General features: G+C 39.6%; 46 protein-coding genes (1 of these 46 running past the window's edge). 34 read left to right on the top strand and 12 right to left on the bottom strand.

Features of this window, described 5'->3' with window-relative positions; all coding sequences use genetic code 11:
* The 4 genes from LN995_RS13060 to LN995_RS13045 form a co-directional block, all read left to right on the top strand.
* On the top strand, positions 1-655 hold the 3' portion of the coding sequence (locus tag LN995_RS13060; protein ID WP_262910482.1) for a sulfite exporter TauE/SafE family protein. The gene continues 62 nt to the left of window position 1, outside the view; the window shows 655 of its 717 coding nt (coding positions 63-717); its start codon lies beyond the left edge, outside the window; it ends in the stop codon at positions 653-655.
* Positions 656-823: 168 nt separating this feature from the next.
* The gene (locus tag LN995_RS13055) at positions 824-1696 is read left to right on the top strand and encodes a universal stress protein (RefSeq protein WP_229961526.1); all 873 of its coding nucleotides are present in this window, start codon (positions 824-826) and stop codon (positions 1694-1696) included.
* Positions 1697-2384: 688 nt separating this feature from the next.
* Positions 2385-3779, top strand: coding sequence for a TIGR00341 family protein (locus LN995_RS13050; RefSeq protein ID WP_229961525.1), 1395 nt, complete (start codon positions 2385-2387; stop codon positions 3777-3779).
* Between the two features lie 144 nt (positions 3780-3923).
* A complete protein-coding gene (locus LN995_RS13045; protein WP_229961524.1) occupies positions 3924-4760 on the top strand; it encodes an ion transporter in 837 nt (278 codons plus the stop codon).
* A gap of 84 nt (positions 4761-4844) precedes the next feature.
* Here the strand turns inward: LN995_RS13045 and alr are convergent, their stop codons facing one another.
* The 6 genes from alr to LN995_RS13015 form a co-directional block, all read right to left on the bottom strand.
* Complete coding sequence (gene alr / locus LN995_RS13040; RefSeq protein WP_229961523.1) at positions 4845-5996, bottom strand: alanine racemase; 1152 nt, start codon at positions 5994-5996, stop codon at positions 4845-4847.
* 141 nt (positions 5997-6137) lie between these two features.
* On the bottom strand, positions 6138-7298 hold the full coding sequence (locus LN995_RS13035; RefSeq protein WP_229961522.1) for an amidohydrolase: 1161 nt from the start codon (positions 7296-7298) through the stop codon (positions 6138-6140).
* Between the two features lie 253 nt (positions 7299-7551).
* Entirely contained in the window at positions 7552-12222 is a 4671-nt protein-coding gene (locus LN995_RS13030) for a PAS domain S-box protein (protein ID WP_229961521.1), read from the bottom strand.
* Positions 12223-12388: 166 nt separating this feature from the next.
* Complete coding sequence (locus tag LN995_RS13025) at positions 12389-13747, bottom strand: sigma-54-dependent transcriptional regulator (RefSeq protein WP_229961520.1); 1359 nt, start codon at positions 13745-13747, stop codon at positions 12389-12391.
* A gap of 441 nt (positions 13748-14188) precedes the next feature.
* Positions 14189-15022, bottom strand: coding sequence for a DUF1206 domain-containing protein (locus tag LN995_RS13020; protein ID WP_229961519.1), 834 nt, complete (start codon positions 15020-15022; stop codon positions 14189-14191).
* A 71-nt stretch (positions 15023-15093) separates the two neighbouring features.
* The gene (locus LN995_RS13015) at positions 15094-16383 is read right to left on the bottom strand and encodes an acetyl-CoA hydrolase/transferase family protein (protein ID WP_229961518.1); all 1290 of its coding nucleotides are present in this window, start codon (positions 16381-16383) and stop codon (positions 15094-15096) included.
* A 195-nt stretch (positions 16384-16578) separates the two neighbouring features.
* Between LN995_RS13015 and LN995_RS13010 the strand changes: the two genes are divergently transcribed.
* Entirely contained in the window at positions 16579-17157 is a 579-nt protein-coding gene (locus LN995_RS13010; protein WP_229961517.1) for a DUF4136 domain-containing protein, read from the top strand.
* 30 nt (positions 17158-17187) lie between these two features.
* Here LN995_RS13010 and LN995_RS13005 read toward each other — a convergent pair whose 3' ends face one another.
* The 3 genes from LN995_RS13005 to LN995_RS12995 form a co-directional block, all read right to left on the bottom strand.
* A complete protein-coding gene (locus tag LN995_RS13005) occupies positions 17188-19191 on the bottom strand; it encodes a cation:proton antiporter domain-containing protein (protein WP_229961516.1) in 2004 nt (667 codons plus the stop codon).
* A 306-nt stretch (positions 19192-19497) separates the two neighbouring features.
* Positions 19498-20154, bottom strand: a complete 657-nt coding sequence (locus LN995_RS13000; RefSeq protein ID WP_229961515.1) for an HD domain-containing protein — start codon at positions 20152-20154, stop codon at positions 19498-19500.
* A gap of 300 nt (positions 20155-20454) precedes the next feature.
* Positions 20455-20931 (bottom strand): hypothetical protein, encoded by a 477-nt coding sequence (locus LN995_RS12995; protein WP_229961514.1) that lies wholly within the window; start codon positions 20929-20931, stop codon positions 20455-20457.
* A gap of 450 nt (positions 20932-21381) precedes the next feature.
* Here LN995_RS12995 and LN995_RS12990 point away from each other — a divergent pair, with 450 nt between their 5' ends.
* The 19 genes from LN995_RS12990 (at position 21382) to LN995_RS12900 (ending at position 43230) form a co-directional block, all read left to right on the top strand.
* Positions 21382-22221, top strand: coding sequence for a hypothetical protein (locus LN995_RS12990; protein WP_229961513.1), 840 nt, complete (start codon positions 21382-21384; stop codon positions 22219-22221).
* Between the two features lie 75 nt (positions 22222-22296).
* A complete protein-coding gene (locus LN995_RS12985; protein WP_229961512.1) occupies positions 22297-23133 on the top strand; it encodes a polysaccharide biosynthesis/export family protein in 837 nt (278 codons plus the stop codon).
* A 17-nt stretch (positions 23134-23150) separates the two neighbouring features.
* A complete protein-coding gene (locus tag LN995_RS12980) occupies positions 23151-25523 on the top strand; it encodes a GumC family protein (RefSeq protein ID WP_229961511.1) in 2373 nt (790 codons plus the stop codon).
* 292 nt (positions 25524-25815) lie between these two features.
* Positions 25816-26751: a GDP-L-fucose synthase gene (gene fcl / locus LN995_RS12975; RefSeq protein ID WP_229961510.1), complete on the top strand. Its 936-nt coding sequence runs from the start codon at positions 25816-25818 to the stop codon at positions 26749-26751.
* A gap of 227 nt (positions 26752-26978) precedes the next feature.
* Positions 26979-28091: a GDP-mannose 4,6-dehydratase gene (gmd, locus tag LN995_RS12970; protein WP_229961509.1), complete on the top strand. Its 1113-nt coding sequence runs from the start codon at positions 26979-26981 to the stop codon at positions 28089-28091.
* A 132-nt stretch (positions 28092-28223) separates the two neighbouring features.
* Positions 28224-29075 carry an ABC transporter permease gene (locus LN995_RS12965; RefSeq protein ID WP_229961508.1) on the top strand — a complete coding sequence of 284 codons (852 nt, stop codon included), beginning with the start codon at positions 28224-28226 and terminating at the stop codon, positions 29073-29075.
* 30 nt (positions 29076-29105) lie between these two features.
* Entirely contained in the window at positions 29106-30395 is a 1290-nt protein-coding gene (locus LN995_RS12960; protein WP_229961507.1) for an ABC transporter ATP-binding protein, read from the top strand.
* Between the two features lie 9 nt (positions 30396-30404).
* Positions 30405-31139, top strand: coding sequence for an O-methyltransferase (locus LN995_RS12955; protein WP_229961506.1), 735 nt, complete (start codon positions 30405-30407; stop codon positions 31137-31139).
* Between the two features lie 18 nt (positions 31140-31157).
* The gene (locus LN995_RS12950; RefSeq protein WP_229961505.1) at positions 31158-32303 is read left to right on the top strand and encodes a glycosyltransferase family 4 protein; all 1146 of its coding nucleotides are present in this window, start codon (positions 31158-31160) and stop codon (positions 32301-32303) included.
* Between the two features lie 38 nt (positions 32304-32341).
* Complete coding sequence (locus LN995_RS12945) at positions 32342-33157, top strand: glycosyltransferase family 2 protein (protein ID WP_229961504.1); 816 nt, start codon at positions 32342-32344, stop codon at positions 33155-33157.
* Positions 33158-33168: 11 nt separating this feature from the next.
* A complete protein-coding gene (locus LN995_RS12940) occupies positions 33169-34191 on the top strand; it encodes a glycosyltransferase (RefSeq protein ID WP_229961503.1) in 1023 nt (340 codons plus the stop codon).
* The gene (locus tag LN995_RS12935) at positions 34188-35144 is read left to right on the top strand and encodes a glycosyltransferase family 2 protein (protein ID WP_229961502.1); all 957 of its coding nucleotides are present in this window, start codon (positions 34188-34190) and stop codon (positions 35142-35144) included. The genes LN995_RS12940 and LN995_RS12935 overlap by 4 nt, the downstream gene beginning before the upstream one ends.
* Positions 35145-35180: 36 nt before the next feature.
* On the top strand, positions 35181-36125 hold the full coding sequence (locus LN995_RS12930; protein ID WP_229961501.1) for a glycosyltransferase: 945 nt from the start codon (positions 35181-35183) through the stop codon (positions 36123-36125).
* 106 nt (positions 36126-36231) lie between these two features.
* The gene (locus LN995_RS12925) at positions 36232-37473 is read left to right on the top strand and encodes a glycosyltransferase (protein ID WP_229961500.1); all 1242 of its coding nucleotides are present in this window, start codon (positions 36232-36234) and stop codon (positions 37471-37473) included.
* A gap of 36 nt (positions 37474-37509) precedes the next feature.
* Positions 37510-38451 (top strand): glycosyltransferase family 2 protein, encoded by a 942-nt coding sequence (locus LN995_RS12920; RefSeq protein ID WP_229961499.1) that lies wholly within the window; start codon positions 37510-37512, stop codon positions 38449-38451.
* A 269-nt stretch (positions 38452-38720) separates the two neighbouring features.
* Positions 38721-39650 (top strand): glycosyltransferase family protein, encoded by a 930-nt coding sequence (locus LN995_RS12915; protein ID WP_229961498.1) that lies wholly within the window; start codon positions 38721-38723, stop codon positions 39648-39650.
* Between the two features lie 92 nt (positions 39651-39742).
* The gene (locus LN995_RS12910; protein ID WP_229961497.1) at positions 39743-40927 is read left to right on the top strand and encodes a glycosyltransferase family 4 protein; all 1185 of its coding nucleotides are present in this window, start codon (positions 39743-39745) and stop codon (positions 40925-40927) included.
* Positions 40924-42072 carry a glycosyltransferase family 4 protein gene (locus LN995_RS12905; RefSeq protein ID WP_229961496.1) on the top strand — a complete coding sequence of 383 codons (1149 nt, stop codon included), beginning with the start codon at positions 40924-40926 and terminating at the stop codon, positions 42070-42072. The genes LN995_RS12910 and LN995_RS12905 overlap by 4 nt, the downstream gene beginning before the upstream one ends.
* A gap of 42 nt (positions 42073-42114) precedes the next feature.
* Complete coding sequence (locus LN995_RS12900; RefSeq protein WP_229961495.1) at positions 42115-43230, top strand: glycosyltransferase family 4 protein; 1116 nt, start codon at positions 42115-42117, stop codon at positions 43228-43230.
* A gap of 55 nt (positions 43231-43285) precedes the next feature.
* On the opposite strand, the gene LN995_RS12895 is transcribed toward LN995_RS12900, so the two are convergent.
* Positions 43286-44173 carry a glycosyltransferase gene (locus tag LN995_RS12895; protein ID WP_229961494.1) on the bottom strand — a complete coding sequence of 296 codons (888 nt, stop codon included), beginning with the start codon at positions 44171-44173 and terminating at the stop codon, positions 43286-43288.
* A gap of 90 nt (positions 44174-44263) precedes the next feature.
* A complete protein-coding gene (locus LN995_RS12890) occupies positions 44264-45133 on the bottom strand; it encodes a beta-1,6-N-acetylglucosaminyltransferase (RefSeq protein WP_229961493.1) in 870 nt (289 codons plus the stop codon).
* A gap of 816 nt (positions 45134-45949) precedes the next feature.
* Here LN995_RS12890 and LN995_RS12885 point away from each other — a divergent pair.
* From LN995_RS12885 to LN995_RS12840, 10 genes are all read left to right on the top strand, one after another.
* Positions 45950-46903 (top strand): O-antigen ligase family protein, encoded by a 954-nt coding sequence (locus LN995_RS12885; RefSeq protein WP_229961492.1) that lies wholly within the window; start codon positions 45950-45952, stop codon positions 46901-46903.
* Positions 46904-46921: 18 nt separating this feature from the next.
* The gene (locus tag LN995_RS12880; protein ID WP_229961491.1) at positions 46922-48010 is read left to right on the top strand and encodes a glycosyltransferase family 4 protein; all 1089 of its coding nucleotides are present in this window, start codon (positions 46922-46924) and stop codon (positions 48008-48010) included.
* A gap of 50 nt (positions 48011-48060) precedes the next feature.
* Positions 48061-49941: an asparagine synthase (glutamine-hydrolyzing) gene (gene asnB / locus LN995_RS12875; RefSeq protein WP_229961490.1), complete on the top strand. Its 1881-nt coding sequence runs from the start codon at positions 48061-48063 to the stop codon at positions 49939-49941.
* Positions 49925-51082, top strand: a complete 1158-nt coding sequence (locus LN995_RS12870; protein WP_229961489.1) for a glycosyltransferase — start codon at positions 49925-49927, stop codon at positions 51080-51082. Before asnB ends, LN995_RS12870 begins: the two co-directional genes overlap by 17 nt.
* Positions 51079-51651: a WcaF family extracellular polysaccharide biosynthesis acetyltransferase gene (locus LN995_RS12865; RefSeq protein ID WP_229961488.1), complete on the top strand. Its 573-nt coding sequence runs from the start codon at positions 51079-51081 to the stop codon at positions 51649-51651. The genes LN995_RS12870 and LN995_RS12865 overlap by 4 nt, the downstream gene beginning before the upstream one ends.
* 87 nt (positions 51652-51738) lie before the next feature.
* Entirely contained in the window at positions 51739-52533 is a 795-nt protein-coding gene (gene cysQ, locus LN995_RS12860) for a 3'(2'),5'-bisphosphate nucleotidase CysQ (protein ID WP_229961487.1), read from the top strand.
* A 298-nt stretch (positions 52534-52831) separates the two neighbouring features.
* Complete coding sequence (gene cysC, locus LN995_RS12855; protein WP_229961486.1) at positions 52832-53431, top strand: adenylyl-sulfate kinase; 600 nt, start codon at positions 52832-52834, stop codon at positions 53429-53431.
* Between the two features lie 307 nt (positions 53432-53738).
* Positions 53739-54506, top strand: a complete 768-nt coding sequence (locus tag LN995_RS12850) for a hypothetical protein (protein WP_229961485.1) — start codon at positions 53739-53741, stop codon at positions 54504-54506.
* A 152-nt stretch (positions 54507-54658) separates the two neighbouring features.
* Positions 54659-55402, top strand: coding sequence for a glycosyltransferase family 2 protein (locus tag LN995_RS12845; RefSeq protein ID WP_229961484.1), 744 nt, complete (start codon positions 54659-54661; stop codon positions 55400-55402).
* A gap of 188 nt (positions 55403-55590) precedes the next feature.
* Complete coding sequence (locus tag LN995_RS12840; protein ID WP_229961483.1) at positions 55591-56487, top strand: sulfotransferase domain-containing protein; 897 nt, start codon at positions 55591-55593, stop codon at positions 56485-56487.
* Between the two features lie 6 nt (positions 56488-56493).
* On the opposite strand, the gene LN995_RS12835 is transcribed toward LN995_RS12840, so the two are convergent.
* Positions 56494-56994: a hypothetical protein gene (locus LN995_RS12835; protein WP_229961482.1), complete on the bottom strand. Its 501-nt coding sequence runs from the start codon at positions 56992-56994 to the stop codon at positions 56494-56496.
* Positions 56995-57671 lie beyond the last annotated feature (677 nt).

Raw genomic sequence — 57671 nt, 5'->3', positions numbered from 1 at the left:
CCCTGTAGCAATGGCCTTACCATTTGGCGGGAGTAGCGGCTGGCGTTATTACACCGGGCGCCTCCTGTACAATGGGGGGAGGCTAACAACTTATATGCTATTGGGAGCTTTGGCAGGAGCTTTTGGGCAGTCGCTTCAAATGGCAGGGCTGCAACAGGTGGTGTCCATAATATCAGGTGTGCTTATTTTACTTCTTCTGGTTCTGCCTGCCGCTACAAAAGGCAAAGCCTCCAGGATAATGGGCACTGATATACTTATGATGTGGGTGCGTCGCAAGCTAGGGTACTTTTTTAAGCAAAACTCTTTAGGAGCCCTTTTTATGGTGGGTATTCTAAATGGCTTGCTGCCATGTGGCTTCGTGTACATTGCCTTAGCCGGAGCTATCAGTGTTCCGGGTATGGGAGGAGCTATGCTTTATATGCTGCTTTTTGGTTTAGGTACATTTCCGCTTATGTTCCTGGTGTCTCTCTCCGGCAAGTTTATCAGCCTGAAATTACGCAGTTCTTTTAATCGCCTGGTGCCTTATATAGGAATGACTCTTGCCGTGTTGTTTATTATGCGGGGCCTTGGTTTAGGTATTCCGTACCTAAGTCCGAAAATAGTACAGACAGCACACCATAAAACTGAAATTACTTGTTGCTCAAAACCTAAATAGTATTTATCAATGGTATTATAACTTCCCGGCATTATTAAAGCACGATAGCTACCTATAAAATAAATCTTCTAAAGCCTTAAAAACTGATAAATGTCATTTTTTGAGCTGATTTTGCTCACTGCATAACGTTAAAGCTGATTATAACTTTGTTAAACTAATCGGAAGACTATGAACAAGGCGAGCACAATCAATAAAATTTTAATACCAGTAGATATCGATAAGGCTGCAGAGGCTTTGCTGTTACTTAGTTATGCGGGGCAGTTTGCAGCAGCACTGAATTCAGAACTTTTATTGCTGAACACTTCAGGAACATTAGGCCTGACCTATACTGAGCAAACAAACAAGATACATGCGCTTAGAGCAATTGGAGACAGAGTTTTAAGCTGTAACTCAAAAAAAGAGCATGTGCCATTCGAATGTGTGGTCAGGCCTGGGAGCCTTAAAGATATAATCAAGGCTGTTGTTCTCGATTATAAGGTTGACCTGGTATTGATGGAGGCTGATGTCTTGCCTGAGGTTAGCGCTGCTTCTGATAAGGACCATGCAGCTGTTATTATGGAGTTAGTTTCCTGTCCGGTAATGGTGGTGCCTACTATGGTACCGTATAAAAAGCTTAGTCGCCTGGTGTTTGCAACCGACTTTACGGATAAGGATAATAAGGTACTGCAACAAATAGCAAATTTTACAAGGCAGGCAGATGCGAGGCTAACCCTAGTGCAGGTTATCAGCAAAAATGACCGCAAGCAGTTAAGCAGTATCAAAGCAGCTATGCAGGACGTTCAAAAGCAATTGGATAGTAAAGTTATTGAGCTTAAGCTGTTGGAAGAAGACGATTTGCTGGAGGGCATCAGCGATTTTGCAGAACTTAACGAGGCTGATATGCTGATTCTGGCTACACAAGACAACCACCTGATGAAGCGCCTCTTTAGAAACAATTACACGAAAACACTGGCCTACCATACACGCATTCCGCTACTGACGTTTAAGCAAGTAAAGAAAAAACCTTGTTCCGGGTGTTGTGCCAATTGTATCAGCAAATAAAAAGAATTGCAGGCAAAGAAAATACTAGAGGCAACCGGAATACAAAATTCTTAATCTGCTTCATCAGCAATAGGCTGTAATTATGTTAATAACAAAGCTGTAAGAAGTGGGAGTACTGCGAGGTTAGGAGGTGCAAGTACAATCTTCTGCTTACTTATTTAAAGCTGGAGGTACAGTGGGTTTTCTCTTTTATGTGCTAAAGATAAATTTTGTACTGATTCATTATGTGCTCCTGTACAGGGGCTAGCCAAGCAGAATGGCTTATTAGGTTTATCAGACAGTTTAAAGAGAAGTATAGCCAACGAGTTATGGCCCTGCAGGCTATGGAAGAATTTACCATATGTAAACCTTATTTTTAAGATCTTTGGAAGAACATACTATACCTGTATCAGCAAATGAGTAAAGAACTACCTTTGGAGCATACTCTTCATGAATAGGAAGGCACCTTTAATATAATTTTTGGAAATGTGAGCATAAACCACACTTATTTTAGGTGTGATTTTCTTTTTTAGCCACAGATATTTATATAAGCTGATCAAACGCGTAAACTATAACAAGAGGAATATTGATAGTACTGAAAATGGTTAATTATAATTTTAGTTAAATTATCTCTGATATAACTCAAATATAATGCCCGCTGGCATATTAAATATTCGCTTATTTTTGCAGCTGAATATTTATCCTTTATATGATTTTTGATGCCTTCAAAAGAACGCTGGATCATGTTTTTAATATCCTGCATGAGACGGATGAGCCGGGAACAATCCGGGAGATAAATGAAAAAATCCCAATCAGGGGTAATAATACCTGGATGCTGATGTGTTCTGCCATGCTGGCTTCTATCGGCCTTGATACAGGTTCTGGTGCAGTTATTATTGGGGCTATGTTAGTTTCTCCGCTTATGTCTCCTATTCTGGGAGTAGGTCTTTCTGTAGGCATTAACGACCGGGAAATGCTGATCGCATCTCTCAAAAACTTAGGAGTAGCTGCCCTTGCCGGTTTAATAGTAAGCACCTTATACTTTAAGGTAACACCTCTTGGGGAGCCAACCAATGAGTTGCTTGCCCGCACACAGCCTACGTTGTTAGATGTCATGGTGGCTTTTTTTGGCGGGCTGGCAGGTATTGTTTCTATCTCTAGGTCCGATAAATCTAATGCTATACCAGGGGTGGCTATTGCAACTGCCCTCATGCCGCCACTTTGTACAGCGGGTTATGGTTTGGCTTTAGGACGACTGGATTTCTTTTTCGGTGGCTTTTACCTTTTCTTTATCAACGCTGTTTTCATCAGCCTTGCCACTTTCCTGATTGTAAAGTACCTGAAGTTTCACACAAAGGACTATATTAATAAGGATAAGGAGAAAAAAGTAGCACGGATAATGGCAGTAATGCTGGTGATAGTGGTACTGCCAAGCGTTTATTTTCTTTACAATATTTACCAGGGGGTGCAGACGCGTAAGAAAATTGAAAGCCTGATCATCAGTGACTTTGCTTCCCGGAATAACGAGATTATTAAATGGGAAATACAGGAGGAGGATACCCTGAATTACATTAAAATATATAGTGTAGGCAACACTGTAGAAGATAACCTGGTAGGGCAGTATAACGAGGTACTGCAGAAAAATTCATTAGAGAACTACAAAGTAAGGCTTGTACAGCTGGATGTTTCGGCAGAAGATGTGCAGCGGATGGCTACAGACCTGACAAACAACCTTACCCGTGACTTTTTAAAAACATTAGAAATTCAAAAACTGCAGGCACAAAGAGCTGATAGTGTTCGGGCCGCACAAAGTGTGCTGACCCGCTCCGGATCTGCTACAGAAGATTTAAAACTGCTTTTCCCGGAAATACAGAAAGTGCAGATAGGAGATATGGTCAGCACAACCAGCCAGGCAAAAGCAGATACTATAACACTGGTGATGATTGACTGGAAACTACCTGCGCAAGCCCAAGCCAGGAACAGAAGACAGGTATCAGCAACAGCATCTGCTAAAATAGAGGAGTTCGAAACTCGTATAAGTACTTATTTGTCATCAAAACTAAAAAGCGATTCGTTGCAGATAATGTCCACCATCAATAATTAGATAATATTTTAAGATGGCAGCAAGGGCTGTTCAGTATCTGACAGTAAAGAGTTTAGATAAGGGAGTGAATGGTAAGTTCGGCTTTTGAAGAAGCCGATGAGGCACATTTATTTCTTATAGAAGCTTTTTCGTAAGCTCTAGTTTATGTATAAGCAAAAGTATATGGCCAGTAAAACAGTAACTAATCTAAAAAAGAAACTCTATGCAATAATTTTTGAGGCTGATACTGCCGGCGGTAAAGCTTTTGATGTTGTATTGCTTGTATTAATTTTAGCTAGTGTCCTGACGGTATGTCTCGAAAGCATTTCCAGATACCGGATTCTGTACCTGGATTGGTTTAACATTGCTGAGTGGTCTTTTACCATTATTTTTACACTGGAGTACCTGTTGCGGATTTATAGCACACCTAAACCACTTAAATATATTTTTTCTTTTTTCGGGGTAGTTGATTTTTTAGCCATTGTTCCAACCTATCTGAGCCTTATAGTAGTTGGTTCTCAGTATCTGCTGGTGATACGGTCGTTGCGCCTGTTGCGTGCTGCCCGCATTTTTAAGCTTACACGTTTTATTAATGAGGGGCAGGTTTTATCGAAGGCACTGCGGGCAAGCTTAGCTAAAATTACGGTCTTCCTGGGTGCTGTTTTAACCGTTGTGGTTATTATTGGCTCCCTGATGTACATTATAGAAGGCGCTGCGAGTGGTTTTACCAGTATACCTACTAGTATTTACTGGACAATTGTTACGCTTACAACCGTGGGCTATGGTGATATTGCACCGGCCACCCCTTTAGGGCAGATTTTGGCCAGCTTAGTCATGGTTATGGGCTATGGTGTCATAGCAGTGCCAACTGGTATTGTATCTGTAGAATTGGCCAGATCAGAGAAAGAGACTGTTACACGTGTGTGTCCCAATTGCCACAAAGAAGGCCATGCCATGGACGCCAACTACTGCTATAACTGTGGCTACAGCTTAAATGACTGATTTGTGACTGAAAACATAGCTCAGAAAAGTTGATGCTTTGTCTGTTGCAGGTAACGATGAAGTGCAATAGTGGCTGCTTTAGAATTAGTCAACTATGTTTCGCGGTATGTTTACAGGTAAACGGGTAAGGAGTTCGTAATTTAACTGCGTACTACGTTCACCAAAAGAAGCCACAGTTATACTTTTATCACCCTGCGTTCCAAGCAATACTACTTCATCATCTTTTCTTACTCCCGCAATGTTTGTCACATCTACCATCATAACGTTCATATTTACAATGCCTACCACACCTGCATAATGCCCCCGTATGAGCACTTGCCCCTGATTGCTTAGTGAACGGCTGTAGCCCCAGGCATAACCAACCGGTATGACTGCCATTATCATGTCTTGCGAAGCCTGGTAAGATGTTCCATAACCAACATAAGCGCCTTCGGGTACATGCTTTAAGCTCATAATGTGGCTTTTCCAGGTTATCAGGCGATGAAGAGGGTCCTGCATATTTTCATTTTGAGCAATATATTGTCCATAAGTTTCAGGGCTGGGCCAGAAACCATATTGCATAATACCAATGCGCACCATGTCCATCTGAGTTTTAGGATAAGCCATTGTTGCAGCAGAACAAGCTGTGTGCTTCAGCTTAGGTTTTAGATGTTTATTTTCCAGCTCTTTTACCTGCTGATTAAAGCTTGTATACTGAGCCATAACTCTTTCGTGGTTATGCAAATTTTCTGCACCTGCATAGTGCGTGCAAACACCCTGTAGCTGTACATTTTCCTGTTGTGCCTGAAGCATTGAAACAGCCTGAGATAATGTAGCACCATCGAAGCCAGATCGGTACATACCCGTTTCGAGTTCGAGGTGTATTTTTGCTGGCTTCTTTATCCTTTTTGCAATACTTATAGCTGACTCCAGCCTATCCAATTCGAAAACAAAAAATTCTATCTCATTCTTTATTACCCACTCCAGTTCAGAATTATCGATATAACCCATCACCATAATTGTAGCAGGAGCGGGGAGGGCTTCAAATAACCTAAAGGCTTCGTCCGCACTGAACACAGAGAAATGGTTCACACCGCTCCCCTGGGCTATAGGGCCAAATTCCTCAATACCATGCCCATAAGCATTACCTTTGATAACGGAAGAGAACTGGACATCTGGGCCAATTCTTTTTTTTATAAAATCTATGTTGTTCTTAAGTGCTGACCTGTTTATTTCAATGTAGGAACTAGGGTGCATTAGTTGTCGTTTTGGGATGGTTTATAAAAAAACTCTAAGAGCACAGGTATCTACTGTTTCTAAGATTATTGGAGAATTATAAATACTAAAGGAAACATAAGGTTTTTTAGTAACTTTCTGCAGCAGTAAATAAATTAGCTATCAAGATTCAAATTGCCATATCTCCTGAGCAACAGCAAGAAACATTTTAGCCCCGGTTTCAATGAGCTCGTCAGGAAAGTCATAATCAGAGTGGTGAAGCTGGGGTTGGTCAATGCCTGAACCAATACCAAATAAAGCACCTTTATACTTACTGGTGAAATGCCCGAAGTCTTCAGACCATCTGAAAGGAGTAGCAGCATGTTCTACCTGCAGGTGCAGTTTCTCCGCAGCTTTCTTTACCAACTGCACGCATTCCTGATTGTTTACCGTGGCCGGAAATTCCTCTACATAAGTAACACTATTCTTCAGCTTATACTTATCAGCTACTGACTTAGCCGCACTTTCTGCCTGTAGCTTCAGCTTTTCAAAGTCTTCTGGCTGATATGCTCTTAATGTAGCCATAACGGTGGCAAAGCCGGGGTTTGTTCCAAAAGCGATCTCTCCTAACCGAGCATGAATAACAGTCAGGAGAGCAAGATTCTGGAACTGGTTTTCATGCTGCACTAATTTATTAAGCTTCTGCACTAACTCTGCCATAGCTAAACCTGGATTGATGCCATTTTCCGGTTCTGCTGCATGAGAGGGTTTACCAAGGAACTCTGTAATAATACCTGTCGAAGCTGCTGCAAAAACACCTGTTCGGATAATTATCTGATGCAGAGGTACACCTGGTAGATTATGCAAGGCAAAAACATAGTCTGGCTTCAGTTCCTGAAATTGCTTGTCTTGTACGACAGACCAGGCTCCGGCACCTGTTTCTTCTGCAGGTTGAAAGAGAAGAATCACTTTCCCTTTGTTAGGCCTTTGTTGTGTCAGCAGGCTTCCCACACCAGCTAGTATAGCCATATGTCCGTCATGCCCGCACAAGTGCGCAACATTTTCTGTCTGAGATTTATAAAGAGCAACGCCTGTCTCTAGTATGGGCAACGCATCTAGTTCTGCTCGGAACAAAATGGTAGGGCCCTTCGGGTCTTTACCTTCAAATACAGCAGCCACGCCTGTACCGCCAATATTTGAAATAATGTTATCGGGATGATACTGGTGCAAGTGTTCTACTACCCGCTTTGCCGTAGTATACTCTTGTGATGATAATTCCGGGTACTGGTGGAGTTGCTGGCGTAATTTAATAATATCTTGAAGATGAGGGATATTTTCCGGCATGTAAAAATGATTACATTATACGTTGCGTAGAATTTTACATACGAATCTTAAGGCCTAGTGTTAAATAACAGAATCCTTTTTCAAAAAGCATCATTAGCCAGCTTTCGCTCTTACGCTTACAGAAGAGCGAACCTTCCTTTAGGTTCTTGCTTTCCAGCTTCAAACCTTACTGCCGTTAAAAGCCTTTTTTATGGTATAGCAATAACGCAAGGCTTTTCCATAGCCCCACAGCCAAAACACTGGTAGGTAAATTCTAGGCGAATTCTTTGATAAGCTGCTGTACCACCTGGCGAATTACATGATCTACAAGTTGAATATTCTCTTTTATAACAGGAAAGTTTACCTGGGCTTTCGAATCTTTTTCTATCTCCCGAATAACGTCGCGCAACTTTTCAATACGCATGGTATCAATCGTAGATTTCAGTTTATGAGCGGCGGCGGCTACACCAGCCCAATCAGCCAGGTTATATTTATCCTGTAAGTCAGTAACAGTTTCAGGAACAGTATTTATAAAAAGCTGCTTTGTTTTGTTAATAAAAACTTCGTTACCCCTTGAAAGTTTAATTATAGTAGCTAAATCGAATAAAGGGGGCTCAGGTACTTCTGAAGTTACGGCCATACTGTCTTCTTCTGTTTCCGTTATGTTGTTTTTCTTCTGTCTTACATTTTTAGAAATCTTTAAGAAAAGTGCCTCTTCCTCGAAAGGTTTGGAAATATAATCATCCATACCAGCTTTCATATACTTTTCCGCGTCGCCTTTTATGGCATTTGCTGTAAGTGCAATAATTGGAGTAGCCGCTATATTTCCATCCGAGCTGTTCCTGATATAATTAGTTGCATCAAGGCCACTCATTTCAGGCATCTGAATATCCATCAGAATGATGTCATACCTGTTTTTGTCAGCCAATTGTGTCGCTTCCAAACCGTTTCGGGCAATATCAACATCAAATCCCCACCCCTCTAAGATGGACTGCGCCAGGAATATATTAACCTCATTATCTTCAGCTAAAAGCACATGTAGCTTACCCAGGCTGCTATAATCAACCTCATTATGAGATTCAGCAGCATTTACTGTATCCTTTGACTTAGGATAAGAAAGTGTAAACTTAAAGGTGCTGCCTTTTGTGCTGCTATTGTTATCCACCCAAATGCGCCCCCCCTGAAGCTCAACAAGCGTTTTACAGATACTCAAACCTAAGCCACTGCCCCCGTACTTGCGCGTTGTGCTGGAGTATGCTTGTGTAAATCCTTCAAAAATATATTCTTTTTTATCTTCTGGTACTCCGATACCTGTATCCTTCACAGAGAATTCGATTTTAACATTATCCTCTGTTTCTTCCAGTACATTGGTTTTGAGTTCGATGCTTCCTTCTTCTGTAAACTTTATGGCATTGTTTAACAGATTAAGAAGTACCTGGTTTAACCTGTAAGGGTCACCGACCAGGTTAAGCTCTGCTAACTGTGAGGTCTCTACTAAATAAGCTAACTCTTTTTCTTCTGCTCTGTACTTTAATGTCTGGTAAGCACCTGTTATAGTTTCATTTAAGTTGAATGGAATTTCCTCCAGCTCAATTTTACCTGCTTCTATTTTCGCAATGTCCAGTACATCATTAATTATAACCAGTAGGTTATCTGCAGACTGGCGGATAATCTTTAAATAGTTTTGCTGTACCTCATTTAACGTGGTTTTGTCCATCAGGCCTGTCATACCCAGAATACCATTCATCGGTGTTCGGATCTCATGGCTCATGTTTGCCAGGAAGTTTTCTTTTACACGTGCCGACTCTTCTGCTGCCTCTTTGGCTTTTTTCATTTCCTGTTCTGCCAGCATTCGTTCAGTTATATCCTGTGCAATGGCAATAATATAAGGGGCAGCGTCAGACTCATCTACTTTATAGTTCTGGTAGTAAACATAAATTTTTTCATTTTTCGTATTGTACATACTCAAAATGCCTTCCTGAACAGTTTTGCTGTTGTATCTCTCCAGGTACTCCTTAAATTTGTTTTCCTCAACTTTCGGGAAAAATTCTTTTATCTGCTTACCAACAACTTCATCTTCCAGGTACCCTAAGCTGTTAAGCAGGTAAGGGTTTACAGATAATATATGTCCCTGTAAATCATGGCTTAATATATAAGCCTGACTATACTTTACGAGGTCTTTGTACTTCTTCTCACTGTCCCGGAGAGATTCGTTAGCACTGCGCTGCTCTGTAATGTCCCTGGAAGAAGATTGCAGCTTAATTACATTGCCACCAGCATCATAAATAGGTTTGATAATGGTTTCAAACCAAATGTATTCCCCCTGCTTGTTTCTTTTACGGTGCTGTATAACAGTGTTAGGTTTTCCTAGAATTGCCTGGTCTATTCCATGGTTCAGGGTTATATGTATGTCATCAGGGTGTGAATAATCCAGCGGAGAAGTGCCAATAAGCTCTTCCGGATTATATCCAATAAGCTCATGTACCGCTTTGGATACATAGATATAGGTTCCATCTAAATCATGCAGGCAAATAAGGTCTTTTGAATTTTCTGATAAAAGGCGGTGGAGCTCTTCGCTTTTTTCCAACCTTTCGTTGGCTAATCGTTCTTCTGTAATATCAGAGCCAACCCCCAAAACACTTACTTCTTTGTCTTTCAGAATAAGAGGCCTCTTTACCGTATGGAACCAGAATTCTTCACCACTTATTTTAGTAAAGCTCCCCTCAAACTGTACTTCCTGCCTTTCCTGAATCACTTTCCGGTCAGCTTCATCAAAACGGGCAACTTCATCAGGTAAAGCATGAATCTCTACATCGTGTTTACCAATAATATCTTCTATGGAGCATCCGTAAAGGTCAGCTAAGGTTTTATTAGCCAGTGTGTAATATCCATTGGAGTCTTTCACAAAAATCAGGTTAGGGCTGGTGTCAATAACCTGACGGATAAGCTCATTTTTTTCCTGAATCTCCAGCTCTGCTTTCTTCTGCTCAGTATAATCCCTGATAATGATCAATACCTGGTTAGAACTGTACTGCACTATTCTGCCTTCATAGTACTTTATTCCATCTGATAAAGACAGATCATACTCTATGCGTGCTGGCTGGTTGGAGGTCAATACTTCCGTAATAAGCTCCATGAACCTTTTCGCTAAAGCTGCGGGAAGAGTGCTTTTAAGGTTATTGCCAACAATTTCCTCCTTCGGAACAGGAAGGTGCTCCTGATCAATGTCATTCATGCTCAGGTAGGTACCTTCATGGTCAATGATGAACATCAGATCCGGTATGGCAGCCAGTATAGCCCTGTTTTTGCTTTCGCTGGCAATAAACTCTTCCTGTGCTTTTCTTAGTTCTGTAATGTTAAGCCCATAACCAATAATAAGGCTTACTTCTCCTTTCTGGTCCAGTACCGGGCTTACGTTACGGATGAAATAGGAGGTTTCTCCTTTGCTGTTCGTAACGGCTTCTTCAAACCGGATGTGTCTTTTTTCATGTAGCGCCTTAAGCAGATGAACTCCCCTGGACTTCATTTTTTCAGGAGGAACGTTTCTGTAGGCACTGTACTCTTCGTTATTCTTGCCTATAATCCATTTGCGGACATCCGGATTACCAACTGACATAGGGTTTACGAATACGTATCTTAGCTCTTTATTGTAAACAGCAATGTCGGAAGGTATATTATTTAGTACAGATTCATAAAATTCTTTCTGACGGGCCAGTTCCTGGCTTTGAAGCTTTGATTCCGTAACATCCTTGGCTGAGCCAATGACCTGTAACACTGTTTTATCTTTTTTGCGCTTATAGATGGTTTCGCGGCAAAGCAGCCATTTTATGTTACCTGCTTTGTCTTTTACTTTATATTCTACCTCTACTACTTCACCATCAAGTGTGCTTTCAATGCGATAAACATGGGCATACAATTTCTCCAGATCTTCAAAACAGAGAATAGTACTGAAGAAATTTCCATCCATTGCTTTGATATCGCTGCTGTTGTAGCCTAATACCGTTTGCACATGCTCATTGGTATAGATGTTCTTGTCGAGGTCTAAATCATAAACGTAAATGATATTTGGAACTGTGCGGGTAATGTTCCGCACCATGTTCTGGCTTTCCTTTAACTCAAGTTCTGCTTTCCTTCTGGCTGTGATATCAGTAAGATATATGTTGGCATATCCTTTTTCCGGAAAGGGTGAAACTGAGAGTAAGTAATAGTTGGAATTTACATAAGTCTCAAAAGTACCTGTGGATGTTATGCCTTCTGAAATACTAAGCTTCCGGAACATTAACCTTCTGAAAGCTTCAAATCTTTTGATGGATATTTTCTGAAGCAACAGTTGTGCTGCCATGTTGGTATACAAAACTCCTCCATCAAAGCTAAGGCGTAACACAGGACTCGGATATTCCTCATGAAATTCAGATTGGAGTGCGTTTTTAACCCTTAGTTTATGCTTGGCAGTTATGTCACGATAAATCCATAAAGTACTGTTATGGTCAAAACTCTTACTAACGCTAATGCGTTCGCGTTCAACTACTTTTCCGTTTTGTAAAGTAAACTCTTCAAATCGTTCCTCTTGGGCATAGGTTCTGGAGGTATTATGTGACGAAACAGATACCAGCAGTGTCTGTTGCTCCAAAAGGTTTACAGGAAAACCAACGTATTCTTCAGCAGACTGTGGTAAGTCAAACAGTTCTCCAAAAGAATTATTTATAAAGAGGATATTAGCATTTGCATCCGTTACCAGGGCAGCATTGGGGAGCGATTCCAGTATAGAACATAAAAGCTGCGTATAGTCATTTGATGATAATTGGGTAGGTTTACCCGCACGTAAAGCTTTCTCTAAAGCTTCAGATTTTACCTGAGCCAGTTCTTCAGCAGCTAAGCGAAGTTTGCGTTCCTGCTCCAACTGCTGGCGTAAAAGCGCCAATTCATATTCCTGCACTTCAGCCATCAATTAGAAAGTAACAGTTGATAAATTGATGTCTATGGACACTAGTGATTTTATCTTCACTGGAAAGTCTGGTAAAAACGAATCAATAAGTTATGAAGGTTCTAAACAATCCGGGAAGAATAAAGTTTAGACACAGATAAAATTAACAAAAGTTTCTTTATAAAATTTATTTCAGGGTCAGTTCTTTATTCTGAACCATTCTATAAACAGTTGATTTGCCAATATCCAGTTTTTCTGCTACCAAAAGGACATTTGATTCATATTTGTCCAGGAAGTGCTGGATAATATCTGTTGTATATTCTTTCAGAGTGCGCTCTGCTGACAGAAAATCTTTATCAGAACTGATGGCGGTTAAATTTATATCCTGTTCCTGTATGATGCTGTCATCAGAAAGCACAACAGCCAGCTCCACAACAGCTCTAAGCTCACGTACGTTGCCCGGAAAGGCGTAGGAGAGGAGTTTGTCCTGTGCTTTGGCAGAAAGGCTTTTCTTTCCCATGCCATTTTCTTTAGCAAAGGCATCTATAAAGAACTTCGCCAGCACTAATATGTCTGTTCCCCGGTCACGCAAAGGCGGAATATAAACGGGTAAACCAAGCAGGCGGTAATACAAGTCTTCTCTGAAGTTGCCTTTCTTCACTTCTTCAGCCATATTCTTATGTGTCGCCACTATAATGCGTGCATCTATGGGTACAACTGAATTGCCGCCAACTCTTGTTATTTCCTTTTCCTGCAGTACACGAAGCAGCTTGGCCTGCAAACTTATGTCCAGTTCTCCAATCTCATCCAGGAAAATGGTACCTTTGTTAGCTTCTTCAAACTTCCCAATCCGGCGGGACATAGCTCCTGTAAAAGCTCCTTTTTCATGGCCAAACAGCTCACTTTCCAATAGCTCTTTTGGTATGGCAGCCACGTTAACAGCTACAAAAGGAAACTTTTTACGTGTACTATTATAGTGTATAGATTTTGCGACCAGTTCTTTACCAGTACCTGTCTCACCGGTAATAGAAACTGTTATATTGGTCTTTGTGGCTTTATCCATCATCATGAAAACCTGCTTGATGGGGGCGCTGTTACCAATAATGAGTTTGCCAAAATCGTACTTTTGACCAATTTCATCGCGAAGTTGGTTGATCTCCTCTCGTAAAGAAACGTTTTCCCTTATTTTGGTTATAGCGTTCCACAAGCGTTCCGGAGTGTCTTCGTCTTTTACAATATAATCGTAAGCTCCCTTTTTAAGCAGATCCACAGCTGTAGCGACATCCTCCTGCCCTGAAATAACAACCACCTGCGTATCAGGGCTCATCTCCCTGATCTTCTTTAGAACTTCTGCTCCATTCTTATCTGGAAGAGAATAATCAAGTGTAACGACATTAGGGCGTTCAAATAAGCTGTCAAGGCATTCTTTGGCAGCATGAAACTTTTTTATATGGTAATCAGGATTAAGAGATAAATGGTATTCCAGCAGTTCACTGTACCACACGTCGTCATCCAAAATAAAAATATTGAAAGAGGTATTAGCCATTTATTCTTGCACACTTTATTTCTGCAACTCCAAAGATAATAGTTCTTTGATTGCTTTAAAATATTATTTAATTATCTTTTGTTAAAATATGCAAATGGCTTATAAATAGATATTTGCGATTTATTTAGTGGCTTTACTGGAGGAATAAGTGCAATTATTTGGCTTTTAAGTAATAGGAAGGTTTCGCTTAACTTAACCTTAAAATAAAAGGATAGAAGAGAGGCAGGAATTTCTGCTGTTCTTGCTCCCAAGGAACTCCTTGAAAATTATATTCTACGAAGGAAGGAAATGTCCTACAAAAGACTTGAAAAGCGTTAAAACTAAGCTGTTTTACATAAAACTGATGTTGCTTTATGCAGAAAATATCCAGGGGTGTCTAAGCAAAAGAGCCGCTGAAGAAACTATATTTCTTCAGCGGCCTCTGATAAAGTTTTCCGACTGTTAGCTGGCTCCAATAGGTTGAAATTTAGCCCGCATAAACAGGAATATGCCATAACAGATGAGGCCAAGGGCGACAGCACCTAAAACGAAAGACCCATAAGAACTATCTTCAAGAAACTGAAAGGCTCTGGTGTTGCCGCCTGCTTCCTGCGGATTCGCCTTGAGTGCGGCCTGCAGGAAAAGATACCCAATTACGAGCCATACAACTCCACGTGCGAGATAACCAAACTTTCCCATCTGGATTAGTTTATTTTCAATATCGCTCTTCAGACCTGAACTTCGTACTTTTTTTCTGTACTTGTCCGAAAGCCCATAGTAAATCTGGTAGATACCAATGGCTGTTATGCCAATGGCTACCATACCTACCAGCCACTGCCCAAAAGGTTGTTGTAGCAGCTTGCTGGCCAATGTTTGCTGCGAGGAGCCACCGCTGTTGCCGCCGCTTCCCAGCACCATTTTAGCAGATAGAAAAGCCAGAGACCCATACACCAGGCCACTAAAGATATAACGGATGCGTTTACCGACTCCCTTTGTGTCGTGCCCCTGATGTTCAGTGTCTATAAAGCCTTGAATAAAGCGCCAGATAGTGTAACAAAAGAGGCCTAGAGCTACAATTGCCAGCAAGGCCTTGCCGAAAGGCTGCTGCAAAATAAGCCTGAAAACGCCTTCCCGGCTCGCTTCTTCAGTGGAGTTGCCATTAATCTCAAAGGCTGCCATAAAAGCCAGCACACCAACCAGGCAATATACTACGCCTTTAGCTGTTAAGCCTGTTTTTGCAAAATTCCTGACCCACTCTGGAGGCGGGGCAGGAACATGTGAGGAAATATCACTCATAAATTATTCATTTTGATAATACATCTCCTCATACAAGTATTTTGCAGTTAATGTTGGCGAAGAAGAGCTGCCTACAAGTACTTGTAACGTTCAACAGCTTCTTTTTCAAGCCGTTCCCTGTGGTCCGGATGGGCAATTTCTATGAGTGCTCTGGCACGCTGTCTTAAGTTTTTACCATATAAATAAGCTACGCCGTATTCTGTGACCACGTAGTGCACATGTGCCCTGGTGGTTGTAACGGCTGCCCCTGGGTTTATTAACGGTGTTATCCTGGAGATGCCCTTAGCGGTAACGGACGGAAGTGCAATAATAGGTTTACCGCCCTTTGACAAAGCCGCTCCACGCATAAAGTCCATTTGTCCACCGATACCGGAATACTGATACGTACCGATGGTGTCTGCTACTACTTGGCCTGTTAAATCTATTTCAATAGCGCTGTTAATGGCTGTTGCCTTGGGGTTGGAACGGATGACAGAAGTATCATTCATGTAATCTGTCCGTTGCATCAGGATGAGCGGGTTGTCATCTACAAAATCATATAATTTACGATTACCTACAATAAATCCTGTAGCCACCCGTCCCGGATGCCGGTATTTATGTTCATTTGTGATAATCCCTTTTTCTATAAGAGGCACAACACCATTGGAGAACATTTCGGTGTGTATGCCAAGTTCTTTGTGGTTGGTCAGGCTGCCCAGAACTGCATCAGGAATAGCGCCAATACCCATTTGCAGCGTAGCTCCGTCTTCTACCAGTTCGGCTATATAGCGGCCTATGGTTTCTTCTTTACTCGTAATGCGCAGGCTGTAGTCTACTTCAGGCAAGGCCTCGTCTACCTCTACCAGCACATCTAAACGGCTGATATGAATTAAGCCGTCACCATGTGTACGAGGCATCTGTGGGTTTACCTGGGCTATAACATGTTTTGCGCTTAAAACTGCTTCTCTGGTCACATCCACTGAAACGCCTAAGGAACAATAGCCGTGTTTATCAGGAGGAGAAACATGTACAATGGCTACATCGAGCGGCAATATTCCAGACCTGAACAGGTGAGGTATCTCACTCAGGAAAATAGGCACATAATCTCCACGGCCACTGTTTACGGCATCACGGACATTGGCTGATACAAAAAGAGAATTAACGAAGAAGGAATCTTTATAGCGTTCTTCTGTAAGCGGTATTTCACCATAGGTAGTGATACTAACCATTTCAACATTTCGCAGTTCATCTGCCCGCTCTGCCAGTTTTCTTATAAGGTACTGGGGCGTTGCTGCGCTGCCTTGTATAAAAACCCGGTCACCGGATTTAATAATGGAAAGTGCTTCTTCAGCTGTTTTGTATAAAGTCTTATTTTCAATCATGTGCTTTTAATTTATTCTAATCTATACTGTGAAGCCGTAGCTTGTGTTTTTATATGATGCAAGCTTTAGTTCGTAATATTAATAATAAATGATATTTGTCATAGGGTTTAACCGGCTAACTTTGCCTTAAATTAGCCGTAGCATATCATCTATAGTGTTTTAGCTATGCTGCGAAAAAAATAAAAGCTTTTTGAGATGAAAAGAACTCCCTTTGCTATTTATCCTCTGATGCTATTGCTGCTATTCAGCGCCTGTGTTGCTACATCTGGCGTTGTAAGCACACATGCTATTGTGGCACCTGGTGCAGCTACTAAAAGTTATAAAACCTTTGCCTGGTACCAGGATGAGCCTGAAGCAGAAGCAGATTATGATGATGGATTTGATGCTGACCTTAACAGGGATATCCGCCGCGCAGTAGAAGAGGAGTTGCTTGAAAAAGGCTTTACGAAGGTAAGCAGTGACCCCGATGTGCTGGTGGCGTATGATGTAAGCGTTTCAGTGCCTTTGGAAAAAGATAAACCGGAGAATTTTTCCACTGGGTTTGGCTATAGCTATGGGTACATGAGTGGCTATCGGTACAGCTATGGAGATGGTAATGTACCTGGTTATCGTGCGGTGGATTTATTTAAGCAGGGAACACTTATAGTAGACCTGGTAAACCCAAATAATAAACAGTTGGTGTGGAGAGGTTGGGCTGAGGGTGCCATCAGTAAGTTTAACTCCAGCTATAGCAAAGTACATCAGCAGGTGGAGGATGTAATGGAAGCATTATAACTTTTTTTGTGAGCGCCACGCCTGTTGCTTTTACTCTTCCTCTTTCAGGTGATGATTAAAGTTCATGATGGCTTCTGGTCTTCCTACCACATAAAGTACATCGCCCTGTTGCAGTTTAGTTGAAGCTGTTATATTCAATATAGTTTCATTTTTACGATTAATGGCTACAATAGTAATATTGAACCTGTTGCGAATATTAATTTCAAGTAAAGGTTTATTAACAATGCCTTCATCTTTAGTATAAACCCGCAGGGTGGCTACCTCAATATCAGGCAAAACAAAATTTAAATTGGCCATGCTGCCCGAGGTTTTTCCACTTATGCTCCGAAGCATATCGTAGTTATCAGACCTTATAAGTTGGGTAAAGGCATCAATTTCATCCTGTGGCATCAGGTACTTAGTCAATACCCTTGTGAATATCTCAATGGAAGTCTCAAACTCTTCCGGTATAACCTCATCTGCCCCTAAACGATAATTTTCTTCCATCTCCTGTACAAAACGGGTGCGCACAATTATATGCACCTTTTCATTGTTCTGGCGAATACTGGCCAGGATGCGCTTCGTTGCCTGTGGGTCAGAAATAGCAATAACCACAACCCGTGCTTTCTGGATATTAACATGTGAAAGAATAGTGCCATGAACAGCATCTCCATAAAGGATAGGCTCCCCCAGCTGGCGCTCCTGCCTGACAGTAACCGCATTCAGTTCTATAATAATATAAGGAATATGAGCATGTTTGGCTGCTTTGGCAACATTCCGGCCATTTATGCCATACCCGATAATAACAATGTGGTCATCCAGTTTATGTAATTCGTCCTCTGCCTCATTCGGTATATCAGCAATGGCAAAATGAGTTTCTCCGTTCGATATACTTGAAGTAATTCTTGAGGCAATATTATGATAAGACTTTATAATGAAGGGTGTTATGCCCATTGTTAATAGCGAAACAGACAGGAAGTACTGGTAAGTGGCGTCTGTGAGCAAGCCATTATTAATACCAGTGGTGGAAAGAATAAAGGCAAATTCACCAACCTGGAAAATAGATAAACCTACTAAAACAGAAACGCGAAGCGGGTACTGTAGTATACGGCCTGCTATGGTTGCTACCAGCCCTTTTAGCAGAATGGTGATGGTGGTAAAGAAAAGTATCACAAGAAAATGCTGCAGCATAAAATTAAAATCAAGCAGCATACCAATAGACACAAAGAAGAAGCTCGTGAATATCTCCCGAAAGGGTAGAATATTACTCGTAGCCTGGTGGCTGTATTCTGATTCGGAAATTATAAGACCAGCCATAAAGGCTCCCAAAGCCAGTGATAGCCCCAAGCTGGACGTAAACCAGGCAACGGCAAAGCAGATAACGACCACGCAAAGTATAAACAGCTCTCTGCTTCGTGTCTGGGCCACCAGGTAGAGTAGCTTAGGAACCAGGTAACGCGCACTTATCAGTACAAAAACAATCACAAGAATACCTTTGGCAGCCATTAGCAGGAGGGACATAACAAGGTTCTCTGTGCCTCCTGCTGCCATCAGCGGAGTAAATAGCATCATCGGCACGACTATAATGTCCTGAAAGATCAGAATACCCAATATAATCTTTCCGTGAGGACTGTTAATCTCGCTTCTGTCCTGTAAAAGTTTCAGCACAATAGCCGTACTGCTCAGCGAGATAAGGAAGCCCATGAAAACAGCCTCACCGATTTCGAAGCCAAGAATCACCATCACCAGAGCCACTAAGCCTATGGTAAGAAACACCTGTGCAGTACCTCCTAACAAAACAGTTCGCTTTATCATAGCCAGCTGCCGCAGCGAAAACTCCATGCCTATAATAAAGAGCAATAGAATTACACCTATCTCTGCTAATATTTCAATGTCATGTGTATCCTGTATAAGGCTCAGCCCATGTGGACCAGCTATTACTCCGGTTGCCAGAAAGCCCAGTATGGTGGGCAGCTTAAACCGCTGAAACAGCAGGATAACCACCACCGCTAAACCAAGAATAATGACAATGTCTGAGAGTAAAGGGATTTCCATGATCAGGTTTGATATTAATAATTTTATAGCAGGATTAACGAGAACAAAGTTTTAGCCAATACGCCTACTTATCATCTTATAATATTTTAACTATAGCACAGCAGCTAAAGGTTTATTCCAGTTACTGCCAGTGCTAATGTTGTTACTGAGAAGCTGCTCAATAAGTATTAAGACACAGCAAATAAACACCTGTGTCAAGGTGGTGAATCATCAGTTAAAATTAAAAGATATATTCAATGTCTTAACACTCACATCTGATTCTTTAATAGACTTCAGGCATTTTGCAATCTACAACTATCGGCATTATTATCTCAGGCCTTCCCATTCTGCATAAAACTGGGAGAGGAACTCTTCCATATACTGGTGCCTTCGGGCAGCTATTCTTCTGGCTGTTTCAGTATGCATACGGTCTTTCAGCAACAAAAGCTTTTCATAAAAATGATTGATAGTAGGAGCAGTGTTGGCTTTATAAGCCTCAAAGCTATCGTGTAAAACGGGTTTTATAGCCGGGTCATACATCTCACGGTTTTTGTGTCCACCATAGGCAAAGGTTCTGGCGATGCCAATGGCCCCAATGGCATCAAGCCGGTCCGCATCCTGAACAATAGCACCTTCTAAAGAACTCATTACAGAAGATGTGCCAGCCCCTTTAAAAGATATTTCTTTGATGATGACGCATATACGATCAGTTATTTCATCTGATACATGAAGCCCTTGCAGCCATTCCCTGGCTACGCGCGGGCCTACAGTATCGTCACCATTATGAAACTTATGATCTGCTATGTCATGTAGTAAAGCAGCAAGTTCTACGATAAACATATCTGCCTGCTCATGCTTAGCAATATGTTTCGCATTATTCCACACCCTGTAAATGTGCCACCAGTCATGCCCGGAACCCTCACCCGTAAACCATTCTTTTACATGATCTGCAGTGGTTTCAATAATTTGCTCAGGAGTTAACATAGGGGTAATATCAGTTTAAGTTTCTCCAAAACTGACAAAATATCTTTTACCCGGCAAGCAAGGAGGAAATTATGTCTGGGAAGTGTTGGCAGCACTTAAAATCTAAACTTCATGTAACTTCCTGAAATTAAACTCTTCATTTAAATTTAAGCTCCTAAATTGTTTTATTGCTATCGAAGGTCTTCGAAAAAATTTATATGTGAAACTTTACAAAGGCATTTTCTGCTTCAAACGTTCGCAGGAGCTGCGCGCACTACGAGGCCTTCAACTCATCCTGTTCTGTAGCCACTTTAACTTGTACTAAGAAACAGTAGCAAGAGCTCCAGTTGTTTCTTTTTCGGCTTTGACAGAAATATTAGCTACTATTTCATCTTCCAGTAAGGCGGCCCATGTGTTCAGGTACAAGACAACATCATCCCTGTTATTATAAACCAGGTGTTTCTTGTCGGCGGGCAGTTTAGCGACAATGCGAGGGTGCGATAACCTTTCCAGGTGCGTAAGCTCATTCGTCGTGAAGCCAAAGTCCAGCATCTGGTCAATAATTTGGTCTAAAGGTAATCCGCTGTGTGGGCAGTAGTCGCGTAGCTGTTCCCGCCAATCACCGTAGCGCCACATGGCAGCACCATGAATTTTTCCTTTGCTGTACTGGGTTACAGTTTGTGCTAGGTGCCCGCAGTTGCAACTTCCCATGTGTCCCCACTGGTAACTTTGGCCTGCCGCAAGCCGTAAAGCAGTTTCTTTTAATGCCTGTACCAGTTCTATTGATGCTTGTGCCATGATACTTTATCTTAACAAGTAAAACATTTGAATAAAGTGAAATACTGTTTTTTATAGAATAGTGGCCAATATTTTAGCTCGGTTTAACTCGAATACATATTTGCTGCATGTTGAGCTGCTTGGTCTATGATAATACTGTTGGAGGCTTTCACGGTACCTGATCTGGTTTAGTACTTTTGAAACGAGCAATCACTTAAGAAATTGCTAAGCAATTGAATGATAAGCCTGTATAATATACGCCAGAGTATCTTTTTTGATAAGCGTTAGAAATAGCAAAAAGTTTTGACAATATTTGTTATTGACTAAAATGTAACGGTCAAGAAAAACAGCTTAGTTGAAGAGGCTTTGATTACGCCTGCAACATTATAGATGCTAATGATAGCTAAGCCTGAAAGCTCTAACCTTTATTTTAAAAGAAAACTAGTCCTGTAAGCTGCTCTTTTGATACCTATGGCTGAAAATACCCGATTAAAACTTATATTTTGTACCCTTTTGCTTTCTCTCTTTTCTTTTCTTCAAAAAGCGAATGCACAAATAGTTAACATAGAAGAGGAACGGGTAAAGCGGGATTCAAGCAACTATTTAACCGGTAAGATCGGGCTGGACTTTTCGATGTATAACCAGAATGCAGGTGAAAATAACCCGAATAATTATTTGCAGCTTACTTTTGATGGCGATATAGCCTATTTTTCGAAACAGCACAGTTACCTGCTTCTGAATTATGTAAATTACCTGCTTGTTAATTACACTTCCTCCAGCCAGCGTAACGCCGTGGCAAGTACAGGGTATTCGCACCTCAGAACAAATCTTTTCAGGAAGCGAAAGCTTTCTTATGAGCTTTTTGCCCAGGTGCAGGCCGATAAGGCAAGAGGTCTTGAACTGCGTACCCTGGGCGGAGCGTATCTTCGTTTAGAAATTCTGCGCAATAAAGAAAATGTGGATGTTTTCTTCGGTACAGGGCTCATGCACGAGCACGAAGAGTGGGAAATGCCGGAAGAGGAGGACATTATACGAACATCCGATCTGCTGAAATCCACCAACTACGTAAGTGCCAAAGCGAAACTTAATGAAAATGTAGAAACCAATGCTATCGTTTACTATCAGACAGGCTATGCGGAAAGTATTGATAAGTTCAGAAACCGTGTAAGCGGCGATATAAGCTTAAGTGTCAAGGTATATAAGTCCCTGACTTTAAAGACAGGCTTTACCTGTGTTTATGAAGATGAACCGATTGTGCCTGTTACCCGTTTTGTATATTCCATAACCAATGGCGTGGCGGTGCAGTTTTAGAAATACATATTAATTGAGAATGAGAGTGGTTAATTCCCGGTAAACACGATTAATTTTATAAATTCGTTACTTGTCATGTGGCTCCGGAATATTACTGAGCTAAAAACTTTAAGTGTAGAGACACCAAGAATGCGTTACACCCTTATTGCTGCATGGATGTTGTTGGGAATACTTCTCGTAAGCTCCTGCGTTCCACAGAAAAAGCTTATCTTATTACAGAATGATCCTGAGGTCAGAAACCAGGGCGAGGCAGATAAGCTTTTAAAGACTTTCGACCTGAAGCCCCAGGTCTATACCTTGAAACCCGGTGACGTGCTGTCGCTGCGGGTGCAGAGCACAACTCCAACTGAATTTAACTTTCTGAATACAGGTACGGCAACTTTTGGTGCCCAGGATCCTGTTTTAGACGGCTATACGCTGGATGCAGAGGGAAACATGATTCTTCCGGTTATTGGAAAGGTAAACCTGGCAAACCTGACAATGCCGGAAGCCCGCATAAAAGTAACAGACGCACTACGGCCTTACTTGACTGACCCAACTGTTAACCTCAGGCTCTTGACTTTTCGTTATACAGTGTTGGGCGAGGTAACGCGACAGGGACAGTTTACAACCTATCAGGATAACATTAATGTAGTGGAAGCCATAGCAACGGCAGGAGGCTTAACCCCCTATGCTAACCGGGGCCGGATAAAGTTGCTTCGATCTGAGGGGGGGCAGGCAAAGCTTTACACATTTAGCTTGCTGGATAACAACACCGTGGGGCAGAACAACTTCTTCCTGCAACCCAACGATATGTTAGTCGTAGACCCTTTGCCTGCCCGAAACATACGCGAGAACCTGTTATCCAGTGTAGCACTGACCTTATCAGTGTTAAGTACTATCACTTTACTTATAGAACGCCTTACCAGGTAAATTCTTATTATTAACACGTGAGCCCGGAACCAATACCACAACAGGATAACCTGATCGATATTCAACTGATACTGCAGAAACTAAAGCAGTACTGGTACTTGTTTGCTATCACTATTCCCCTGGCTTTAGTGGCAGCTTTTTTGTTTAACAGGTATACGACTCCTGTTTATGAAGTTGGAACGACCGTCCTTATAAAAGATGCATCGGATATCACCAATGCCCCGGTTGCCTTACTATATGGGGAAGAGCCTTTTTCCAATACTAAAAACCTGAGAAATGAATCGGTCCTGCTAAAATCAAATGATCTGGTAAGAGCAACTCTACAGGCCTTAGACTTTAGGGTATCTTATTTTGCCGAAGGTAACATTAAGTTTACAGAGATTTATGGCGAAAGCCCGATCCGGGTTTTAGTGGATTCTTCCTCCTCTTTCATTCCTTATGGAGTCTTAATCAAGTGCGAGATAATTGATGATAACACCTTTACATTATCTGCTGACAATGCTTCTATAGCCCAGGAGGCAACAGCGCAGAACTTCCTGTTTGACAGGGTGATTAATTTAAACGGCTTTAAGTTTGTTGTGCAGCATCTCAGAAAGAATCAGTACACGGAGGAAGATCTTTTTTTCCAACTGAATTCGATTGAAAGCCTAATAGGGCAGTACCGGGGGAGCCTGAATATTCAACCGGTTCAGGAGACTTCTATTCTTGAAATAAGTGTCGTAACAGATAATATTAAAAAGGGAATGGACTTTCTGAATCAGCATGTTCAAACCTATATCTTGGCAGGCTTAAATGAAAAAAACACAAATGCAGTTAACACAATAAATTTTATAGATCAGCAGTTAGGCCAGATCAGCGATTCTTTGTACCTGGTAGAAAACCGCCTGGAATCTTTCAAAAAAGCGAATACAGGCCTCACAATGAGTGACGAGGGAAGCCAGACCAGTCAGCTGATTCAAGACCTGGAGCAGGAAAAAGCTGCCCTGCTCGTTGAGGCCCAGTATTATGACTACCTGAAGAATTATATAGCCGATGGTAACATAACAGAAAGCGTGGTTGCTCCTTCATCCTTTGGTGTAGCAGATCCTGTGTTAAACCAACTAATTCAACAACTTATAGAAGTACAGCTACAGCTGTCTTCTTTACAGGCAGAGCAAACGCAGAACCCCTTGGTAAATACACAGATACGTTCTGCCAGGGCAACAGCAAGGGAAATACTTTCTGGTATTTCTGAAAATGTGCGTAACCTGCAACGGGCAAACCAAATAGCCATAAACGATATAAATGCCCGTGTTGGCAGAATGATGGCAACCCTGCAGCAGTTACCTGCGGCGGAGCGCCAGTTTATCAACCTGCAGCGCATGTATAACCTGAGCGAGGGGCTTTATGTTTTCCTGATGCAGAAACGGGCAGAAGCAGGCATTTCTACAGCTGCCACAACACCCGATGCAAAACTGGTTAATACTGCCGCCGTTAAAGCTGCAATTTCCCCAAAACCTAACCAGAATTATTTAATAGCTCTGTTTATTGGTTTAGCCTTGCCTGCCGGCTTCATTTTCCTGAAAGAGGTGCTGAATAATAAAATCACCTCCACGGAGGATATCGGTAAACTGTCCACTATTCCCTTGCTGGGCATTATCGGGCATAACAAACGTGAAAGCAGCAGCCTGATCGATCAGAGCCCTAAATCCGCACTGGCAGAGGCTTTCAGGACTGTTCGTTCTAATCTGCGCTTTATGATTGGAGGGCAGGAGCAGAAAGGGAAGATAATCGTGGTTACATCGTCTGTAAGTGGTGAGGGGAAAACTTTCTCAGCGAAAAACCTTGCATATATTTTTGCCATTTCAGGAGAGCGTACCTTATTGATAAATGCAGACATGCGCAAACCTAATAATAATACTGATTATGGTGTGCATAGCAATGTAGGGCTAAGTAATTACCTGGCAGGATATGCCTCTCTGGAAGAGGTTGTACATACTACTATCCAGGAACAGTTATATATCTTTCCGTCCGGTGATATTCCTCCAAACCCGTCGGAGTTGCTGTTGAGTAAGCGAATGGATGACCTGGTTTTTACTTTAAAGAACCAGTTTGATTATATTATTATCGATACACCACCTGTAGGTATATTATCTGATGGGTTAGAACTGATGCAGGTAGCGGATGCCAACATATTTATGGTACGCCAGGATTATACGCTGAAGAGCTTTTTGAGCAATATTCAGCAACAGTATGAAAGCGGTAAAATCGATAAGATGGCCATACTATTTAACGATGTGAATTTCAGTAAACTGAATTATGGTTACGGGTACGGTTATGGCTACGGCTATGGGTATTATGCAGAGGATGCCCAAACGAAGCCCTGGTGGAAGCGCATTTTAAAGGTCTAAAACCTGACCATTATTGTTGCTATAAGCTTAAAGGGGTTTCCTGTAGCCTCAACTATTATTAACCAGTTGGCGAATTACTAAACCTCGTTAACTAGCAACCTGTGTTGTTTAATAAGTAACTTTTAGTTACACGACAGGTACTTTGTTTATAGCCGAGGGTAACCAGTGATGGCTTATCTTCTGGTTAAAAAAACAGAAGATTGAATACTACATTAAATAAAGTTTTTATTATATAAGTATTTGTTTAATTTATATAACCTTAAACAAACAACTGTTTAACATAATTTGATTGATGGAAAAAGCTGCTAAAATATATGTGGCAGGTCATAGGGGGATGGTAGGGTCTGCAATTTGCCGTAAGTTGGAAGCAGAAGGATACCAGAACCTGATTACCCGCACCTCATCTGAACTGGATCTTCGTAACCAGCAGGCTGTGCTGGATTTCTTTAAAGAGGAGAAGCCGGAATATGTTTTCCTGGCTGCCGCAAAAGTGGGAGGTATTCAGGCGAATAACATTTATCGGGCAGACTTTCTGTTTGATAACCTCATGATAGAGGCGAATATTATTCATGCAGCTTACTTGCACCAGGTAACAAAACTACAGTTTCTGGGTTCTTCCTGCATTTACCCTAAAATGGCCCCCCAGCCGTTAAAGGAAGACTATCTTTTAACAGGTGCCCTGGAGCCGACCAATGAGCCCTATGCTATAGCTAAAATCACAGGTATTAAACTGTGCGAGTCTTATCGGGACCAGTATGGCTGTAACTTTATCAGCGTAATGCCTACCAACCTGTATGGGTACAACGACAATTATGATCTGAACAATTCTCACGTACTTCCTGCTCTTATCCGCAAGTTCCATGAGGCGAAAGTAAACCATGAGCCTACGGTTACTGTGTGGGGTACAGGTAGCCCAAAACGGGAGTTTCTTTTTGCCGATGACCTGGCTGAAGCCTGTGTTTTCCTGATGGAGCACTACAATGGACGTGAATTAATCAATATCGGTACAGGTGAAGACGTGACCATAAAAGAGCTGGCTCTGCTGGTGAAAGAAGTTGTTGGTTTTGATGGCGAGCTTGTTTTTGACACCTCCAAACCGGATGGTACTCCCCGCAAACTGATGGATGTATCTAAATTACATGCCTTAGGTTATAAACATACCACTGAACTGAAAGAAGGTGTCTCGCTGGCTTATGCTGATTTTAAAGAGAAACATGTATTAGCTTAATAATATATAGCATATATAAAACTAATACTATTCCCCATCCGTAATAGCCTTCGTGTTTACATGCAGGGGGCAAAGGGGGAATGTTTCTTACCCTGTAGCAGGAGCAGTTCTGCCTTGCGCATTCATTGGAAACATTCCTAGCCTTGACACGGAGGGGCAGAATTGGTTGGATATTTTATCCTCCCTTATGTCATCCAAGTGAAATAAAGATTTAAATAGCTGAAAAAATGAAAACAGCCCTTATAACAGGTGTTACTGGTCAGGACGGAGCTTACCTGGCAGAACTGCTTTTGAGCAAAGGCTACAAAGTTCACGGACTTAAGAGGCGTTCCTCACTCTTCAATACCGATCGTGTAGACCACCTGTACCAGGACCCGCATGAGAAGAATGTGAACTTTAAGATGCACTACGGAGACCTGACGGACTCCACCAATCTTATTCGCATTATACAGGAAACACAGCCGGACGAAATCTATAACCTGGCGGCAATGAGCCACGTAAAGGTTAGCTTCGATACACCGGAGTACACTGCCAATGCAGACGGCATAGGCACTTTGCGCATTCTGGAGGCAATTCGTATTTTAGGTTTAGCAGAAAAAACAAGGGTTTACCAGGCATCTACCTCTGAGCTATACGGATTGGTGCAGGCAGTGCCGCAGTCTGAAACTACTCCGTTCTATCCGCGTTCTCCGTATGCGGTGGCCAAGCTTTATGCCTACTGGATTACCGTTAACTACCGCGAAGCTTATAACATGTTTGCCTGTAACGGCATCCTGTTTAACCATGAGTCGCCATTGCGGGGCGAGACATTTGTTACCCGCAAAATTACACGCGCGGCGGCCCGTATAGCCTTAGGTTTACAGGATAAACTGTTCCTGGGCAACCTGGATGCCCGCCGCGACTGGGGGCATGCCAAAGATTACGTAGAGGCGATGTGGCGCATCCTGCAGCAGGACGTAGCAGAAGATTACGTTATTGCCACAGGTGTAACCACTACTGTACGGGACTTTGTGAAAATGGCTTTTGCTGAAGTGGGCATCGAGATAGAGTTTAAAGGAGAGGGAGTAGAGGAGAGAGGCTGCGTTGCTGCCTGCCATAACCCGGAGTATCAACTGGAAAAAGGCCTGGAGGTAGTATGCGTAGACCCGAATTACTTCCGGCCAACAGAAGTGGAACTGCTGATAGGAGATGCAACCAAGTCTAAGACAAAATTAGGGTGGGAACCAAAGTATGACCTTCCTGCGCTGGTGAAAGACATGATGCAGTCTGATGTGGATCTGTTCAAGCGTGACACTTACCTGATGGAAGGTGGCCACCGTATCCTGAACTATTACGAATAGCACTGGAACCAGGTGTAATAACATAAATGAGACAATAATTTCAAGAGTTATTGTCTCATTGCATTTTAAAAGTACGTTATAGTTTGAAACTAGTAATACTAGCTTTCAATTTTAATTAAAAGACTCATTTTGATGAAGGAAAAAGAAGAAGACTGGACCTTGGTAATCAAGCCAAAGTCCAGCCTTTTCGACCTGGAACTAAAGGAAGTATGGCGGTACAGAGACTTATTGCTGCTGTTTGTCAGAAGGGATTTTGTCACATTCTATAAGCAGACAGTATTAGGCCCTACCTGGTTCTTTCTCCAGCCGGTGCTGACCACCATCATATTTACGTTTGTATTTGGCAGGGTAGCCAACTTATCGACTGATGGCATTCCGCATGTGGTGTTTTACCTAAGTGGCATTGTGCTCTGGAATTACTTTGCTGAGTGTATCAACAAAACCTCCAACATCTTTATCTCGAACGCTAACATATTCGGGAAAGTCTATTTTCCCCGCCTCATCATGCCACTCTCAGTGGTTGTAAGCAACATGATGAAGTTCGGGGTACAGTTCCTACTCTTTATAGGTGTCTGGATTTTTTACATGGTGCAGGGCGCTGATATACAGCCTAATGCGTACGCCCTGCTTTTTCCTTTCCTGCTCTTCCTGATGGCTGGAATAGGCCTGGGTTTAGGTATGATTATTTCTTCCATGACTACCAAATACCGCGACCTTACCTTCCTGATAACTTTCGGAGTACAGCTAGCCATGTATGCCTCACCGGTTATTTACCCGCTTTCCACGCTGGAAGGGAAGCTGCGCTGGGTCATACTTGCTAACCCCATGAGCGCAATCATCGAAACCTTTCGGTACGGTTTCTTTGGGGAAGGTACTTTTCATTGGGCGTATTTAGGGTACAGCACTTTATTTTGTTTTATAGTTATGTACTTCGGCACCCTCATTTTTAACAGAGTACAGCGTACTTTCATGGACACTGTTTAATTTTTTTTGATTTACTACTTTTAAAATTCTATGTCAGATATAGCCATTAAGGTTGAGGACCTCTCAAAACAGTATCGCCTGGGAGTGGTAGGCACAGGAACGCTTGCACACGATCTGAACCGCTGGTGGCACCGCGTGAGAGGGAACGAAGACCCTTACCTGAAAATTGGTGAGACAAATGACCGTGCTACCAAAGGAAGCAGTGAATATGTGTGGGCTTTAAAAGATATTAATTTTGAAGTAAAGCAAGGCGAGGTTTTAGGCATTGTTGGTAAAAACGGTGCCGGTAAATCTACATTGCTAAAGCTGCTTTCGCGGGTTACTTCACCAACAACAGGTACTATCAAAGCGAAAGGGCGTATAGCCTCTTTGCTGGAGGTAGGCACAGGCTTTCATGAAGAGCTAACTGGTAGGGAAAATGTTTTTTTAAATGGTGCCATTATGGGCATGACTAAAGCAGAAGTGCGAGCTAAATTTGATGAGATAGTGGCTTTCTCTGGTACAGAACGCTACATAGATACCCCAGTGAAACGTTACTCTTCGGGTATGCGAGTAAGATTGGCTTTCGCTGTAGCTGCTCATTTAGATCCTGAGATATTGATTGTGGATGAAGTATTAGCAGTAGGAGATGCAGAGTTTCAAAAGAAGGCAATCGGTAAAATGCAGGAAGTAGCGAAAGGAGGAGAGAGGACAGTTTTGTTTGTGAGCCACAATATGGCATCAATGCTCAATTTGTGTGACAATGGTCTTTTTATGAAGGATGGGCAGATATATGAACAATCGACTATCAAAAATATAGTTGATCTTTATTTAAAAGATAATGAGAGCCTTTTCTCTACTTCTTGTCTAAAAGACAGGATAGATCGCAAAGGTAATCAATTGGTAACTTATACAGAGGTGAAATTTTTAGATGAGAATTATACTCCTGTAACTACTTTGCTAAATGGTCATAAGGTAATTATTGAATTAAGTTTTATGAGAAAAAAAACCTTAGAGACCTTAAAGAAGGTGCATTTCTCTATTGGTGTTAATGACAGTATGGATAACCGGATACTCTTATTAAGTACTGATTTAACACAGCAAACATTTAGTAGTTTACCCCCTGAAGTCAATAAGGTTTATATTGAAGTCCCTAAATTGCAGCTTAGAGAAGGAGCTTATTCATTTACATTAAACATGAGAGTAATGGGAGAAACCGTAGATTGGGTTCCTAATGCAGGTTCTTTCAATGTTGTGAATGGTGACTTCTTCTGTACTGGAGCTTCTTTACCTGAAGGACAGGGTTACTTTCTTGTTGACCATTCTTTTACAATTCACTAATAAAACAAAATGAAAAACAAAATTAAGGCGTATATTCAGGATATAAAATTAAAGCTTAGTTCAATAAATTCTTTAGTTGATATCACATATAATAATTCAGTAGATATTATATCAGCTAAACAATTATCATCTCTTCTAAACTCTTTACCATATTTACCTTATACTGAGTCATCCCTTAGATATTCATCAATTACATATTTTCTTAATGATATAATCATAAATAATAGAAAAGTAATTGTAGAGTTTGGTTCTGGTATATCTACAATATTCCTTTCAGAATTATTGCTACAATTAAATCTAAAAGATGTAACACTTATATCATTTGATAATAATCAGGAATGGCTAAATATTATCTCTAAATATATAAAAAAAGAATCACTTGATTTAAACAATATACATCTTATAAAGGCTGAATTAAGTAGTTGTGCGTTGTCTTTAAATAATAATGACTGGTATAATATTGAAAAACTACAAGTTTTAGAAAGGTATAAAGGAAAAGTTGATTGTGTTCTTGTAGATGGTCCAGAAGCATGGCATAAAGAAATAGAGCAAAGTCGCTATCCTGCGTTACCTTATGTTTATAATTTTCTTGCTGAGGACTTCTCATTATTCTTAGATGATACAGATAGAGATGGAGAAAAATCTATAATACAAATGTGGTCTGAAAAATATAGCTTTAATCTTGAAAAATTGAATAACTCATTTTCTAGATTATATAGAGGAAGGACATATAATATCAAATAATTTGCAGAAATATCATAGATGAAGATTGCATTCTTTACTCATTATACTTCTTTATATGGAGCTAATAGATCTTTGATAAATTTAATAAAAGGGTTAAATAGCTATGGAGTAGATCCCGTTGTTATTGTTCCTAACAAGGGAGAACTACTAAGCGTTTTAGAAGATCTCAATATCAATTATTTAATATTGAACTTCAGTCTTGACTTTATTGATAAGAACCTTAATTCGTATAATGTAAAAAGCTTGTATTTTAAATCAAAATTACTATATTATAATTATCGATCTGCAAATAGAATAGCTAGAATATTAAAAAATTACCATTTAGAAGCGATTTATAGTAATTCTTCTGTATTCTATACTGGTTTTTACGTTTCAAAATTACTCAACCTACCACACTTATGGCACATAAGAGAATTTGCTGAATTACAATATCAATTATATCCAAACTTTGGTTATTCTTTATTCAAACTACTTCTAAGAAGTTCTAAAGCCTTAATATTTGTTTCAAAATGCTTACGTGATTATTATGTTAATGATAATTGTTCCAAATCATATATTATATATAATGGAGTTGAGACAAAAAAAGCAGTACTGAAGTACAAAAATAGAGAATTAAATACATCTAAGGATGAATTTATATTTTGTATCGTTGGTCTTATTCATCACGATAAAGGGCAGATTGACGCTATTAAGGCTTTTGAAATTGTAAAGAGAAAGTTTAAAAACGTAAAGCTAAAGATAGCGGGAGGTGGAAATGCACAGCAATTACAAAGTTATGTTAACACAAATAAAATCGAAGATGTTTCTTTTTTAGGTGTAGTGTCAGACCCTTTTTCGGTTTTTTTGTCTTCAGATGTTTCTTTGATGTGCTCTAAAAATGAGGCTATGGGAAGAGTAACGGTAGAGTCTATGTGTTGTAAAACGCCAGTTATTGGACGTAACAGTGCTGCTACTAAAGAATTAATTAATCATAAAATTACTGGCCTTTTATATGATGGAAGTATCGAAAGTTTAGCATTACAAATGGAGGAATTAATTGTAAATGACGTATTATATAAGGCTATAGCAGAAAGCTGCTGGAAATGGGCTTATGACAACTTTACTCAAGAGAAATATGCTGATTCAGTATTTAGAATTCTACAACAAAATTTCTATAAGGAATAGTGTTAAGCTTTGATAATTCTTCATTGCACCTGCTTTAGATGAAAATTAGTATAATTACAATTAACTATAATAACGCAGTAGGGTTAAGACAAACTATCGAATGCGTGATTACCCAAAGCTTCAAAGACTTTGAATATATTGTTATTGATGGAGGATCAAGTGATGGTAGTGTAGAACTTATAAAGGAGTTTGAGGAGAATATTGATTATTGGAGTAGTGAGAAAGATAATGGTGTTTATCATGCTATGAATAAGGGCATTTTAAAAGCTACAGGAGCTTATTTAATGTTTTTGAATAGCGGCGACAAATTTTCAGATGAGAAGAGTTTAGAATATTGCGCTAAATATATCGAGAAAGTACCTGAGAGGGATATTTATTATGGTGATATGTATGCGATTAATCATAATCATGTAAATATACCAAATAATAGTTATTGGAAACATCCTAAAGAGTTAGACCTCATTTTTCTTAAAAAAGACACCATTAATCATCAATCAGCACTAATAAGTTCTAAGCTTTTTCTGGAATTCGGTTTATATCCTGAAAGCAATAAGTTAGCTTCTGATTATTGGTTATGGATAAAAAGTTTAATTAATGATAAAGTATTTGAACATATAGAATATCCAATCATTATATATGATTTTAATGGCATGAGTGCTTCTGATAACTTTAAAGCCTATAGATTAGAAAAACAAGAAATATGGAACAGTGTAGTACCACTTCAAGTCCGGAATCTCGTCGATTGTACTGAAATTTTGATTGAAGAAAATTTAAAGTTAAAACAGTTAGTTAACAGAAAGTCAATCAAAGCTCTGATGGCAGTACAAAGGCTTTATCAAAAAATTTGCAAGTAACTTGAGGTACAATGAACAGTACTACTATAGAAGGTTTCTCTATAATCTTATGTACTTATAATGGAGAGAAGCGACTTCAACCTACTCTTAAGCATTTATCTAATTTAAAGTACCCCCCAAATGTTTCTTTAGAACTTATATTAGTTAATAACGCTTCGACAGATAATACCATTACTACTGCTTCTGAAATTTGGATACGATTAGGAAATCCATTTCCGCTAAGGATAATAACAGAGAAAAATCAAGGTAAGGGATATGCTATAGAAGCAGGTTATGATAATGCTGCCTTTCCTTTCATAATTACCGTAGATGATGATAATTGGCTTGACGAAAGCTACATTCTCTACATATTAGAAATCCTCAATTCACATCCTAATGTGGGGTTAATTGGTGGATACAATATACCTGTATTTGAGGGAGAGCAACCAATTTGGTTTAACAAATTGCCCCATGTTGCTTTTGCTGTAGGAAATCAAGCTGAAAGAGAAGGGCTGCTACCTACAACAAAGCAAAATTATCTTTGGGGGGCAGGTCTTGTTGTTAAAACCAGTTACTGGAAAGATATTAGAGATAAGGGCTTTAGTTTTATTACAAGTAAGAATAAAGGCAAAGCTGTTGGGGAGGATTCAGAATTATGTATCATTTTTCAAAACTTAGGCATTCCATTTTACTACTCTGATAAACTTGTTTTAAAACATTATATGCCTGAAACCAGGATGAGTAAGAATATTTTAAATAACATGTTTCAAGGTTTTGGTAAAACGGACACGTATTTTGAATTATATCGGTTTATTAATTATGAGGTTAAGGCTAAAAGAAAGCTTGGGCTGATTTCTATGTATACAAGCATGGTAAAAGATAAAACTAAACAGGCTATTTCTGCTAAAAGGGAATTTAAAAGTACGAGTTCTTTGATGGCAGAATTAAACTATATAAGGAGAAAATCTGATTTAAAAGAGTTATTAATGTTAGCTCCTCGATTTAGAGATGTAGTACATGCTATTCAACATAATTTATTGATTACCCTTTCATGATGTTGAACGGCATTGCAGAACTTCCTTTGGTGAGCGTAATCATGCCTGCGTATAATGCAGGTAAATATATAGCTGAATCAATTAAAAGTGTAGTATTACAAACTTATGTCAATTGGGAACTGATTGTTATTGATGATGGCTCAACTGATAATACTGCTTCATTAGTGAAAGGCTTTGTGAGGAGTGATTGCCGTATAAAGTACCTCTATCAAGAAAATGGAAAACAAGGAAAAGCAAGAAACACAGGAATATCAGCCGCGAAAGGTAAGTACATTGCTTTTATTGATTCTGATGACCTGTGGCTATCCGAAAAGCTGGAAATTCAGATCAAATGTTTTAGTAAGTCAGAAGCGGATTTAATATTTTCAGATACTTATATTTTCAGAAACGAGTTTTTAATAGAGAATACAAAAGTACTTCAAACTAAAAATGGAGTTTACTATGGTGAGGAAGGGGCAATTGCATTTATCAAAAGAAATAGAATTCCTACTTTAACGGCCATTTGTAAAAAAAAGGTTATAGATAAAGTAGGTGGTTTTACAGAGAAGAAAAACATACAAAATGCTGAAGATTATCATTTATGGTTAAAGATTCTTCTTCATGGCTATAAAATTGAGGGTATAGATTATGTTCTGGCTGCTTATCGAGATCGATCTGACTCTGTTTCAGATGAAAACAAGTTAAACTTAAAACAAGTGATTGAAGCTCAAATTGATGTATTACACGAGTTTAGTTATAAACACAAGTATATCTATCCTTATATAATAAAGAAGATCAAAGACAGTTTGTATGTTCTCAAAGATCAAAATGATAATGAATTTTATGAATCAATTATAAGGTACTTGAAAGTATGTAATAAAAACAAATTTATTTTACTTTTTAAAGTATGTAAAATGTTTAGGATTAGAAGATTAGCCTTTAGGAGTGTTTATTTTGTATTTAACTACTTTTAAAACTAAACAAGCTTTTAATATCATATTTTAAGTTTAATGACACCTTCACCTCTTTTTTCAATATTAATTGCAAATTATAATAATGGCAGGTATTTGCGAGAAGCTATAAACTCAGTTATTGCTCAAACTTATAGTAAGTGGGAAATCATTATCGTAGATGACTATTCTAATGATGAATCAATATCTATTTATAAGGAGCTTGAGCTAAATGATAAGATAAAAATTTTTTTTAATGAGAAGAATGAAGGTGTTGGAGTAACAAAAAGGAAGTTAACAGATTTAGCTTGTGGCGATATTTTAGCATTTCTAGATCCTGATGACACTATCACTACTAATGCTTTACAATTGATGGTTGATGTACATTTATCTTTGCCTGAAATTAGCCTAGCCTATTCTACACACTTTTTATGTGACTCAGATTTGAACATTATAAAAATAAATGATACTGTTGGCCCTATTGCAACCGGAGAAACATATTTTACAAATACAAATGGGAAAAGGGTTTCAGCTTTTGCTTCATTTAAGAGAGATAAATATGAGTTAACATCTAAAATCAATCCATCCTATTTAAGCGCTGAAGACCAGGATTTATATTACAAATTAGAGGAAGTAGGTGAGTTTATTTATATTGACGAACCTCTCTACTATTATAGACAACATCCAGGAGGTATATCTACTGGTAAAAACGTGATGAATGCCATGCGGTGGCACAATGTCGTTAGGAGAGACACCTATGTACGACGTCTTCGTTCTAAAAGTGCTAAAAACCTAACAAAAAAAGCATTGGCTATTCATCATGAAAAATTCTATTATTGGCAAGCATGCATTGAATTTGAGAATAAGAAAATAGCATCCATGTATTATAGTCTGTTTATTTCATTCTATCATGGTGGGTTGTATAATTCAATAGAAAAGATAAAGTTTTTATTTAAACCTTTGAAATATCTTTTTAATAAGAAGGTCTCTATTTCAAAAGAATAAGAGTTAATTAAAGATTAACAAGTAAAACATTTAATATCATGATGAAAGGACCCTTAAAATAGTGTTCTTTAGAAAATAATGTAAACATTCTACCTAAATATTCTTAATGAAAGTTGCTGTTCTAGTTGATGAGTTTCCTCTAATATCCGAAACCTTTATTTTGAACCACATTGTTGGTCTTAAAAATATTGGTTATACTGTTCATGTCTTTCCTACTCATAAGGCAAAGCAAGGTGCTTTTCATCAGTTATTTTATAAACATAACCTTCAAAAGAATACTTATTATCCCCCAATTTATCCTAGCTCAAGAGTTGATAAAATTTTAGGTTGTATCAAGCTAGGTACAAGAAGCTTCAAAAGTTTTCGTCTTTTGTTAAAGTGTCTAATTACTAAGTTTCATATAAACTACTTAACAAGGCTTTCTTTATTTTTCAGAGCAATTCCCTTTATTGATAAAGGTAACTATGATATCGTTCATTGCCATTATGCACCCAATGGTAATGTAGCTATACAATTACAAAATCTAAATTTATGTAAAGGCGCAATCATAACCCACTTGCATGGTTATGATATTCATAATAAGCAGTTTATTAAGACTATTTCTTATAAATATCTTTTTAATGAAGGTAAAGCATTTATTGTAAATTCTGATTTCACTGCTTTAGGCTATCAAAGATTAGGAGGAGATGCTTCTAAAGCAGTATATATACCTGAAGCTCTAGATACAACACTTTTCAAACCTCTACCTAATAAACCGCATACAATAAATGAGAAAAACTTTTTCTTTATTATATCAGTAGGTCGGTTGGTTGATTTTAAAGGTTTTCACTACGGAATTTTAACTATCAAAGACCTTATTCAAAAGGGATACACGAATATTAGATATACAGTAATAGGGGCAGGACCACTTCATGAAGAGTTAAAAGAACTAGTTAAAAAAGAACAACTTACTGAATTTATAAGTTTAGTAGGTCTTAAAAACCAAACAGAGATATTAGAAGCGCTTCAAATATCAGATGTGTTCTTATCACCAGGAATTATAGCTGAAAGTGGAAGGCAAGAAAATCAAGGACTAGTGATACAGGAAGCTCAAGCAGTAGAAGTTCCTGTTGTTGTAACAGATGTTGGAGGCACTAAACAAGGTTTAATTGATGGTGTTACTGGTTTCTTAGTGCCTCCTGAAGATATTGGAGAATTAAGTTCTAAAATTGAATTACTGCTGAGGGATCCATCATTAAGAGCCAATATGGGTAAAGCTGGAAGAATGTTTGTAAAGGAAAAGTTCGATGTAACAGTCAATGATAAAAAAATAATTCATTTATATAATAAAGTAGCCAAAGGTATTTAATATCTGTAGCAACTAATATAAGTACTTGATAATGTTATGCTCCAACTTATTTCTGTTGTAATACCATGTTACAATGTAGCAAACTACATTAAGGACTGTGTAGAATCGGTTTTAAAGCAGACCTATATAAATATTGAGGTTATTTGTGTTGATAATAATTCTACCGATCAAACTTATACTATTCTGAATGAGCTTAAGTCACACTATTCTCAACTTGTAGTAACATCTGAATTAAAAAGAGGTGCATGTGCAGCAAGAAATAAAGGCTTATACTTAGCAAAAGGTCAATGGGTCCAATTTTTAGATGCGGATGATTTATTGTTACCAAAAAAAATTGAAGAACAACATAATTTATTGCAAGGGATAGCTTCTCCGGTATCATTTATTGCTGGTAGTTATATTCGACGTTTTGTTAATGGAGTAGAGAAGAAAATCATAAGTCATAATAGAAATCCAATTGTACTTGGTGTTGCTATTAATAGTTTAGGCATAACTTCTGCAAATCTGTTTAATAGAGAAAAGCTACTACAAGTAGAGGGATGGAATGAGGAAATTAGTAGTAGCCAAGAATCAGACTTAATGTTTAGGCTTATTAAAATAGAACCCAATGTTATTATTGACACTGTTCCTTTAACTATTGTCAGAGAACGAATATCGGGCTCAATTTCGCAGACTAATTTAGATGAAAATATAGTTAGGTATATTAAGTTAAGGCTTCAAATATTGGATTATTTAGTTACAATAAGAGCTTCAAATAATGATCGGCAACTACTTATGCAGGTGATATTTGATAAAATTCGTGAGCTTTATAATTACAACCCCTCAAAAAGCTTGGAGATGTATAAGAATAACATACCTGAAGATTTCAAACCTCAAGTTTCTGCTACTACAACCAAGGGCTATCTTTATACATATAATTTATTTGGCTTTAAGAGCGCTCAGAAGCTTAAAAGCTTTTTGAATCGAATTAAAAAATAGTTTTACTATGATGTTATCTATTTTTCGGGTTGTGAAATAAAATCTTTACTGTAGTAAGAGTATATTATTGACTTTAATAGGTGTTTTCACTCTAGAGAATTATTCAAAAGGGTTTTTCAGTTTAAATTCATACCTAAGCAAGCAAATAGCTTGAGGTGATAGAACGGTTCTGCAGAATTAAAATGGGCTTTAGGCTCTCATTTGACGGACTTTTTTAGTGATTAAACATGCTTTAAAAAATTTTTTGTTGATCAAATTTATTTAAACTAATGTCCAAAGGTATAATAACGATTGCCACTGGTAAAAAGCAATATATTCATATGGCTAAAATGTTAGCTGTATCATTAAAGTTAAATTATCCAGTGTTACCTATAGCTGTAATCACTGATTCGGAAGATACTGAACTTAGAAGCTTGTATGACTTTATTATATCAGCGGATATGACAAAGGGAAATGGTTATATTCAGAAGCTGAACATGTATGAATATAGCCCTTTTGATGAAACAATTTTCATAGATGTTGACTGTATGGTAGTCAAAAACATTGATTTTTTGTGGGGTTTGTTTAAAGATGAACATGTAAGTGTTATTGGTTTCAAACAAAATACAGGACATCATTTTGGAACATCAATTGATAATTTATGTAAATATTTTAAAATAGATGATATTTTAATTTTTAATGGTGGCATGTATTATTTTAAAAAAGATAGTATAGCACAATCTGTTTTTGAAAAAGCTAGGCAATTAATATATGAATATGAAGAACTAGGTTTTGCCAAAGTTAGAGGTACAAGTATAAATGAAGAGCCATTAATGTCTATAGGAATGAGCTTACATAATATGCAGCCAGTATTTGACAATTGGAAAGGAATGCACATGGCCTGTGGAAGTATTGGAGAAGTAGATCTCGATGTATTAAAAGGCAGGTGTATGTTCCAAAAGAATGGTTTTACAGTTAAGCCAGCTGTGATGCATTATGGCGGCACTAGTTATAATAAATTTTATTATCGGAGAGAAGCAGCTAAGCTGAGATTAGCATACTTCTTCAAAGTTCCAAAGAGAGTTACAAGCTTATTGGTTAATGGATTTTATAATCCCTTATACATATTATACATTTTCTCATATAGACTTGCTAGAACATTTTTCAAAGGAGTTCCTTTAAAATTTTCTCCTTTGATGCCTTATAACTTCTACGAATAATTATTCCTAAAATTTACTAAAGCTTTCTAATTGTAACTTCATCAGTATAACAAGCATCAAAATTCTATGCTAGTTTAGGTAATATTTTTATAATGAAAATTCTTTACTACTCTTCTCACCCAAATCTGAACCTGGCAAGTCCGTCTGGCTATGGCACGCATATGAGGGAAATGATTGCTGCCTTTGAGGCCCTGGGCCATAAGGTGAAACCAGTCATAATGGGAGGGGTAGCCATGGATTCGAAAAGTCTTACGATTGAAGGCCGTAAAGGGTGGAAAAAAAAAGCGGCGAAACTTGTACCTGCCTACTTATGGGAATCTGCAAAAGATTACAGCTTACTGAAATTCGATACACATGCTAAGCAGGTACTCGAAAAGGCTGTAATAGCTTATCAGCCTGATTTAATTTATGAAAGGGCTGCTTATCTTCAGTTGTCTGGTGTTAACGTGGCGCAAAAGCATAACGTAAAGCACGTATTAGAAGTTAATGCGCCTTATGCGGAAGAGCGTATTGCCTTACAAGGCAAAAGTGTGTTTACTGGAAAAGGTGAGCTTTTTGAAAAAAGTCAGCTTGAGAAAGCAAACAGAATTGTTGTTGTATCCAGTGCCCTCAAAAAACATTTATCCTCCGTTCATAAAATTCCGGAAAAGAAATTTGTTGTCACTCCTAACGCCATTAACCCTGCCTTAGTAGAAAAAGGGAATGAACCTGATGTAGCTCAAAAACAACAAAGCGTGGCTGGTAAAGTGGTGATTGGTTTTGTGGGTTCTATTTTCCCCTGGCACGGCGTTGATTTATTGATCAGTGCTTTCAGTAAACTTACAGCCTCCACTAAAAAGCAACTGCACCTGCTTATTGTTGGCGATGGAGAAATACTGCCCCACCTTAAACAGCAGGCCGCTTCTTTAGGTCTGTCTGGCAAGGTAAGCTTTACAGGTAATGTTCCGCACCAGGAAGTGTTCGATTATATTGCGCAGATGGACATTTGTGTCAGCCCGAAGTCTCATTGGTACGGTTCTCCTGTAAAAATTTTTGAATACGGTGCATTAGGGAAAGCCATTATTGCCCCGGATAATGTACCTGTAAGAGATGTAATGGAACATAAAAAAACAGGGCTTCTCGTGCAGCCATCAGTTGAAAGTATACATGAAGCTCTTGCTATGTACTTACAGGATGAAACACTGCGCATGAACTGTGCCGCAAAGTTTAAAGAAAAGGTGTTGTCGGAGCATACCTGGCAACATAACGCAGCTAAAGTTATTGGGGCTATACAATGAGAGTAGCGTTATTAACAGATGGCCTATATCCGTATGTAGTAGGAGGGATGCAGAAGCATTCTTATTACCTGGCAAAGTACCTGGCCCGGAATAAAGTGCATGTTGATCTCTATCATACTGGCCCTGATGTAGCTAATACACTTCAGTTGGAAGGCTTTTCAGAAGATGAGCTTTCCTTCATTTCGCCCTGTTATATTCCTTTTCCTTCTCTTACGAAGCTACCAGGCCATTATGTGCTGGAATCTTATCAGTTTTCTTCTTCTGTTTATGAGCAACTGGTTTCTAGCACAGCAGTAGATTTTATATATGCCCAGGGTTTCACTGGCTGGAAAACAATAGAGAAAAAGAAAAGCGGGAGCATGCTTCCGCCTATAGGCGTTAATTTTCATGGTTTAGAGATGTTTCAACCAGCTCCAGACTTGCGTGTTAAATTACAGCATCTCTTATTAAGAGAACCGGTAAAGTATAATGTCAGGAACAGTGATTTTGTGTTTTCGCTTGGCGGTAAGCTAACAGAAATTCTGGAAGGTCTTACTTCAAAAAAAGTAGTTGAGATTCCTATCGGGATAGAGGAAAAGTGGATTAATGAGAAATTACCTCTAAAAAAAAACAGACCAGTTACGCTTGTATTTGTTGGGCGTTATGAAAGAAGGAAAGGTATAACTGAGCTTCAGGAAGCCTTGAATGAGCTGATTCGTACACATGATTTTAAATTTATTTTTATCGGCCCCATACCTACAGAAAAGCAACTTAAGCAGGAACGTATAAAGTATTCAGGTCTCCTGAATAAGGAGGATGAAATACAGGCTGTACTTAATTCTGCAGATGTTTTGGTATGCCCCAGTTACTCAGAAGGAATGCCAACCGTAATTCTGGAAGCAATGGCATGTGGCTTAGCCGTGGTTGCTACTGATGTGGGAGCCGTAAGTAAACTGGTAAGTTCAGAAACTGGCTGGCTAATAAAACCAGGTGATAAAGAAGCATTGCTTTCCGCTTTAACAGCCTCTGTTGTCGCTTCAGACAATGATATTGCCCTTAAAAAAGCTAATGCTGCTAATCTGATCTCCAGCCATTACACATGGAACAAGATTATCAAACAAACTATAGAGGTAATAAGTAATGTAACAACAGAAAAAGGAAATTGAACATTATAGGAGTCGCAGCGTTCCTGTCTTTTTCATGCAATAATGGCTAAAAAAATCATTTATACGGATGCTATTGGTTACCCGGAGAGGCGAAATTTTATAGATCTGCCACACGATAAGTTCTGCATTCAGAAAAGGCTAAACGCTTTCAGAATTCCTAATGCCCTATATTTCAAATACTACAAACGGTCAAATGACTTTCTGTTAAACAGCCACTTCGAGCCTGTAAACAGCCAAAACCTACACCATTTCTTTAATACAATCAGTTTTGGAAAGGCCCCTTGGGTAACCACTTTCGAAACCTTATTACCCAGGTGGGGAAGAGTGCCGGCATGGCTGGAGGAGAAGGGAGTGGAGCTGTTAGCTGGTGATACTTGTAAAAAGCTTATTGCCTTATCTGAATGCACGAGGGCGATACAGGCTAAGTATTTAGATAAGTTTCCGGCTTATAAAGATGCCGTCCTGGCTAAAACTGTTGTTTTACATCCTCCGCAAAAAGTTTTAATTAACGCATATGAACAGAAATACCTGCCTGATAGTCATCTTGTTATGACTATCGTGGGAGCAGACTTCTTCAGAAAAGGAGGGAAAGAAGTGCTGTTAGTGTTTGATGAGTTGCTAAAACGTAAAGCTCCTGTTAAACTGCAAATTGTGTCGTCGCTGCAGTACGGTGACTATGCCTCCAGAACCACTGCTGCTGATAAAGAGCAGGCTTTCCGGATAATAAATAAATATCCGAAAGCAATAACATTATATAAATCACTTCCTAATAACGAAGTTCTGGATTTGCTGCGCAACAGCCACCTCTGCCTTCTTCCCACTTACGCTGACACGTATGGATATTCTGTGTTGGAAGCTCAGGCAGCGGGATGCCCTGTTATTTCCACAGACATAAGGGCTTTACCTGAAATCAATAACAATAGTGCCGGCTGGCTTATCTCTGTTGCAAAAGATGAACTTGGCAATGCAGATTTAACTTCATTAGACTTCTTTTCCTGCCTGCTACAAGAAAAGCTGATGAACATAATTGAAAGTATATGTAATAAGCCTTCTTCTGTAAGAAGTAAAGGTGAATTAGCAGTTGCAAGGATAAAGGAACAACATTGTCCGGTAAAGCAAGCCCAAAAATTAGAGGCGATTTATGCTCGTTTCTTTTAGTTTACTGTCTCCGGTACAGGTTTAACCAATCAGGCTGTTTTAGGGCAGGTAATTTTTAATTATAAGTAAATGAATTCGTTTGCATTTTCTTTACCAGTAGTCTTAACCAGTTATTTGGCTTTAACTCATAATACACTTTATGTGCTAAAGTACGGGAGAACAGCTTTTTCTCACTTATATATTCTAGTAAACAATCTATATCCTGAGGGCAGGAGTTTAACATCTCATCTATATAAGGATGAACTACTTCTTTTGAGAACCAGTAATGAATAATTCCTCTATGGGCGCTTACGGCATTGTCACCAAAGATCAGTGAGAAAGATAACTGTTCGACTAATTTAAGAGGGTTTATCTTTTCAAGCTCATCATTTAAATTCAGAACATCTTGTATAAGCATAGCCTGTGCGCTTGCTATTCCAATAACTCCGGAGTTCCACATGTAGCTATTGCCTGTAACCTTAATGTTTCTTCCTGATTTTAAAGTAAACTGCTTGTTGCTAAAGGAATCATAATATGCTTTGTTATTGTAACACCCTTTGGTTTTAAGCTTATTTTCTTTTACATGTAGAACCAGTTTTCCTTTTTCAATACATGAAAAAAGGTAATCGATTTTCTTTGTGAACACTACATCTGTATCCACGAAAAGCATGTTTCCTTTATGAGTATGCAGAAACTCTTGTATAACAGCTATTTTTGTTCTTAAAAAAGACTTTGAACCAGTTGACCATTGCTCAATTTGCTTTTCGGAGAAGGGTATAATTTTTATCGAAACTGCTTTTTGTAAAAAAGTGTAGAGTTCTGGTGTATCTGAATAAATAACTATTGTAAATAAACTAATCTTTTCTTGCTTATAAACCTGAAGTAAAGATAAAATCGCTAATACAGCTTCTTTATTATAGCTTATGCCTTTCGCATAAAATAAAAGATAATTTTTCTCTTCCATTGCTTTATTAAATTTCGTATCCTGTTCTGAATCAAGGATGTGTCGCCCCTTCTTCAGTTGTGGAAACCATTCAGGTTTATTGAAGTAATCTTAAATATCTACTGGTTTAGAATACTGAAGATACTCGTCCAGTAGATCTAACACTTTCTCATCAACGTTTATATCAAATTTTCTCGCAAACAGATTAGGTTGTTTTTTTAAATGTTCAATATCTTTTGCTTGCCATACAACAGGATGTGGAACATCATAATTAGCATAATGTATTCTGGTGTTTAGTACTTTAGGTGCGAATTCAGAGTTCAAAAGAATAGTCTGGAAATACAATTCATCTGCACACAGGACATATTTAAAAAAGTTGTTCAGTTTTTTATTATTCCTGTATTCAGCTGTTACATACTCAGCTGCTTTCAAAGGTAGTATAAACTGAACTCTTCCAATGTAGGGTTGCATACCGTCTAAAAATTTCCGGCTTGGAAGAACTTTGGTTAGTAACCGAGGGATAAGTTTTTTTTTCTCCCAATCGAAATAGTCGCAAAAATAAAACCTGTTTAACCTGTTTGGTTTATTAGGGTCTGCATTAAAGCGACGGTTCTCAATAAGTATGCTGTCTTTATACTCCTCCTTCAGTAGTGTTCTAATATCCTGATTCGTTTTTAATGGATAGTCCTGGCCACTGAGAAAAAAAACATGATCAGGTTTATAAGGCAACACTGATTCAATAAGCTCTGCTGTAGCTCTGACAGCATTAAATCCTCCCCATCTTGTTCGGTATCTTTTCTCTTTAAAATGTATGTTATCACACCCAGGGTTACCTGACAAAACTATATTTTTAAAATCTTCTAATGGAACAGAGGCATCTAGATGTAGTGAAAAGATGGTGTTTTGCGTATTAAGCCTGTTTATTAACCTTGCTACCTGCTTAGGGTTTTTATGCACAAGAATAATATAGGCAATTTTCATAGTGGCTAAGTTGATGTGAATACATTAAGGTTATAATTTACAACCTTGTAATGAAAATATAATACATCAAATTTTAATTTTAGTTTTAATGCAACTAACTCACATGTTATAAGAACAAAGAAGTAAGTTTAAAAAATTAGACAAAGTTTAAGGTAAAACGTACGCTTATCATCTTCTTAACTGATTCAGCTTAATGCAATTTATAGATGAGCAATCCTTTTTTATAAAAGATACCTTTTCAGTTCGGCTACGTTTTCTGGTATCTTTCAGCTTTAAGAAGGTTGCCTATAAACCAAAAAAAGAAATTCAACTAAGTTAAAGAGCAGCTAAGCTAAAAACAAAAATTGCAGATTAGCATTAATGATGATATTTTGCAGTATAAATCTAACCTGATTGTTTTCTTACCTACTTCCATATAAATATTTATTAAGCAACTTACTGTTGTGGTTGCTACTCGGAATGGGTTTAGGCATTTTGTCTATTCCATTGATAGCCCTGCATGTTATTTATTTATATAATAAGAAACATATATTTGAAGTTTTTCTTGGCTTTTTCTTTATCTTATTGTTGTCTGATAGTAGAAACCATACTTTAGATTTTGCAAAAAGCTTAAAGGTAGTGTTAATGGTACTGCTGTTTCTGCCTTTTGTTTTGTCTAAACAATCTGTATTCAATCTATATTCAGCTTATAACTTCAGGCAGCCTTTTTTCCCCTTTATAATCTTCGCGTTCTTCTGCATCATATTCAGCCCTGTTCCTTTTACAGCAGCCCAAAAAACCCTTTCTTATTACCTGCTGCTTATAATTGTGCCTGTTATGTTTTATAGTCTTTATAAAACATATGGCGAATTCTTTTTGAAAGCCATTGTATACCTGGGAGCTTTTATTCTGGTTGCTGGGTATTTACTATTCTTCGCAAATCCATCTTTAGTAATGTATAATGCAGGAGGGCGATCTTCGGGAGCTTTAGGAAATCCAAATGGCCTGGGTATGTTCTGCTTTCTGTTCTTTATGCTGTTTTTTGTAATACAGCATTATTTCCCCGCTTTATTCAAGAAAAAAGAGAGGATAATAATTCTCTTCCTGATCTTCTCCTCCCTTTTATGGAGTGGTTCCAGGGGGCAGACTTTGTCTCTCCTGATATTCTTTGTTACACAGTTCCTGTCTAAGCGAAATAAAACTGTCGGACTGTTATTGTCTGCTGCTATCGGAATTATGCTGGTATCCATTGATATAGATATTGTGGCTATTGCACAGGCTTTAGGGTTTGAAGATTATCTAAGAGTAGAGACCTTAAATGCCGGTGGCGGTCGGGTAGTGGCCAGGGACTTTGCTTTTGAACAGATTCAAAAGAACTTTTGGATAGGAAAGGGATTTAGCTATACCGAGTACATTTATGGGCAGAACTATCTCAGGCTAAGTTTGCTGGGGCATGAAGGAAACGCACACAATGCTTTTCTCACCGTCTGGCTGGATACAGGTTTTATAGGCTTGCTGTTGTTTGTGCTTGGTTGGGGAATCCTGTTCCTGAAGGCTTCCCAAAACTCCTATTTAGCTTTTCCTATTGCCTTTGCCGTTATGGCATCTAATATGGTAGAGTCCTGGTTGATAGGTTCTCTTAACCCTTTTACTATTCAGTTACTAATGATACTGACACTATTGGTTTTTATCGTAAAAGATGCTCCTTCAGCGAGCCATAAACGAGTAAGGCATATCAGACCGAAGCCTTTTCCTGGATTTTCATCTCCTGCCAATGCCTTGGCGAAGTAGAACCTTATCTTTGTTGATATGTCATATAAACCAGATAGCATCCCAACAAAAATTCTTTTTCTTTACACAGAGCTTGCGGGGTATTTTATAGCCTGTGTGGAGGCTTTAATAAAAGAACACCAGGTAGAGGTGCATATGGTGCGTTGGCCAATTAATAAAGAAGCTCCTTTTCAACTGGCTATTCCGGATGGAGTGACCGTTTATGACAAACAGCAATACTCGCGGGAACAACTTATTCAGCTAAGCCAGGCCGTTGCTCCTGATCTGGTTTTCTGTACTGGCTGGATTGATAAGGATTACCTGGCGGTGGCAAGAACTTTTAAGAAACAGGTTCCTGTGCTGGTAGGGATGGATAACCATTGGCATGGCTCTGCCAGGCAACAAATCGCCCGCCTACTGGCTCCTTTTACACTGCAACGAATATTTACACATGCTTTTGTTGCCGGTGCCCCACAGCAAAAATACGCCCTTAAGTTAGGCTTCAGAAAACAGGATGTGCTGCAGGGATATTATTCCGCAGATGTAAGGCACTTCCAGAAGGCGTACCAGGAGTCGAAATTTTTAAAAGAAAATGTATTTCCTAAACGCTTTATATATGTTGGCCGTTATGTGCAGCAGAAGGGTATTCAAGACATGTGGGAGGCCTTTGTACAGTTACAGCAGGAGTTGCCCAATGATTGGGAGCTTTGGTGCCTGGGTACAGGTCCCTTAGAAGCAGAAGCAGCAAAGCACCCGAATATAAAACATGTTGGGTTTGTGCAGCCAGAACAAATGCAGGAGTACATTAGCCAGACAGGCGTATTTGTGCTACCTTCACATAAGGAGCCCTGGGGCGTGGTGGTGCATGAATTTGCAGCAGCTGGCTTTCCTTTGATCTGCAGTACTGAAGTAGGTGCTGCAACGGCTTTTCTGAAAGATAAGCTGAACGGCTATACCTTTGAGGCAGGCAATGTGGCTGAGCTAAAGCAGGCAATGAAAAAAGTGGTGCTGACTTCAGAAGCGGATTTGCTGCAGATGGGAGAGCAGAGTGTTACACTGGCTTTGCAAAATACACCATCAAAGTGGGCGGCAAAGCTGTTGGGGCTTGTGAGGAGGCAAAAGGAATAGCACAGCATAAGGTCCTTCTAATTAATAATTACTAATTGTAAACCAGGTATATGTGCGGTATTAACGGCATCTTAGGCTTTCCTGCGGCTAAGGCAGCACCTGTCATGCATGCCATGAGTTGTGCCATAGCGCATAGAGGCCCCGATGATGATGGTTCCTATCTGCAGGAGGGGGTGGCGCTGGGGCAAAGGCGCCTGTCTATTATTGATCTTTCTGTGGCAGGTCATCAGCCTATGATGAGTGCAGATGGTAATCTTGTACTGGTATTTAATGGAGAAATCTATAATTACCTGGAGCTAAAGCAGGAGCTGAAAGAGTACCCATTCCAGACACAGACGGATACGGAAGTTATACTGGCTGCTTTCAAGCGTTGGGGAAAGGAGTGTGTACACCATTTCAATGGCATGTTTGCATTTGCCATCCTCGACAAAACAAAGCAGGAGACGCTTATTTTCAGAGACCGGCTGGGCATTAAACCATTGTATTATTACCAGGATGATACTGTTATTCTGTTTGCCTCCGAAGTTCGTGCTTTACTGGAAAGTGGCTTAGTAAAGCGAAAACTGAATAAACCTGCGCTGGCAGATTATCTACGCTACCAGACAGTACATGCCCCTGAAACAATAGTACAAGGCATTAAGATGCTGATGCCCGGATGCTATATCCACTATATGGACGGGCATGCGGAATTCGGGCAGTACTGGGCACCGGAGAAAAAGTATTCCACAGAAGCTGCTTCTAAAGCTTACACCGAAATTAAGCAAGATGTGCATGATTTGCTTTTGCGGGCCGTAGAGCGAAGGCTCGTGGCCGATGTGCCCTTTGGTGCCTTCCTTTCCGGTGGTATAGATTCCAGTGCTGTGGTAGGCTTAATGAGCCAGGTGGCCAGGCATAAGGTAAAAACCTTTGCCGTTACCTTTGAAGAAGAAGCCTATAGCGAAGCGAAATATGCAGCCGCCATTGCAAAAAAATTCAATACAGATCATACTGAAATAAGGCTTACCCCAAACAATTTTCTTGATCTGATACCTTCGGCACTAAAAGCGATGGACCATCCAAGCGGTGATGGTCCTAATACGTATGTGGTATCAAAAGTTACCAAAGAGGCAGGGATAACGATGGCACTTTCAGGCTTGGGCGGTGATGAGTTGTTTGGTGGTTATGATGTGTTTAAAAGAATGGCGAAGCTGCAACAGTATCAGTGGGTAGGATCTGCTCCGCTGATGCTGCGTAAGTTGCTGGGGCAGTCGCTGAAGGCCGTTAAACCTTCTGTGGCTTCTGATAAGATCAGCCAGCTTTTAGCTCTTTCTTCCTGGCGATTAGACAAAACGTACCCCATTACCCGGCAGGTGCTTTCGGACAAGGTGATAGAGGAGTTGTTACAGCAGGTAACCTTAAAAGGAAACAGGGTAGAAGAAATAGTCGGCAATAGTCTGATGCTGCAAAAACAGCTGTCACAAAACCTTCCTATACTTAGCAAAGTATCACTGGCTGAAATAAACACATACATGCAGAACACCCTTTTAAGAGATACAGACCAGATGAGTATGGCGCATGCCCTGGAGGTACGTGTCCCTTTCCTGGATTATGAGCTGGTAGAATATGTGCTGGGAGTGCCTGATGTACATAAATATCCCTCAAGCCCAAAAAGGTTACTGACTGATGCCTTAGGCGACCTGTTGCCTATGGACATAGTTAACCGCCCAAAGATGGGCTTTGTGCTGCCCTGGCAAAACTGGCTAAAGCAGGAAATGAGAAGTTTTGCCAATAAAAAGCTTATAAATCTCGGACAGAGAGGAATAATAGATCCGGCTGCTTTACAGCATATCTGGAATCGGTTTTTAGCTGGTGATACCGCTGTTACCTGGTCTCGTGTGTGGTACCTGGTTGTGTTAGAGAATTGGTTAGAGGAGCATGGTATCGAAGCCTGAGGTATTAGTTTTTATTGACTGGTTTCTGCCGGGGTACAAAGCAGGTGGCCCTATAAAATCTGTTGCTAATATTGTGCTGAGCCTGAAAGATGAGGTGGATTTCAGCATTGTTACCAGTAATACTGATTTTGGCGAGCCGGTACCTTACGCAGGCATTACTCCAAACATATGGATGCCGCAACAAGGTTATCGGGTGATGTACCTGGATGCCCAACACCAGAAGCTTTCAACTTTTAAACAACTGATGCGGGAGCAACAGTATGATATAATTTACCTGAACAGCCTGTTTTCAATTAATTTTACCTTGCTGCCCTTACTCGCATATAAGTACAATCGCATTAGAAGCAAAGTTGTGCTGGCTCCACGCGGCATGCTGGGGCAGGGAGCACTGGCCATAAAAAATCAGAAGAAGAAAGTGTTCCTGCACTTATCAAAAGTTTTAGGATTGTTTAAGCATGTAACCTGGCATGCTTCCACGGCATTGGAGGCGGCAGAAATACAGGCAGCGTTCAGTCACAAAGCTTCGGTTAAAATAGCGACAAACATTGCTACTTTACCTGGCGTTCAGCATAAGCTCAAGTGCAAGTCTTCTCATTATACAAGCTTTTTCTTTCTTTCCCGCATCGCTGTTAAAAAAAACCTGTTGGGCGCTTTACATCTTTTAAGGGATGTTTCTTTACCTAATAAGGTAGATTTCCATATTATTGGCCCAGTTGAAGACGAAGTTTATTGGCAGGAGTGCCAGGCAGTAGTTAAAAAATTACCTGAAAACATACAGGTGCACAACCATGGCCCTGTTCCCAATCACCTGCTGCCTGGTTTGTTACAGGACTTCCACTTTATGCTTTTGCCTACCTTTAGTGAGAATTATGGACATGTGGTGGTGGAGTCATGGGCTAGTGGCTGCCCGGTGGTGTTAAGTGACCAGACGCCATGGCATAACCTGGAAGCAGCTAAAGTTGGCTGGGAGGTCCCGCTTAAACAAAAAGAGGCTTTCCTGCAGATTATAGAGCGCTGTATTCTGATGGAGAATGAGGAGTTTCAGCAGTGGAGCCGGCAGACACAGCACTATTTACAGCAAAAGGTAGTGACAAAAGAAATACTGGAACAAAACCGTAAACTCTTTAGCCTGCAAACATGATAGCAGAAGAGCAAAATAAGGTAAAACTAAATGCTTACAACAACGATTGGTATAAGCCCGGAGCCGGTACATTTAAACGCACGCTGTGGTATTTTGTGAACGTGCTGTTCTTTATTAATCCTCTGAATCCTGTAAGTTTTGTAAAGGTATGGCTGCTGCGTTTGTTTGGTGCTAAGGTAGGAGCAGGGGTAGTTATCAAGCCTAATGTAAACATCAAGTATCCCTGGCTGCTACATATAGGAAACCATGTCTGGATAGGAGAGGAAGTCTGGATTGATAACCTTACTAAAACCGTCATCTGCGACAATGTGTCTCTTTCGCAGGGAGCAATGCTTCTGACTGGCAGCCATAATTATAAAACTTCAACCTTCGATCTAATAATCGGTGAAATAAAATTACAGGAAGGAACCTGGATTGGTGCGAAGGCCATCGTATGCCCGGGCGTGACATGTGGTTCCCATAGTGTATTGGCTGCCGGTTCTGTGGCTACGCAAAACTTAGCCCCCTACACTATTTACCAGGGTAACCCGGCTTTACCGAAAAGGAAAAGAAATTTGATGATTGACTGAGCGAACAGAAACTAATATAAAGAATCTCTCAGCGGATATCCGAATCTTAAGCGTCTGTTCTCTATAAATAAAATAAACGAATACTGGATGCAAACATTATACAGGAAAGCGATTATAGCAGCAGTGGAAGCAGGCAAGCATGTACTTGAAGTTTATGCAGGTGATTTCAGCGTCGAGACTAAGTCTGACAATTCTCCTTTAACGCTGGCCGACAAAAAATCAAATGAGGTTGTCAAGGATGCTCTTGCTGATACAGGGCTTCCTTTTCTGAGCGAGGAGGGCAAACTTTTTTCCTATAGTGAGAGACGTGACTGGGCCTCTTTCTGGCTTGTGGACCCGCTGGACGGAACAAAGGAATTTGTAAAAAAGAGTGGGGAATTTACTGTTAATATTGCCCTTATTAAGCATGGGCAACCTGTTTTTGGCGTTGTCTATGTACCAGTAACAGGAGCTTTATATTATGGCGCAAAAGGAGAGGGAAGCTTTGTTTTTCATGCAGATGAGTTTCTAACCTCCGAAACACTGGAACAATATATATCTGATGCTACATCTTTGCCTGTACCAGGTAATGCATCGGCTTATACAATAGTGGCTAGTAAGAACCATTCATCTCCCGAAACAGAGGCCTTTATAGAAGAAAAAAGGAAAGCACACGACAATGTGCATTTAGTAAACGCCGGAAGTTCGCTTAAACTGTGCCTGGTGGCAGAAGGCAAAGCACAGGTTTACCCAAGATTGGCGCCTACTATGGAATGGGACACTGCTGCAGGACATGCCGTTGCAATTTTTGCTGGTTGCCGTGTTTATGATTTTGAAACAAAGCAGGAGTTGGTCTATAATAAAGAAAACTTATTGAATCCCTGGTTTGTGGTGGAAAGATGACACTTGTTCCCCTGAACCCTAAAAAACTACGGGCTAATGAAGCCTGAACATTACATGAGACTTTAGAATAAAACTACTACTGTGATTAAAACAGTTGTGTTATTAAATCCGTTGCTTATGGGGCTGCACAAAAAATTGCTACAATAGCAACTAAATACGTGAAACAGGGAAACTAATGAAGTAGAAAGATAAGAGTATCAGCTACTATTCTCCCTTGTTCAGGTACCTGTTGCGTGGCTTTATCAAATGAAGAGAAGTGAGTCCTTATAATCAGTTTGTTTTATAAAGTATAAAATTTATGGAAGAGAAGTTACACCTTGTTAAGCAGTGTTATAAAACCAGAAAAGGTGATAGAGAAGCCAGGAACGGGCATAAAGCCGGTTGTGTATGGTTTACTGGTTTGTCTGGCTCTGGGAAAAGCACTTTGGCTAACAAGGTAGAACAGGAGCTTTTTGCTAAAGGCTATATGACATATGTGCTGGATGGGGACAATATTCGACAGGGACTTTGCAAAGATCTTTCTTTCACTGAAGAAGACCGCATAGAGAATATTCGGAGGATTAGCGAAGTAGCAAAGTTGATGTGCGATTCAGGTATAGTGGTATTGGCTGCGTTCGTTTCACCTTTCCGTAAAGACAGGCGACTGGCGAAAGAACTGATAAGAGAAAACTTTCTTGAAGTTTATGTTGATGCACCTATTGAGGTATGTGAGCAGCGCGATGTAAAAGGATTATATGTAAAAGCAAGAAGGGGAGAAATCAGTGATTTTACGGGTATATCATCACCTTTTGAAGTGCCAGAGTTTCCTGATGTACATGTTCAAACCAATAAACTAAGTGTGGAGCAATCTGCTCAATTGGTTATTGACAAGATTCTGCCAAAGTTACAAATGGACTAGCTTTGTGTCTTTCTCTTTTCTAAGTTTTTCTCCAGGAGCAAAGGGTTTCTTTTTAACTTATCTTCTTTACAATAATTTACTTAAGCAATATTCCTGATGCTATTGATGCGGCTTGATGGTTCTGTTACTCTAATTAATTTCATACTTCAAGCCTCCTGAAAAATCAAACGCTAACGTACCTTGTGTAAATACTGTAGAAAGCACCTGTTTAAGCATAAATATCCTAGGAAAATAAAACTTTACCCTGTTTGGTTAGTATTTCTTTATAGTGTTGGCTGATAAGCACTTCTTAAGAAAACTATTATTCATGCGGCAGTTTGATCTATCCATAAGAGTTTGTCCTTCCTCAGTTATAAAAGTTATAGGCTGGATTGTGTTTACTACTATCGCTCTGGCAATTGTAGGGCTTTTTTTTAGGTTTTACATAGTTCATAATGATGTATATGGCCTGGTTCCTAAGTTCAACCTGGATGCTGAGAATACTGTTCCGGCTTTTGTTTCATCCATCAACCTGTTTATTGCTGCAGGAATTTTAGCGCTGATTAGTTTATTTAAGAAAAAGACCAAAGACAAATACTGGAAGCAATGGGTAATATTATCCTGTCTGTTTTTCCTGTTGTCATTAGACGAAGCTGCCAGTATTCATGAAATGATGGCTGGGCGAACTCAGGTTCTTTTGAATTTGCCTGGTGCCGCCTATTATACTGGTGTTATTTTATTTACAACCATCGTAATTCTCTTTCTGCTTTATTTCAAAAACTTCATTTTGATGCTACCCCATAAAACCAGAATGCGTTTTATGGTGGCTGGCACTGTATATATAAGTGGTGTTATAGGTGGAGAGGCGTTAGGCGGTTATACTTACGACTTGTACGGTATGGGTAGTATGACCTATAACCTTGCTGTAGTGGTAGAAGAATCATTAGAAATGTTAGGTATACTGCTTTTTATTAAAGCCCAGCTATGTTATATGGAAGAAAGTTTATTAGACAAAGGTGAATTGTTTCAATCTGTGCCAAATCACAAAAAGTCCGTAAAGCCTGCCAACAGGAGTGTGCCGATAGAAACAGTGTGAAATAGTTTTGATAGTTTAAACTATTGTAGCTGTACAATTTAGGCTAGCTTGTATAAAATAAAAGCTATATTTATATAAAAAATTTAAACATGTTAAAACATGTTATCGTTTAGTTGGATGGTCTTTGAAAGCTTATCTGATTGCTCATTGTTTTGAAAATATCCATCATTACTATTGTTTACAATAATTGCCAGACCATTGCAGATGCAATAGACTCTGTGTTAAGCCAGACTTATGCTGATATTGAATATATAATAGTAGATGGTTTATCTACAGATGGTACAGTAGAGATTATAAAAAGCTATGGAAATAAAATTTCAAAATTTATTTCTGAAAAAGACAAGGGCTTATATGACGCCATCAACAAGGGCATAGCCTTGGCTTCAGGTGACGTTATTGGTTTACTTCATTCTGATGATATCTTTTACAGTACTGATGCTGTTAAGTCGGTAGCAGAAACATTCCAGAAACATAAAGCTGATTGCCTTTACGCCGATTTACTGTATGTAGACCGCTTAAACCCGGAGAAGATTATTCGGAACTGGAAGTCTGGCAGTTACAAACGCAGTAGTTTTGTTCATGGCTGGATGCCTCCTCACCCTACCTTTTATGTAAAGAGATCAGTTTATAAGAACCTGGGCCTGTATGATACTTCATTTAAAAGTGCTGCTGACTATGAACTGATGCTTCGCTACCTGTACAAGCATAAAATCAGTACTTCTTATTTGCCACAATACCTGGTGCGGATGCGTGTTGGCGGAAAGAGTAATATTACCTTACGAAACCGTATTCAGGCAAATAACGAAGATTATCAAGCCTGGCTTGTTAATGGACTGGAACCTCGTTTTTACACCCGCTATCTTAAGCCGCTAAGGAAGCTGATGCAATTCTTTTAGTTTACATTCTGAAGATAATAGTTAACTATAGCTGTAGCCTTCTTTATCTGTATTCTCTTTACATCTAGAAGAAAGCTTCTATATCAATAATGTTTGCTGTTGTTTTTCGTGTTGCGTAAAGTCACATCCTAAATACTGGTTTAACGTATAGCTGACAGATTTTTAAACATTGATCCCAACTCTCTAAAATGAAACTATTGCAAGGCGGAGCACCAAAGTGCGGGAACTTTTGGCTGTATCAGATAATTCAGCAGGTTTTAGCCCGAACTGGTTATGATACGACAAGCTTTATCCAGACACAACCCATTTATTCGCTTGCAAAACAGTGGGATCTGAATTACCCTAGCCAGGCTAGTATCGATATGTTGGAGGTCACTGACTTGCAGTTCAGTTACCGCATCAGTAGTATTTTCAGGATGCCTATTGAAGACATCAAAGACTATGTTGCTCATACAAACCACGTATGGACGCATTCGCCTATCTGTAAGAGAAGCGCTGAATTATTGGAACTGTTTGATAAAAAGGTTTACATCATCCGCGACCCTCGTGACCGTGCTATATCTGCCTCTAAGTATTATACTTCTGACTATATGTTAAAGTATTACCCACAAGAGGAAAAGGAGCCCGCCCTTTTTTTGGAGAAGAACTTTGAAAAGCTAATGCTGGAGTGGGTGTGGCATGTATATGATCATCTTCGCCTAAGCAAGGTTCACAATTTACACATCGCTTTATATGAAAGCTTTTTACTTGACTTTCAGCAGGAGCTGGCACGACTGGTGGAATACTTAGGGATTGAACTTGATGATTACCAAAAAGAAGAATCACAGGAGGCAGTGAGCTTTTCGACATTACAACAAAAAAACCCGAAGCATCTTAAGAAAGGTCAGGCAGGTTACTGGATGGACCACTTGTCGGATGAGCAAATAGAAAAAGCTGATGTTATTGCCGGGCCTCTGATTCGCTACCTGAATTATCCAGTTGAAAAGAACATGCCTATGTCCTTTTCAACTGAATTTATGCATCATGATTTTGAACAGTTAAAGCAGGAGATCATAGCCTCTCAGGAAGTGCTATATCAAAATTGAATGTTATTACCAAACTCCCAGTTGCCTGCCAATGGTTTTAAGCTGTCCTATGTGGTAGCCAGTATGATGTAATGTTGTCATAGCTGCCCAGGAGAAGGTTTTTCCATTAGCCTGTACTTTATAAAGGTCTGCACCTGTATGCCTGACTATCCCGATCATCTCATGCAACTCTTTTTCAAATTGATCGATGGCACTATTCCATTCCTGTTCGCTGGCTGGTACATGGTTTTCGGGCCAATGCGCGTCCGGCCATACCTCTAAATTTTCATCCGGATCTTTCATAAAGCTAAGTAGTGTCATTTGCCTTGCCCGAATGTGCCCTAACAGTATCCAGGCAGAAAAATGGAGCCCATCCAGAATAACACCGGCTTTACTATAATCAAATTCACGTAATAATATAACAGATGGAGCAAAGCCTCCTTTTAACAGTTCAACTAACTGTTCTCTTACAAGTTTATCAGTATCGTCATTCAAAGCCATAATACTTTTATAGTGTTCTGATTTCAAAAGAAGTGAAACGGCTTTTCAGCTTATAGGTTTATTGTTGGTAAAGAAGTAACAATAATTAGCTGTATTGTTGATTCAATTTAATAGATACTATATGCTTAGTCCAGTTATACCCTCTCGAATAGTTGCCCTTCATACAAGTACTGCAGATTTATAAAGGTGAACNCGGCAGGGCCTTTGGCGGGCCGGGAGAATATCTCTGAAAAAAAATACCGGGGGGTATTGCGGGGGAAGAAAAGATGCTTACCTTTGCGCTCCCGTTCAGCAGGAAGGGGGCAGGTTTAACACAGGCCGTGCAGCGAGAAAAAAAAACTTACCTCGGGGCTTGCAGGGAGCGAAAAGATGCTTACCTTTGCAGCCGCTTCCGGAAGGAAGGGAAGAGGGTCAGGCCAACAGGGCCGGCTAAAAAAAAAGAAAATATTTTTGCATAACATTTGGCAGATTCGGAAAACTTTCCGACATTTGCACTCCCGAAAACAACGACAGGTTGTGGCGGGGAGACGACAGCGCCGGGTGCGGCGCTCAACAGAAAGTGAGGGAAGCTCCTTTCGTGAAGTTCTTTGAGAGATTGCTTGAGACAGAAATAGGAAAAACAGGTAGATTCTTTAGCGTAGAGGGAGTGATATCCCCTGCGTCGATTCCATTAGAGGAGAAAAAGAGACAGGGCCGGGACAGAC

The sequence above is a fragment of the Pontibacter silvestris genome (assembly GCF_020907275.1).
In the GTDB taxonomy this organism is placed as follows: Bacteria; Bacteroidota; Bacteroidia; order Cytophagales; family Hymenobacteraceae; genus Pontibacter; species Pontibacter silvestris.
This window is presented reverse-complemented; position numbering and strand designations above follow the sequence as displayed.

What these genes read in the sequence shown, in the direction of transcription:
- LN995_RS13010 (WP_229961517.1), top strand. Translation starts at nt 16,579, where the DNA reads ATGAAAAGAACTCCCTTTGCTATTTATCCTCTGATGCTATTGCTGCTA.
- LN995_RS12985 (WP_229961512.1), top strand. Translation starts at nt 22,297, where the DNA reads ATGTGGCTCCGGAATATTACTGAGCTAAAAACTTTAAGTGTAGAGACA.
- LN995_RS12915 (WP_229961498.1), top strand. Translation starts at nt 38,721, where the DNA reads ATGTCCAAAGGTATAATAACGATTGCCACTGGTAAAAAGCAATATATT.
- LN995_RS13005 (WP_229961516.1), bottom strand. Translation starts at nt 19,191, where the DNA reads ATGGAAATCCCTTTACTCTCAGACATTGTCATTATTCTTGGTTTAGCG.
- LN995_RS12955 (WP_229961506.1), top strand. Translation starts at nt 30,405, where the DNA reads ATGAAAAACAAAATTAAGGCGTATATTCAGGATATAAAATTAAAGCTT.
- LN995_RS12885 (WP_229961492.1), top strand. Translation starts at nt 45,950, where the DNA reads ATGTTTTATAGTCTTTATAAAACATATGGCGAATTCTTTTTGAAAGCC.
- LN995_RS13030 (WP_229961521.1), bottom strand. Translation starts at nt 12,222, where the DNA reads ATGGCTGAAGTGCAGGAATATGAATTGGCGCTTTTACGCCAGCAGTTG.
- LN995_RS12900 (WP_229961495.1), top strand. Translation starts at nt 42,115, where the DNA reads ATGGCTAAAAAAATCATTTATACGGATGCTATTGGTTACCCGGAGAGG.
- LN995_RS12940 (WP_229961503.1), top strand. Translation starts at nt 33,169, where the DNA reads ATGAACAGTACTACTATAGAAGGTTTCTCTATAATCTTATGTACTTAT.
- LN995_RS13025 (WP_229961520.1), bottom strand. Translation starts at nt 13,747, where the DNA reads ATGGCTAATACCTCTTTCAATATTTTTATTTTGGATGACGACGTGTGG.
- LN995_RS12870 (WP_229961489.1), top strand. Translation starts at nt 49,925, where the DNA reads ATGGTATCGAAGCCTGAGGTATTAGTTTTTATTGACTGGTTTCTGCCG.
- cysC (WP_229961486.1), top strand. Translation starts at nt 52,832, where the DNA reads ATGGAAGAGAAGTTACACCTTGTTAAGCAGTGTTATAAAACCAGAAAA.
- LN995_RS13045 (WP_229961524.1), top strand. Translation starts at nt 3,924, where the DNA reads ATGTATAAGCAAAAGTATATGGCCAGTAAAACAGTAACTAATCTAAAA.
- LN995_RS12965 (WP_229961508.1), top strand. Translation starts at nt 28,224, where the DNA reads ATGAAGGAAAAAGAAGAAGACTGGACCTTGGTAATCAAGCCAAAGTCC.
- LN995_RS12950 (WP_229961505.1), top strand. Translation starts at nt 31,158, where the DNA reads ATGAAGATTGCATTCTTTACTCATTATACTTCTTTATATGGAGCTAAT.
- LN995_RS12920 (WP_229961499.1), top strand. Translation starts at nt 37,510, where the DNA reads ATGCTCCAACTTATTTCTGTTGTAATACCATGTTACAATGTAGCAAAC.
- LN995_RS12895 (WP_229961494.1), bottom strand. Translation starts at nt 44,173, where the DNA reads ATGGAAGAGAAAAATTATCTTTTATTTTATGCGAAAGGCATAAGCTAT.
- LN995_RS12945 (WP_229961504.1), top strand. Translation starts at nt 32,342, where the DNA reads ATGAAAATTAGTATAATTACAATTAACTATAATAACGCAGTAGGGTTA.
- LN995_RS13055 (WP_229961526.1), top strand. Translation starts at nt 824, where the DNA reads ATGAACAAGGCGAGCACAATCAATAAAATTTTAATACCAGTAGATATC.
- fcl (WP_229961510.1), top strand. Translation starts at nt 25,816, where the DNA reads ATGGAAAAAGCTGCTAAAATATATGTGGCAGGTCATAGGGGGATGGTA.
- LN995_RS12960 (WP_229961507.1), top strand. Translation starts at nt 29,106, where the DNA reads ATGTCAGATATAGCCATTAAGGTTGAGGACCTCTCAAAACAGTATCGC.
- alr (WP_229961523.1), bottom strand. Translation starts at nt 5,996, where the DNA reads ATGCACCCTAGTTCCTACATTGAAATAAACAGGTCAGCACTTAAGAAC.
- gmd (WP_229961509.1), top strand. Translation starts at nt 26,979, where the DNA reads ATGAAAACAGCCCTTATAACAGGTGTTACTGGTCAGGACGGAGCTTAC.
- LN995_RS12905 (WP_229961496.1), top strand. Translation starts at nt 40,924, where the DNA reads ATGAGAGTAGCGTTATTAACAGATGGCCTATATCCGTATGTAGTAGGA.
- LN995_RS13020 (WP_229961519.1), bottom strand. Translation starts at nt 15,022, where the DNA reads ATGAGTGATATTTCCTCACATGTTCCTGCCCCGCCTCCAGAGTGGGTC.
- LN995_RS12840 (WP_229961483.1), top strand. Translation starts at nt 55,591, where the DNA reads ATGAAACTATTGCAAGGCGGAGCACCAAAGTGCGGGAACTTTTGGCTG.
- LN995_RS12880 (WP_229961491.1), top strand. Translation starts at nt 46,922, where the DNA reads ATGTCATATAAACCAGATAGCATCCCAACAAAAATTCTTTTTCTTTAC.
- LN995_RS12850 (WP_229961485.1), top strand. Translation starts at nt 53,739, where the DNA reads ATGCGGCAGTTTGATCTATCCATAAGAGTTTGTCCTTCCTCAGTTATA.
- LN995_RS12890 (WP_229961493.1), bottom strand. Translation starts at nt 45,133, where the DNA reads ATGAAAATTGCCTATATTATTCTTGTGCATAAAAACCCTAAGCAGGTA.
- LN995_RS12990 (WP_229961513.1), top strand. Translation starts at nt 21,382, where the DNA reads ATGGCTGAAAATACCCGATTAAAACTTATATTTTGTACCCTTTTGCTT.
- LN995_RS12865 (WP_229961488.1), top strand. Translation starts at nt 51,079, where the DNA reads ATGATAGCAGAAGAGCAAAATAAGGTAAAACTAAATGCTTACAACAAC.
- LN995_RS12925 (WP_229961500.1), top strand. Translation starts at nt 36,232, where the DNA reads ATGAAAGTTGCTGTTCTAGTTGATGAGTTTCCTCTAATATCCGAAACC.
- LN995_RS12935 (WP_229961502.1), top strand. Translation starts at nt 34,188, where the DNA reads ATGATGTTGAACGGCATTGCAGAACTTCCTTTGGTGAGCGTAATCATG.
- LN995_RS13035 (WP_229961522.1), bottom strand. Translation starts at nt 7,298, where the DNA reads ATGCCGGAAAATATCCCTCATCTTCAAGATATTATTAAATTACGCCAG.
- LN995_RS12930 (WP_229961501.1), top strand. Translation starts at nt 35,181, where the DNA reads ATGACACCTTCACCTCTTTTTTCAATATTAATTGCAAATTATAATAAT.
- LN995_RS12910 (WP_229961497.1), top strand. Translation starts at nt 39,743, where the DNA reads ATGAAAATTCTTTACTACTCTTCTCACCCAAATCTGAACCTGGCAAGT.
- LN995_RS12995 (WP_229961514.1), bottom strand. Translation starts at nt 20,931, where the DNA reads ATGGCACAAGCATCAATAGAACTGGTACAGGCATTAAAAGAAACTGCT.
- LN995_RS13000 (WP_229961515.1), bottom strand. Translation starts at nt 20,154, where the DNA reads ATGTTAACTCCTGAGCAAATTATTGAAACCACTGCAGATCATGTAAAA.
- LN995_RS13015 (WP_229961518.1), bottom strand. Translation starts at nt 16,383, where the DNA reads ATGATTGAAAATAAGACTTTATACAAAACAGCTGAAGAAGCACTTTCC.
- LN995_RS13050 (WP_229961525.1), top strand. Translation starts at nt 2,385, where the DNA reads ATGATTTTTGATGCCTTCAAAAGAACGCTGGATCATGTTTTTAATATC.
- cysQ (WP_229961487.1), top strand. Translation starts at nt 51,739, where the DNA reads ATGCAAACATTATACAGGAAAGCGATTATAGCAGCAGTGGAAGCAGGC.
- asnB (WP_229961490.1), top strand. Translation starts at nt 48,061, where the DNA reads ATGTGCGGTATTAACGGCATCTTAGGCTTTCCTGCGGCTAAGGCAGCA.